The sequence below is a fragment of the Enterobacter sp. BNK-29 genome (assembly GCF_048684785.1).
Taxonomy (GTDB): domain Bacteria; phylum Pseudomonadota; class Gammaproteobacteria; order Enterobacterales; family Enterobacteriaceae; genus Enterobacter; species Enterobacter cloacae_M.
Window position 1 is genome coordinate 2,115,684 of the sequence record NZ_JBLQTU010000001.1, and the last position, 55,051, is coordinate 2,170,734.

Annotated in this window: 60 protein-coding genes and 1 tRNA gene (2 of these 61 only partly in view); 27 read left to right on the top strand and 34 right to left on the bottom strand. The window is 54.8% G+C overall.

The features are described 5' to 3' along the window. Together ACMGGX_RS10095 and ACMGGX_RS10100 are read right to left on the bottom strand one after the other, a co-directional pair. Positions 1 to 742 carry the 5' portion of an efflux RND transporter periplasmic adaptor subunit gene (locus tag ACMGGX_RS10095; RefSeq protein ID WP_045354681.1) on the bottom strand. The gene continues 380 nt to the left of window position 1, outside the view, so only the first 742 of its 1,122 coding nucleotides appear in the window; the start codon lies at positions 740 to 742; the stop codon falls past the left edge of the window. A 148-nt stretch (positions 743 to 890) separates the two neighbouring features. Beyond that, entirely contained in the window at positions 891 to 1,460 is a 570-nt protein-coding gene (locus ACMGGX_RS10100) for a TetR/AcrR family transcriptional regulator (protein WP_032644373.1), read from the bottom strand. A 186-nt stretch (positions 1,461 to 1,646) separates the two neighbouring features. Between ACMGGX_RS10100 and ACMGGX_RS10105 the strand changes: the two genes are divergently transcribed. The 7 genes from ACMGGX_RS10105 to ACMGGX_RS10135 all read left to right on the top strand — a co-directional run bounded on the left by ACMGGX_RS10105 (position 1,647) and on the right by ACMGGX_RS10135 (position 6,335). After that, positions 1,647 to 2,066: a GNAT family N-acetyltransferase gene (locus ACMGGX_RS10105; RefSeq protein ID WP_047743240.1), complete on the top strand. Its 420-nt coding sequence runs from the start codon at positions 1,647 to 1,649 to the stop codon at positions 2,064 to 2,066. 147 nt (positions 2,067 to 2,213) lie between these two features. Next, positions 2,214 to 3,014, top strand: coding sequence for a lipoprotein NlpA (gene nlpA / locus ACMGGX_RS10110; protein ID WP_023309849.1), 801 nt, complete (start codon positions 2,214 to 2,216; stop codon positions 3,012 to 3,014). A 123-nt stretch (positions 3,015 to 3,137) separates the two neighbouring features. Then, on the top strand, positions 3,138 to 3,917 hold the full coding sequence (locus ACMGGX_RS10115) for an MBL fold metallo-hydrolase (protein ID WP_252047451.1): 780 nt from the start codon (positions 3,138 to 3,140) through the stop codon (positions 3,915 to 3,917). A gap of 26 nt (positions 3,918 to 3,943) precedes the next feature. Further along, complete coding sequence (locus tag ACMGGX_RS10120) at positions 3,944 to 4,897, top strand: GlxA family transcriptional regulator (protein WP_348562083.1); 954 nt, start codon at positions 3,944 to 3,946, stop codon at positions 4,895 to 4,897. Between the two features lie 112 nt (positions 4,898 to 5,009). Continuing rightward, positions 5,010 to 5,258, top strand: coding sequence for a hypothetical protein (locus tag ACMGGX_RS10125; RefSeq protein WP_063438955.1), 249 nt, complete (start codon positions 5,010 to 5,012; stop codon positions 5,256 to 5,258). A gap of 303 nt (positions 5,259 to 5,561) precedes the next feature. Continuing rightward, positions 5,562 to 6,017, top strand: a complete 456-nt coding sequence (locus ACMGGX_RS10130) for a hypothetical protein (RefSeq protein ID WP_420298329.1) — start codon at positions 5,562 to 5,564, stop codon at positions 6,015 to 6,017. A gap of 72 nt (positions 6,018 to 6,089) precedes the next feature. Further along, positions 6,090 to 6,335, top strand: a complete 246-nt coding sequence (locus tag ACMGGX_RS10135) for a hypothetical protein (RefSeq protein WP_059446495.1) — start codon at positions 6,090 to 6,092, stop codon at positions 6,333 to 6,335. 40 nt (positions 6,336 to 6,375) lie between these two features. On the opposite strand, the gene ACMGGX_RS10140 is transcribed toward ACMGGX_RS10135, so the two are convergent. The 4 genes from ACMGGX_RS10140 to ACMGGX_RS10155 form a co-directional block, all read right to left on the bottom strand. Next, positions 6,376 to 7,464, bottom strand: coding sequence for an AAA family ATPase (locus tag ACMGGX_RS10140; protein ID WP_134348312.1), 1,089 nt, complete (start codon positions 7,462 to 7,464; stop codon positions 6,376 to 6,378). Positions 7,465 to 7,610: 146 nt separating this feature from the next. Then, complete coding sequence (locus ACMGGX_RS10145; RefSeq protein ID WP_047173159.1) at positions 7,611 to 8,570, bottom strand: YbgA family protein; 960 nt, start codon at positions 8,568 to 8,570, stop codon at positions 7,611 to 7,613. 102 nt (positions 8,571 to 8,672) lie between these two features. Continuing rightward, positions 8,673 to 9,083, bottom strand: a complete 411-nt coding sequence (uraH, locus tag ACMGGX_RS10150) for a hydroxyisourate hydrolase (protein WP_033147068.1) — start codon at positions 9,081 to 9,083, stop codon at positions 8,673 to 8,675. A 99-nt stretch (positions 9,084 to 9,182) separates the two neighbouring features. Continuing rightward, the gene (locus ACMGGX_RS10155; protein ID WP_029740778.1) at positions 9,183 to 9,908 is read right to left on the bottom strand and encodes a MerR family transcriptional regulator; all 726 of its coding nucleotides are present in this window, start codon (positions 9,906 to 9,908) and stop codon (positions 9,183 to 9,185) included. A gap of 117 nt (positions 9,909 to 10,025) precedes the next feature. Between ACMGGX_RS10155 and ACMGGX_RS10160 the strand changes: the two genes are divergently transcribed. Beyond that, the gene (locus ACMGGX_RS10160) at positions 10,026 to 10,550 is read left to right on the top strand and encodes a lipocalin family protein (RefSeq protein WP_033147067.1); all 525 of its coding nucleotides are present in this window, start codon (positions 10,026 to 10,028) and stop codon (positions 10,548 to 10,550) included. A gap of 3 nt (positions 10,551 to 10,553) precedes the next feature. Here ACMGGX_RS10160 and ACMGGX_RS10165 read toward each other — a convergent pair whose 3' ends face one another. Genes ACMGGX_RS10165 through ACMGGX_RS10190 form a run of 6 tightly spaced genes read right to left on the bottom strand, consistent with a single transcriptional unit; the run spans position 10,554 to position 16,593 of the window. After that, positions 10,554 to 11,564 carry a fimbrial protein gene (locus ACMGGX_RS10165; protein WP_420298753.1) on the bottom strand — a complete coding sequence of 337 codons (1,011 nt, stop codon included), beginning with the start codon at positions 11,562 to 11,564 and terminating at the stop codon, positions 10,554 to 10,556. Beyond that, entirely contained in the window at positions 11,564 to 12,082 is a 519-nt protein-coding gene (locus ACMGGX_RS10170; RefSeq protein WP_420298330.1) for a fimbrial protein, read from the bottom strand. The genes ACMGGX_RS10165 and ACMGGX_RS10170 overlap by 1 nt, the downstream gene beginning before the upstream one ends. Further along, on the bottom strand, positions 12,073 to 14,598 hold the full coding sequence (locus tag ACMGGX_RS10175; protein ID WP_420298331.1) for a fimbria/pilus outer membrane usher protein: 2,526 nt from the start codon (positions 14,596 to 14,598) through the stop codon (positions 12,073 to 12,075). Before ACMGGX_RS10175 ends, ACMGGX_RS10170 begins: the two co-directional genes overlap by 10 nt. 23 nt (positions 14,599 to 14,621) lie before the next feature. Further along, positions 14,622 to 15,299: a molecular chaperone gene (locus ACMGGX_RS10180; protein WP_420298332.1), complete on the bottom strand. Its 678-nt coding sequence runs from the start codon at positions 15,297 to 15,299 to the stop codon at positions 14,622 to 14,624. 53 nt (positions 15,300 to 15,352) lie between these two features. Continuing rightward, a complete protein-coding gene (locus ACMGGX_RS10185; RefSeq protein ID WP_420298333.1) occupies positions 15,353 to 15,937 on the bottom strand; it encodes a fimbrial protein in 585 nt (194 codons plus the stop codon). A gap of 53 nt (positions 15,938 to 15,990) precedes the next feature. Continuing rightward, positions 15,991 to 16,593 (bottom strand): helix-turn-helix transcriptional regulator, encoded by a 603-nt coding sequence (locus ACMGGX_RS10190; RefSeq protein ID WP_202771848.1) that lies wholly within the window; start codon positions 16,591 to 16,593, stop codon positions 15,991 to 15,993. A gap of 706 nt (positions 16,594 to 17,299) precedes the next feature. Here ACMGGX_RS10190 and ACMGGX_RS10195 point away from each other — a divergent pair. The 5 genes from ACMGGX_RS10195 (at position 17,300) to ACMGGX_RS10215 (ending at position 21,300) form a co-directional block, all read left to right on the top strand. Beyond that, on the top strand, positions 17,300 to 18,061 hold the full coding sequence (locus ACMGGX_RS10195; RefSeq protein ID WP_063438963.1) for a winged helix-turn-helix domain-containing protein: 762 nt from the start codon (positions 17,300 to 17,302) through the stop codon (positions 18,059 to 18,061). Position 18,062: 1 nt separating this feature from the next. Then, positions 18,063 to 18,542: a hypothetical protein gene (locus ACMGGX_RS10200; RefSeq protein WP_023309865.1), complete on the top strand. Its 480-nt coding sequence runs from the start codon at positions 18,063 to 18,065 to the stop codon at positions 18,540 to 18,542. A gap of 189 nt (positions 18,543 to 18,731) precedes the next feature. Continuing rightward, complete coding sequence (locus ACMGGX_RS10205) at positions 18,732 to 19,670, top strand: GlxA family transcriptional regulator (protein WP_420298754.1); 939 nt, start codon at positions 18,732 to 18,734, stop codon at positions 19,668 to 19,670. Positions 19,671 to 19,755: 85 nt separating this feature from the next. Further along, positions 19,756 to 20,754 (top strand): class I SAM-dependent methyltransferase, encoded by a 999-nt coding sequence (locus ACMGGX_RS10210; protein ID WP_348562089.1) that lies wholly within the window; start codon positions 19,756 to 19,758, stop codon positions 20,752 to 20,754. A 102-nt stretch (positions 20,755 to 20,856) separates the two neighbouring features. After that, entirely contained in the window at positions 20,857 to 21,300 is a 444-nt protein-coding gene (locus ACMGGX_RS10215; protein ID WP_420298334.1) for an acetyltransferase, read from the top strand. A gap of 32 nt (positions 21,301 to 21,332) precedes the next feature. Here ACMGGX_RS10215 and ACMGGX_RS10220 read toward each other — a convergent pair whose 3' ends face one another. The 4 genes from ACMGGX_RS10220 to ACMGGX_RS10235 form a co-directional block, all read right to left on the bottom strand. Further along, a complete protein-coding gene (locus ACMGGX_RS10220; protein WP_420298335.1) occupies positions 21,333 to 21,917 on the bottom strand; it encodes a hypothetical protein in 585 nt (194 codons plus the stop codon). 10 nt (positions 21,918 to 21,927) lie between these two features. Next, entirely contained in the window at positions 21,928 to 22,407 is a 480-nt protein-coding gene (locus tag ACMGGX_RS10225) for an Hcp family type VI secretion system effector (RefSeq protein ID WP_420298336.1), read from the bottom strand. Positions 22,408 to 22,618: 211 nt separating this feature from the next. Then, complete coding sequence (locus ACMGGX_RS10230) at positions 22,619 to 23,314, bottom strand: hypothetical protein (protein ID WP_420298337.1); 696 nt, start codon at positions 23,312 to 23,314, stop codon at positions 22,619 to 22,621. 499 nt (positions 23,315 to 23,813) lie between these two features. Continuing rightward, the gene (locus ACMGGX_RS10235) at positions 23,814 to 24,155 is read right to left on the bottom strand and encodes a SymE family type I addiction module toxin (RefSeq protein WP_311391446.1); all 342 of its coding nucleotides are present in this window, start codon (positions 24,153 to 24,155) and stop codon (positions 23,814 to 23,816) included. Between the two features lie 125 nt (positions 24,156 to 24,280). Between ACMGGX_RS10235 and ACMGGX_RS10240 the strand changes: the two genes are divergently transcribed. From ACMGGX_RS10240 to ACMGGX_RS10255, 4 genes are read left to right on the top strand one after another with little or no spacing between them, the layout of a single operon-like run. After that, a complete protein-coding gene (locus ACMGGX_RS10240) occupies positions 24,281 to 24,472 on the top strand; it encodes a toxin-antitoxin system HicB family antitoxin (RefSeq protein WP_045329574.1) in 192 nt (63 codons plus the stop codon). Positions 24,473 to 24,518: 46 nt separating this feature from the next. After that, the gene (locus ACMGGX_RS10245; protein ID WP_072051082.1) at positions 24,519 to 25,355 is read left to right on the top strand and encodes a ParA family protein; all 837 of its coding nucleotides are present in this window, start codon (positions 24,519 to 24,521) and stop codon (positions 25,353 to 25,355) included. Between the two features lie 2 nt (positions 25,356 to 25,357). Continuing rightward, entirely contained in the window at positions 25,358 to 25,852 is a 495-nt protein-coding gene (locus ACMGGX_RS10250) for a hypothetical protein (RefSeq protein ID WP_045329476.1), read from the top strand. 1 nt (position 25,853) lies between these two features. Continuing rightward, complete coding sequence (locus ACMGGX_RS10255) at positions 25,854 to 26,561, top strand: hypothetical protein (RefSeq protein WP_420298338.1); 708 nt, start codon at positions 25,854 to 25,856, stop codon at positions 26,559 to 26,561. A gap of 20 nt (positions 26,562 to 26,581) precedes the next feature. Here the strand turns inward: ACMGGX_RS10255 and ACMGGX_RS10260 are convergent. Further along, positions 26,582 to 26,676, bottom strand: a tRNA-Sec gene (locus ACMGGX_RS10260). A gap of 286 nt (positions 26,677 to 26,962) precedes the next feature. Here ACMGGX_RS10260 and ACMGGX_RS10265 point away from each other — a divergent pair. Both ACMGGX_RS10265 and yicI read left to right on the top strand, forming a co-directional pair. Then, on the top strand, positions 26,963 to 28,354 hold the full coding sequence (locus tag ACMGGX_RS10265) for a glycoside-pentoside-hexuronide family transporter (protein ID WP_059310318.1): 1,392 nt from the start codon (positions 26,963 to 26,965) through the stop codon (positions 28,352 to 28,354). A 12-nt stretch (positions 28,355 to 28,366) separates the two neighbouring features. After that, entirely contained in the window at positions 28,367 to 30,685 is a 2,319-nt protein-coding gene (gene yicI / locus ACMGGX_RS10270) for an alpha-xylosidase (RefSeq protein ID WP_420298339.1), read from the top strand. Between the two features lie 157 nt (positions 30,686 to 30,842). Here yicI and ACMGGX_RS10275 read toward each other — a convergent pair whose 3' ends face one another. Next, positions 30,843 to 32,531, bottom strand: a complete 1,689-nt coding sequence (locus ACMGGX_RS10275) for an AsmA family protein (protein ID WP_126797199.1) — start codon at positions 32,529 to 32,531, stop codon at positions 30,843 to 30,845. Positions 32,532 to 32,650: 119 nt separating this feature from the next. After that, complete coding sequence (xanP, locus tag ACMGGX_RS10280; protein WP_023309879.1) at positions 32,651 to 34,042, bottom strand: xanthine/proton symporter XanP; 1,392 nt, start codon at positions 34,040 to 34,042, stop codon at positions 32,651 to 32,653. A 225-nt stretch (positions 34,043 to 34,267) separates the two neighbouring features. On the opposite strand from xanP, the gene gltS reads away from it, so the two are divergent. After that, positions 34,268 to 35,470 carry a sodium/glutamate symporter gene (gltS, locus tag ACMGGX_RS10285; RefSeq protein WP_023309880.1) on the top strand — a complete coding sequence of 401 codons (1,203 nt, stop codon included), beginning with the start codon at positions 34,268 to 34,270 and terminating at the stop codon, positions 35,468 to 35,470. Between the two features lie 2 nt (positions 35,471 to 35,472). Here the strand turns inward: gltS and recG are convergent, their stop codons facing one another. Genes recG through gmk form a run of 5 tightly spaced genes read right to left on the bottom strand, consistent with a single transcriptional unit; the run spans position 35,473 to position 41,339 of the window. After that, positions 35,473 to 37,554, bottom strand: coding sequence for an ATP-dependent DNA helicase RecG (recG, locus tag ACMGGX_RS10290; RefSeq protein WP_348562097.1), 2,082 nt, complete (start codon positions 37,552 to 37,554; stop codon positions 35,473 to 35,475). A 3-nt stretch (positions 37,555 to 37,557) separates the two neighbouring features. Further along, positions 37,558 to 38,247, bottom strand: a complete 690-nt coding sequence (gene trmH, locus ACMGGX_RS10295) for a tRNA (guanosine(18)-2'-O)-methyltransferase TrmH (RefSeq protein WP_045354723.1) — start codon at positions 38,245 to 38,247, stop codon at positions 37,558 to 37,560. A 4-nt stretch (positions 38,248 to 38,251) separates the two neighbouring features. Further along, on the bottom strand, positions 38,252 to 40,366 hold the full coding sequence (spoT, locus tag ACMGGX_RS10300) for a bifunctional GTP diphosphokinase/guanosine-3',5'-bis pyrophosphate 3'-pyrophosphohydrolase (RefSeq protein WP_023309883.1): 2,115 nt from the start codon (positions 40,364 to 40,366) through the stop codon (positions 38,252 to 38,254). A 19-nt stretch (positions 40,367 to 40,385) separates the two neighbouring features. Then, positions 40,386 to 40,661, bottom strand: a complete 276-nt coding sequence (gene rpoZ, locus ACMGGX_RS10305) for a DNA-directed RNA polymerase subunit omega (RefSeq protein WP_000135058.1) — start codon at positions 40,659 to 40,661, stop codon at positions 40,386 to 40,388. A gap of 54 nt (positions 40,662 to 40,715) precedes the next feature. Continuing rightward, positions 40,716 to 41,339: a guanylate kinase gene (gene gmk, locus ACMGGX_RS10310; RefSeq protein WP_010426438.1), complete on the bottom strand. Its 624-nt coding sequence runs from the start codon at positions 41,337 to 41,339 to the stop codon at positions 40,716 to 40,718. A 251-nt stretch (positions 41,340 to 41,590) separates the two neighbouring features. Here gmk and ligB point away from each other — a divergent pair, with 251 nt between their 5' ends. Further along, positions 41,591 to 43,261 (top strand): NAD-dependent DNA ligase LigB, encoded by a 1,671-nt coding sequence (gene ligB, locus ACMGGX_RS10315; protein ID WP_348562098.1) that lies wholly within the window; start codon positions 41,591 to 41,593, stop codon positions 43,259 to 43,261. 2 nt (positions 43,262 to 43,263) lie between these two features. On the opposite strand, the gene ACMGGX_RS10320 is transcribed toward ligB, so the two are convergent. Both ACMGGX_RS10320 and ACMGGX_RS10325 read right to left on the bottom strand, forming a co-directional pair. Beyond that, a complete protein-coding gene (locus ACMGGX_RS10320; RefSeq protein WP_023334014.1) occupies positions 43,264 to 43,881 on the bottom strand; it encodes a trimeric intracellular cation channel family protein in 618 nt (205 codons plus the stop codon). A 205-nt stretch (positions 43,882 to 44,086) separates the two neighbouring features. Further along, positions 44,087 to 44,950: a YicC/YloC family endoribonuclease gene (locus ACMGGX_RS10325; RefSeq protein WP_023309886.1), complete on the bottom strand. Its 864-nt coding sequence runs from the start codon at positions 44,948 to 44,950 to the stop codon at positions 44,087 to 44,089. A 125-nt stretch (positions 44,951 to 45,075) separates the two neighbouring features. On the opposite strand from ACMGGX_RS10325, the gene rph reads away from it, so the two are divergent. Both rph and pyrE read left to right on the top strand, forming a co-directional pair. Continuing rightward, on the top strand, positions 45,076 to 45,792 hold the full coding sequence (gene rph, locus ACMGGX_RS10330) for a ribonuclease PH (protein WP_010426431.1): 717 nt from the start codon (positions 45,076 to 45,078) through the stop codon (positions 45,790 to 45,792). A gap of 67 nt (positions 45,793 to 45,859) precedes the next feature. After that, a complete protein-coding gene (pyrE, locus tag ACMGGX_RS10335) occupies positions 45,860 to 46,501 on the top strand; it encodes an orotate phosphoribosyltransferase (RefSeq protein WP_420298340.1) in 642 nt (213 codons plus the stop codon). Between the two features lie 40 nt (positions 46,502 to 46,541). Here the strand turns inward: pyrE and slmA are convergent, their stop codons facing one another. The 3 genes from slmA to coaBC all read right to left on the bottom strand — a co-directional run bounded on the left by slmA (position 46,542) and on the right by coaBC (position 48,906). Beyond that, positions 46,542 to 47,138 (bottom strand): nucleoid occlusion factor SlmA, encoded by a 597-nt coding sequence (gene slmA, locus ACMGGX_RS10340; RefSeq protein ID WP_010426428.1) that lies wholly within the window; start codon positions 47,136 to 47,138, stop codon positions 46,542 to 46,544. A gap of 120 nt (positions 47,139 to 47,258) precedes the next feature. Beyond that, positions 47,259 to 47,717, bottom strand: coding sequence for a dUTP diphosphatase (gene dut / locus ACMGGX_RS10345; protein ID WP_420298341.1), 459 nt, complete (start codon positions 47,715 to 47,717; stop codon positions 47,259 to 47,261). Continuing rightward, the gene (gene coaBC / locus ACMGGX_RS10350) at positions 47,695 to 48,906 is read right to left on the bottom strand and encodes a bifunctional phosphopantothenoylcysteine decarboxylase/phosphopantothenate--cysteine ligase CoaBC (RefSeq protein WP_087823747.1); all 1,212 of its coding nucleotides are present in this window, start codon (positions 48,904 to 48,906) and stop codon (positions 47,695 to 47,697) included. Before coaBC ends, dut begins: the two co-directional genes overlap by 23 nt. Positions 48,907 to 49,077: 171 nt before the next feature. Here coaBC and radC point away from each other — a divergent pair, with 171 nt between their 5' ends. From radC to mutM, 4 genes are all read left to right on the top strand, one after another. Beyond that, positions 49,078 to 49,746, top strand: coding sequence for a RadC family protein (gene radC, locus ACMGGX_RS10355; protein WP_348562100.1), 669 nt, complete (start codon positions 49,078 to 49,080; stop codon positions 49,744 to 49,746). A gap of 218 nt (positions 49,747 to 49,964) precedes the next feature. Next, the gene (gene rpmB / locus ACMGGX_RS10360; RefSeq protein ID WP_002436699.1) at positions 49,965 to 50,201 is read left to right on the top strand and encodes a 50S ribosomal protein L28; all 237 of its coding nucleotides are present in this window, start codon (positions 49,965 to 49,967) and stop codon (positions 50,199 to 50,201) included. A gap of 22 nt (positions 50,202 to 50,223) precedes the next feature. Beyond that, positions 50,224 to 50,391 carry a 50S ribosomal protein L33 gene (rpmG, locus tag ACMGGX_RS10365; RefSeq protein WP_003024094.1) on the top strand — a complete coding sequence of 56 codons (168 nt, stop codon included), beginning with the start codon at positions 50,224 to 50,226 and terminating at the stop codon, positions 50,389 to 50,391. 72 nt (positions 50,392 to 50,463) lie between these two features. Beyond that, a complete protein-coding gene (gene mutM, locus ACMGGX_RS10370) occupies positions 50,464 to 51,273 on the top strand; it encodes a bifunctional DNA-formamidopyrimidine glycosylase/DNA-(apurinic or apyrimidinic site) lyase (RefSeq protein ID WP_126797189.1) in 810 nt (269 codons plus the stop codon). A 2-nt stretch (positions 51,274 to 51,275) separates the two neighbouring features. Here mutM and coaD read toward each other — a convergent pair whose 3' ends face one another. The 5 genes from coaD to ACMGGX_RS10395 form a co-directional block, all read right to left on the bottom strand. Next, entirely contained in the window at positions 51,276 to 51,755 is a 480-nt protein-coding gene (gene coaD, locus ACMGGX_RS10375; RefSeq protein ID WP_023334018.1) for a pantetheine-phosphate adenylyltransferase, read from the bottom strand. A 3-nt stretch (positions 51,756 to 51,758) separates the two neighbouring features. Then, positions 51,759 to 52,529: a glycosyltransferase family 2 protein gene (locus tag ACMGGX_RS10380; RefSeq protein WP_420298342.1), complete on the bottom strand. Its 771-nt coding sequence runs from the start codon at positions 52,527 to 52,529 to the stop codon at positions 51,759 to 51,761. Beyond that, positions 52,529 to 53,803 carry a lipid IV(A) 3-deoxy-D-manno-octulosonic acid transferase gene (waaA, locus tag ACMGGX_RS10385; RefSeq protein ID WP_420298343.1) on the bottom strand — a complete coding sequence of 425 codons (1,275 nt, stop codon included), beginning with the start codon at positions 53,801 to 53,803 and terminating at the stop codon, positions 52,529 to 52,531. The genes ACMGGX_RS10380 and waaA overlap by 1 nt, the downstream gene beginning before the upstream one ends. Before the next feature lie 66 nt (positions 53,804 to 53,869). Further along, positions 53,870 to 54,859 carry a glycosyltransferase gene (locus ACMGGX_RS10390; protein WP_126786492.1) on the bottom strand — a complete coding sequence of 330 codons (990 nt, stop codon included), beginning with the start codon at positions 54,857 to 54,859 and terminating at the stop codon, positions 53,870 to 53,872. Between the two features lie 11 nt (positions 54,860 to 54,870). Continuing rightward, on the bottom strand, positions 54,871 to 55,051 hold the end of the coding sequence (locus ACMGGX_RS10395) for a glycosyltransferase (RefSeq protein WP_420298344.1). Its footprint extends 920 nt past the window's final position; 181 of the gene's 1,101 nt are visible here — the last part of the coding sequence; the start codon falls outside the window, past its right edge — the gene reads right to left on this strand; its stop codon occupies positions 54,871 to 54,873.

The window sequence follows — 55,051 nt, forward strand, 5'->3', positions numbered from 1 at the left end:
GGCGGCCTTTCTCGCTGTAGGTGCTGCCGTCTTCGAGGATTAAGGACACGCTTAGCGTATCGCTATTGGTGGCGAGGGTTTGCCTGCGTAAACGCAGCAGATCGGCGCTGGAACGCGTGAGATCGACGTACATGCTGTCCAGTCCGCGAACGGTGGCGAGCGCGGTATCCTGCTGGGCGGTCACCAGCGCGCCGGGCGTGACGGAGGAGATGCCGATGCGTCCGGCAATCGGCGCGGTCACGGTGGTCCAGTTAAGGTTAATGCGCGCGCTCTCCTGCGCGGCCTTCTTTGACTCGACGCTGGCCTTGTCCTGCGCGCAGGTGGACTTCGCGTCCTCTGCGTCCTGGCGCGACACGCCATCGTCTTTCACCAGCTGCGCATAGCGCTGGGCCTTCTGGCAGTCGGCTGCTACCAGCGCCTGCGCCTGCTTCAGCGCCGCGGCGGCTTCATCAAACGCCGCGCGGTAGCTGGAAGGGTCAATTTGATACAGCGGCTGCCCGGCCTTGACCGTATCGCCTTCGGTGAACAGCCGCTTCTGGATAATGCCGCCCACCTGCGGGCGCACTTCGGCGCTCATGGCGGCGGCGGTGCGGCCGGTCAGTTCGCTGACGACGGAAACAGGCTGGCTCATGAGAGTGACAATCCCCACTTCCGGAAGAGGACGCTGGGGAGCAGATGTTTGCGCATTATCGCACCCGGTCAGGAGAAATAATGCCGCGATGGAGGTTGTTATGTTTTTCATAATCTTTTTCCAGGGTGAACGACGCCTGCCCCGTTAATGGCTTAACAGGGAGGAGGGCTATTTAAAGGCACAGCGATACCGCATCTCTGGCAGAGCCAGAAATGTAAAAAAGGGGAATTACTTATTCCCGCTAATTATTCATATGCGATTACTTCGCAGAGAAAAGCATATTTAAAATATCCTGATAAAGGGGTTCTAATTGTTCTGACGGGACTTTTAACGGCGTGAGTCGTCGATAAATCGTCCCCTCAATCATCACGGCGGTAATCTCCACGCAGCAGCGAATATGCTCGTCGCTCAGGTGGGGAAACTGCTTTTTCAGGTGCTCGCAGGCGTTGGCGAACATGCGCGATTCAGCTTCGATCAGCATCGTCGCCACCTGCGGATTACGCGTGGCCTCCGCGGACATTTCCAGCATCAGCGCATCGTCATCTTCGTTGAGGGTCTGTCGCCAGGCGAGCGCCTGCGGCATCCCTTCTACCAGGGTTTTACCCTGCATCTCCTCGATGCGCGAGTCGATGATGCGGCGGATCATCTCTTCGATAATCGCGTCTTTGTTGCTGAAATAACGGTAAATTTGCCCGACGCTGAGCTTCGCCTCGCTGGCTATCTGCGACATACTGGCGGCGTGAAATCCGCTGGCGCGAAAGCAACGACGCGCGGCGGTGATGATTTCGTCCTGACGTTGTTTTTGTCGTTCTTCCAGTTTCGTACTCATCGTCGGCTACCGTGTAAAAGTGAGAATGATCGTTCTCAGTATACGTTTTGGGTGCGTATTGGAAAGGCCTTTTTTATTTAGATATTGAGGGAATGTTTCCGTATTTAAAAAATGGAGGGAATGAGGAGTTTTTGTGGAGGTTAAGCTGTGAGATATTCAGATTGCATAGAAAATAAGGAGAGAAAAATGCACCTGAGCATAACAAATAATGTAACGCCCGCTGAAAAAGAAGAGTTATTTGTGGGATTAAGAGCCTATAACGGGCAATTTTTGGATATGGCGACCTTTAGCGGCGACATTGGCGTTTACGTACGAGACGATAAAGGCGTCATGCTCGGCGGGCTAATCGGGGTGCGTAAAGGCGACTGGCTGAATATCGACTATCTCTGGGTCAGCGAGACCGTGCGCGGATCCGGCGTGGGCAGCCAGCTCATCAAAACGGCCGAAGAGGAAGCCAGACGCAAAGGCTGCAAGCACGCGCTGGTTGATACCGCCAGCTTCCAGGCGCGCCCGTTCTATGAAAAACAGGGGTACCGGCTGCAGATGTCGCTACAGGATTACCCGTATGAGGGCATGCAGCGGCATTATCTCGCGAAAGCGCTTTAAGCTCTGAATCCGTAGGCCGGGTAAGCGCAGCGCCACCCGGCAAAACCCGCATATAACTTATCCTTCTTATTGATTCTTTTTCGGTTTTTATTTCACCGCCTCGTTGTCGATATAGTCACTACAACATTTAGCAAAAGGAACTGTCTTGTGAAACGTCGATTGGGTGCTCTGGTACTTGCTGGCCTGCTGCTGGCAGGGTGCGATCAAAGTGGCAGCGATGCCAAACACATTAAAGTGGGCGTCATCAACGGCGCTGAACAGGACGTAGCGGAAGTTGCCAAAAAGGTGGCAAAAGAGAAATATGGCCTGGACGTGGAGCTGGTGGGCTTCAGCGGCTCGCTGTTGCCCAACGATGCCACCAACCAGGGGGAACTGGATGCTAACGTCTTCCAGCATCGCCCGTTCCTCGCTGAGGATAACAAGGCGCATAACTACAAGCTGGTGGCCGTGGCGAACACCTTTGTTTTTCCGATGGCCGGCTATTCCCGCAAAATCAAATCCGTCTCTGACCTGAAGGACGGGGCGACCATTGCCATTCCAAACGATCCGACCAACCTTGGCCGCGCGCTGTTGCTGCTGCAAAAGGAGAAGCTCATTACCCTGAAGCCGGACACCGGGCTGCTGCCGACGGCACTGGATATTACCGCCAACCCTAAACAGCTGAAAATTATGGAGCTGGAAGGGGCACAGCTGCCGCGCGTGCTGGACGACCCGAAAGTGGATGTCGCCATCATCAGCACTACCTATATTCAGCAAACCGGGCTGTCGCCGGTGCATGACAGCGTCTTTATTGAAGATAAAAACTCGCCGTACGTGAACATTGTGGTGACGCGCGAAGACAACAAAGACGCGGAGAACGTGAAGGAATTTATCCAGTCGTATCAATCGCCTGAGGTAGCGAAAGCGGCGGAGACGATCTTTAACGGCGGGGCGGTGCCGGGCTGGTAAGGAAACCGGCAGAAAACGCGGTGTCTTTAATTGGCCCGATTCCATCGGTAATCGCCCTTTAGCCCACAGCGCCAATAGTGACGGCTGGCTATCCTCCTTATCACACCAACCGGAGGATAGCCCATGAACATTACCCATATTCGCAACGCCACCCAGCTGATTACCTACGCCGGAAAACGTCTTTTAATCGACCCGATGCTGGCCCCGAAGGGGGCTTATCCGGGCTTTCCCGGCACGGCGTATGCCGAACGCCGTAACCCGACGGTCGAGCTCCCCGTTGACGTCAACACGCTGCTGGACGCCGACGCGGTGATCGTCACCCATACCCATGACGATCACTGGGATCGCACCGCGGCGGAGCTGATCGCCAAAGACAAACCGATCTACGTGCAAAACGATCGTGACGCCGCGCTGCTGCGCAGCCAGGGATTCAGCAACCTGACGGTCATGACCGACGCGACATTCTTCGGCGATATTCAGATTGCGAAAACCCACGGCGGGCAGCACGGCACCGATCGCGCTTACGCCGTGCCGGAGCTGGCGGAGCGGCTGGGCGAGGCCTGCGGCGTGGTGCTACGTCATCCCGATGAGAAGACGCTTTATCTTGCCGGGGATACCATCTGGCGTGACGAAGTGGCGGCCGACCTGCAAAAGCACCAGCCGGACGTGGTGGTGCTGAACGCGGGCTATGCCCACGTCATTGGTTTTGGGCCCATTATTATGGGGCAGGAGGATGTGCTCAACGTTCATTTCCTGCTGCCGCAGGCCAACATTGTGGCGATCCACATGGAGGCGATTAACCACTGCCTGTTGACCCGCAGCGCGCTGCGTGAGTACGTTGAAGCCAATCAGGTGAGTGACGCAGTGAGCATTCCCCAGGATGGCGAAACCGTTATATTCTGAGTGCGTTAAAGGGAAAGGAGGAACTGATGTCGCTAATCAACGTCGCGATTGTCGCGGTCGACGGGTTCAGCCCGTTCCACTACTCCGTTCCCTGCATTCTGTTTGGCGATTCGGTCTCCGGCGAAAAGCGCTTTAACGTGACGATCTGCGCCGAAACGCCGGGTTTTCTCACCTCAAAAGACGGATTTGCCCTCAACGCCACGCAGGATTACACCGCCATTGGCCAGGCCGATATTGTCGTCGTTCCCTACTGGCAGCATGTTCTTAAACGCCCGCCCCAGACGCTGCTCGACAGCCTCGTGCAGGCGAGAGACAACGGCGCGGAAATCGTCGGGCTGTGTCTGGGGTCGTTTGTGCTGGCCTGGGCGGGGCTCCTCGACGGCAAACGTGCGGCCACCCACTGGGAGTTCGAACATCAGTTCCAGTCCCTTTTCCCGAACATTCAGCTGGATATCAATGCGCTCTACGTGGATGACGGCAATATCATCACCTCTGCCGGAACCGCGGCGGCGCTGGACTGCTGCCTGTATATTATTCGCCAGCGCTTTGGCAGCGTGGTCGCCAACCAGATTGCCCGTCGGATGATTGTTCCGCCCTACCGCGAAGGCGGGCAGGCGCAGTTCATCGCCCAGCCGGTACCCAAAGATACCCGCGACGGACGTATTAACTGTCTGATCGATTATCTTCAGCAGCACATCACCGAACCGCATAGCCTGGACTCGCTGGCGGACGTGGTCTCGATGAGCCGCCGCACCCTGACCCGTCATTTTATTAAAGCCACGGGGATGAGCGTCGCCGACTGGCTTACCGCCGAACGCCTGCGGCGCAGCCAGCTCCTGCTTGAAGCCGGAAATATGCCGATTGAACGCGTGGCCGAGCTGGTGGGATTTAATTCCGCCGTCACCTGGCGACAGCAGTTTAAGGCGCGTTTTGGGGTCAGTCCGGCGGAGTGGCGAAAGACGTTTCGTCTGCAGAACTAGCGTGAAAGTTCTGTAATAACGAAAGGTTAAGAAATTCGAGCATTCAGGAACCTACAGTAGATACTGGTTACAGTTCTTCACCGGTTTGCCGCCTTCAGGCAGAGGAAAAATAATGATTACTACAAGGGTAAAATTATTCTTGTTACTGGCCGCTGTTTGGATAGCAGGAATATTTGCCACGCTTTTATTTGGACGTTTGTTGATTGCCCTGGTCAGCTTCTTTTTCATCGGACAATTTGATTTTCCAATGAGCGATCTAGTTGAAGCTACTACCCTTGCCATTAGTGGTGGGATCCTCATTGGAGGAATACAGTACGTTATGGCAAAGGAAAAGAACCGCTCCGAAGACCCACCCCGGTAAGTTGGGTATGAAGAGATTGAACTACCCCAGCCTCTCCACTCTCGGTTGCAGGCAACAATACCGGTGATGCGATGAATGATGCCAACCAGACGATGGCGTGACCCAATGCACCTTTGGGCGTACTTGCTGTTCTAATGATACTAAGCAGGGTGAGGAGCCTGATACAGGAGAGCATATAGCGGCAGAAGAAAATGTGTTGCGTACTAAGTCTCAACCAAACAAACCTGATGCCGATAATATAATTTCTTACCTGTCGAAGAACAGATAGGTACATTGAATGAGGTGGCAAAAAGGACTCATGAAATGATTTATGTATTATTAGGAATTGCACTTTTCGCTTTTGCAGTTGGAACGGCCGTGTTTCTTCGCTTTAGTAAAGTGACGGGAAGAAGCGTCCAGTCACCTTTTACCTCTATGTTTTTCTTTGATGCGCTCTTTTTTGGGCTGGGCAGTAAGCGAGACATGAATATCGCAGCATGTTCGTTTATTGTCTTTTTACTAAGCGTATGGGAATTAACTTATTTAAAATTAAGCGCACATTTTTGGGGGAGTCGAGAAAGCTATTTTGGTCTCGTGATCGCCGGGATTTTGTTTCTAATTATGCACTGTCGCTATTGCGCAAAAAATGTCGTTATCAAAAATGATGGGCTTGCACCCATGAGAGAATTGACCAGTCTCAGGTTGTCCAGCCTCACTAGCCCCTTTTTATGGTTAAGTCGGGCCGGGTATCTGGGTTTCTTTATTGGAATGATACGTTGAAGCGAATGTGGATAGAGAGAGCCTCAATCTCGACGTACTGCCAAACAAAATATCAATATCACGAAAGCGATTGTGGTAGTTATAGAAATGATGATTAATCCTCGAATAAAACTTTTCCTGTTACTGGTGTTACTCTGGATGTCAGGCCTCTTTATCACTATGGCTGCAGGCCGCCTGCTAATTGCTGCGGCCTCGTATCTCTTCCTTAATGATTTTGATTTCAAGTGGAGCGACTTGATTACTGCGCTCAAAATCTCTGTGGGCGCAGGGTTTATCATTGGAGGGGGGCAGTCCCTGCAGGTGAAAGAGAAAAAATGAAAATTTCATTTTATTGGACTTCAAAGGAAAAGAATGCGGCTTACCCCAGCCTCTCCACCCGCGTCTCCCCCTCAACCATCGACAGCTGATACAGCGAAAACGACCTCTGCTTCTCAATCAACTTCGCCAGCTCCGGCGAGTGGCTGGTGAGCCAGATCTGCGAGTAGCGGCTGGCCTCGGCGATTAAGCTCGCCAGAGCGGGAAGCATCTGCGGGTGCAGGCTGTTTTCCGGTTCATTCAACGCGATAAACGCCGGTGGGCGCGGGCTTAACAGCGCTACCGCCAGGCACAGAAAGCGCAGGGTGCCGTCGGAGAACTCCGCCGGTTCCAGCGGCCTGCTCAGCCCCTCGCGCTGCATCATCATGCGAAAACGTCCGCCGGTGTTGTCGCTGTAAAACACGCAGCCGGGGAAGGCCTGGTCAAGGATGCGCATCAGCAGCAGCTCGTCGCCGATCTCGACGATGGTCTGAAACGCGGCCGCCAGGTTGGCGCCGTCGCTGGCCAGCACCGGGGAGCGGAAACCGACCTGCGGGGCGCGCATCGCCGAGCCAGACGAGACGGAAAACTCATGATAAAAGCGCCAGTTACGCAGGGACTCGCGCATCTGCGACACTTCCGGGTAAAGATGCGGTTCGCCGAGCTGCCCGAACACCGATTCGTTCTCGTACAGCGTGCCGCTGTGGGTCACTTTCTCGTGATGCACGTTGTTGAGAAACACCGCCTGGTTCTTACGCTTCATCAGCTGTGACGAAGGCCGACGGTGCTGGCCGCTCAGCCAGATGGACTCCTCTTTGATCACCGGATCGAGCTGAAACTGCGAGGGATAGGGCAGCTTCTCCACAAACCCGACCTGCAGCTCGTATTCGTAGGTCTCTGTTTCCACGGCCAGATTCATCCGCCGCAGCTGGTCGCTGCGGGTTTTGCCTGCCCAGAACACCTTCAGAATGCCGCCCTCGTTCGCTAGCGCCTGGGAAAACTGCCCCTGGGCGGCGCTGTGCATCAGGTGTATCGCCTTGTAAATATTGGATTTACCGGTGCCGTTTGGCCCGAAGACGATGTTGAGCTGCTCCAGCTCCAGCGACATGTCGCGGATGGATCGGTAGTTTTGAATGTGCAGGGTGTTGATCACTGGCGGGCCCCTTTTTGCAGAATAATCCTGTATATAATCACAGTCTTTTAGGTGAAATGCAAAAAAGAGACGACAGTGAGGATGTCGTCTAAACGGGGTACTGCTTTGGGCCTCTACGGGTCAATGGGGCCTTCGCATTTTTATGATCACTTGACTGCCAGACGCAGACCCAAATCATCAGGATAGGGATCAAAGTAGTTTTGCGTCATCAGATATCGGTCGGGGTATTCGGCCAGGTAGTGCTTCAGCAGCGTGATCGGGGCGAGAATAGGCAACTGTCCGTTGCGATAGTGCAGGATCACGTCGCGCAGCTCGCCGCGCTGGCGGGTGTTCAGCTGGTTACGGAAATACCCCTGAATATGCATCAGCACGTTGGTGTGATTCTTCCGCGAGGCGGGTTTTTTCAGAATGGTCATCAGCTTTTCCCGGTACGCCACGAAGAAGGCGTCCAGGTCTTCCCACTCGTGCAGCGAGGCAACGAACGGGCCGATTTCGCGGTAGCCTGCCTGATGGTGCGCCAGCAGCTGCAATTTATAGCGGCTGTGGAAATCCAGCAGCCCACGTCGCGTGAGACCTTTAGCGCGCAGCGTGTTTAGCTCGTGCAGGGCAAATACCCGCTCGATAAAGTTTTCCCGCAGCACCGGGTCGTGCAGCCGACCGTCTTCCTCGACGGGCAGCCACGGGTAGGTTTCAAGAAGGGCGGCGGTGAACAGCCCGACGCCCTCCTTGCGGCCCCGGTTGCCGTTTTCATCGTACAGCCGCACGCGTTCCAGTCCGCAGCTTGGGGATTTTGCACAGACGATAAATCCCGACAGATCGCCGATTTTTGGCAGATAGTCCGCCGTGAACTCGGCCATTTTCTGCGTGAGGTCATCATGAGGCGGCTTGCTGAAACGGAGCTGCGTTTCGCCGCTGTCCGTCAGCGTCAGGCGTATGGCCGGGCGAGGCGTCGGGAGACCGATGGCCATTTCCGGGCAGACGGGCCTGAAATTCACCCACTGGGCCAGCTCATCCATGACGAAGCCCATACGCTTGTGTCCGCCGTCAAAGCGAACGGCGGATCCGGTCAAACATCCGCTAATACCGAGCACAGGTTTCGTTGTCATGGTGTAGTCCTCCCGTTCATATAATTAAAACTTACACAGCATGACTAATTTGTCCAAGTATTAGCGGAACTATTTTTTTTATTCCTTTAAAATCAACGCGTCTTAACTGCCCTTGTAGGTCGAGTAACCGTACTGGCTCAGCAGAAGCGGAATGTGCAGCTTCTCGTTGGTGCGGGTCACGGTAAACAGCACCGGGATCTCCGGGAAGAAGGAGTCCAGCTTTTTGCCGTGGAAGTACTCTGCGGTTTTGAAGGTCACTTTATACACGCCAGGCTGCATGTCCTGATCCTGCGGATAGAGCGATTTGATGCGGCCGTCGTGGTCGGTTTTGCCGCTGGCAATCGGGGTCCATTTGTCCTGCTGCTGCTTCTCCAGCGTAACGGTCACGTCCGATGGCGGCATTCCGGTTTGCTGGTCGAGAATGTGGACGCTCAGCGTGCCGGCAGGGGCGCTAAAGGCAGCAGGGGCAAAGGCCATCGAGGCCAGGATCAGCAGAGGGGCAGTTTTTTTCATAGTGTTTTCCTGTTGAGTTATTCGTCACAGGAAAACGTTAGCATCTGCGGCGCGGGAAAATATTCAACTTTTCGTGAAGATTCCCGCAGGAGAAAATTATCAGAGGATAATCACTTCAAGCGATACCTGCTGCTGCCACTGCTCCACCTGTTTTTTCCGCCCGGCGGTGAGTTTGCCGCTGGTGACCAGAAGCCATTTGCGCTCGGGGAAAATTTCCGGTGCCAGCGCGTCAGGCGGAACCGGCAGGATGTCGATTCGGTGGCCCTGCCCGGTGCGCGTTAAGGCTTCGAGCCAGATCTCGCACGGGTCGTTGAGGTGCCAGCCGCTGAGCAGAATGTTATCGCCCGGCGCTTTTTTATCGCCTTCGAGGCAAAACGAGGTGTAGGCGATGATGATGCCGTCGAGGATCGCGCGCAGGGTCATGGCGGCGGCGACGTTGGCCGAAACCTGGCTGCGCAGCGGGCGCAGCACGTTCGCGACCAGCTCCGGCCTTGGGTATTCGCGTCCGGCGTCGTAAATCATCTGGCGCAGGGATTCGACCTTGCCGTCCTGCAGGCGTTGCAGCATGTTCTGCTGCAGGGTTTGCCAGTTGTTGGTCCGACCCGGCGTCGGGCGCTCCAGCAGAGGTTTGACCTGGCCGATCGGGACGCCTTTTTTGACCCAGTCGAGGATTTTGAGCGCCTGCTGGACGTCCTCGTCGCTGTACTGGCGGTGGCCGCCTTCCGTGCGCTGTGGCTTGAGTAAACCATAGCGACGCTGCCACGCCCGCAGGGTGGTGGCGGTGATGCCGCTGAGTCTGGCGAATTCGCCGATGGAGTAAGCCATGTCCGTGTCCAGAGTGGAGGAATACTCTCAATATACTACGAATTTTCCCGAACGGGATGAAGCGCCGAAACGGTGCACTACACTTAACGTCCAACCGTGCAAATGAAAGGAATTCTCATGAAGCTATGGCCTGTTGTGACCGGTGTTGCCATTGCGCTGACGCTGGTCGCCTGTAAATCCCCTACGCCGCCGAAGGGCGTGCAGCCGATTTCCGGTTTTGACGCCAGCCGCTATCTTGGCAAATGGTACGAGGTCGCCCGTCTGGAAAACCGCTTTGAACGCGGGCTGGAGCAGGTAACCGCCACCTACGGCAAGCGCAGCGACGGCGGCATCAGCGTGCTCAACCGGGGCTACGATCCGGTGAAGAACAAGTGGAACGAGAGCGAAGGCAAAGCGTACTTTACCGGCGAACCGACCACCGCCGCGCTGAAGGTGTCCTTCTTCGGCCCGTTCTACGGCGGCTATAACGTGATCAGGCTGGACGATAAGTACCAGTACGCCCTGGTCAGCGGCCCGAACCGCGACTACCTGTGGATCCTGTCGCGCACGCCAACCATTCCGGATGCGGTGAAGCAGGATTACCTGAACACCGCGCGCAGTCTGGGCTTCCGGGTTGACCAGCTGGTGTGGGTGAAGCAGTAGCCCCTACTGGTAGGAAAACGTAATGCTGGCCAGCGCGTTGGCCGAGCCGGGGACCAGTTCGCCGGTTCGGATGTACTGCGCCTGGAACGGTAACGTGAGCGTCTGCGCCGCCGTGGTGCTCTGGATTAAGAACTGGCCGGTCGCACCCGCGGCCGAGCTGTCCGGCCCCATCGTCAGCGGTCCGGTGCCGTTGTAGAAAAACTGCACCCCAACGCCGGACGCCGTGGAGTCTCCGGTCAGCGTCACCACCGACGAGGTGTTCGACGGCGTGGTCTGATCGGTCATCACCGCGTGAACCGCCACGTTCGCGTCGCAGGTCAGGCCGACGGTGAACGTCCCCGACGGTGACGTACTTCCCACCGTGGGCAGAGTGCGAATATCAATGGTGCCCAGCGCCACGCTGGCGTTTTTGCTGCCGACCGTACACCCGCTGGCGGTCACCGTGATGGTGGTCGGGCTGATAATCACCTGCGCCGTTTTCGTCTCGTTGTTATAGGCGGTGAGCACCGCGGCGTTGATGGTCGGGATGTTATAGACGCCGGATTTCAGGGCGGCACCGGTTTTAATAAAGGTGACCTTTGCCGACCATCCCAGATCCTGGGCAAACCCACTGGTGCCCTCTGCCGGGTAGCTTTGCGTGATACCGGTTTGCAGGGGAATATATTGTGTACTCTTAAAATCCTTCAGCCCGATGATATAGCCCACGCCCGGTACGCCGGTCTCAAAAATGGTGTAATTCGCGCCGTCGACGGTGACCGTCGCACCGCTTGAGATGGCGCTGCTGCTGGGCTGCAGCGTCCCTTTGTTGCAGGTAAAAATAAGCCCGCACCAGAACACCTGCTGCACGCTGGCGGTGGCGCTCCAGGTCGAGCCGATAATGCTGCCCGGCACCACGGAATCCGCCGGCCCGCTGTAGGTCATCGGCTGAGGGGAGAGCGTAATGTCCGATTTCCAGTCCAGAGCCTGCACGCTGGCGCAGAAAAGAAATCCGCTGAGAAGAAACGCTAAACGCATCATAGATACTCCGTTGTCCAGGTGGCGAGGGCTGACACATCACCGGCGCTCACCGGCGTAGCGGTGGCAACCAGCTGCGCGTAGAAGGTCATCTGTACGCTGTCATCCCCCGCGGTTCCGTACGCGGCGGTCTTTGTATTCAGGGGAATGAGTACGCTCTCTTTATCGAGGATCTGTACCGCCACGCCGGTAGCGCCACCGTCGGCAATCTTCAGCAGCTGCGGGTTGGCATCATCCGGCGTACCGCTGAAGCGGATTTTTACGCCAGCAAAGGTTGGCCCGCACGCTTCAAGCCTGAGCGTGAAGGGCGTTTTGATATTGCTGACGGCCCCGGCACGGCTGAACTGTTTAATACCAATGGTCCCCAGCGGCACGTTTTGCTCCCCGGAGTCCTGCGCCACCACGCAGGTGTTGCCGATCAAATTGCCGGTGACGGAGACCAGCACGTCGTAACCGCGAACGGGGAGCGTGAAAACCAACAGCAGCGCAAGGCAGCCGATCCGAAGCGTTACTGACATACCACCTCCTGAGAATAAAGACCGGTGCGGGCGTTATAGTTCTGCTTGTTTAAGGCATAGGTAATGGCGCAGCGCTGGCGGCTGCCGCGGCCCCACACGGCGTTCAGCTTGCCCTTCTCTGACAAACCGGAGAGATACAGGCTGCCGCCATCGCCGACGATGCCGCTGGTTTTGTCATCATCGAGCGAGACCAGCGTGCCGAAGGGGAGCACATCGTTGCCGTGACGTACGATAAACATCGCTTTTGCCCCCTGGTGCGTGGTGAAGGTGGCGCGAACCAGGGCACCGTCGGTAGGCGTTTTGTTGGCGATGGCGTTTTCCAGCTCCACGTCGTTGCCGGCGGTCGTCACGTCCAGCGCGACCTGGTTAACGCGGTACGGCGTGGCGTACGGGATCACCGCGTAGCCACGGCCGTCCGTTTTGATGCCCTTATGGTTAAGCACGGCGACGCTGCTGGCCCCCGGGGCTTTTACCAGAATGTTGGTGTTCCCGAGCGGCTGGCTCAGCGTCAGGCCATCTTCATGCACTACCGCGCCGCCGCTGATGCCGTAGCTGAGGTTGCGGGAGTCGCTGGCGTAGCTGTAACCCAGGTTGTAGTCTCCCCACGCGCCTTCGTATTGCAGGGTGGCATCGCCGCCGTAGTGCTGTCGGGAGCTGTAGCGCTGGTTGACGCTATAGAACAGGTTTTCCTGGCCCGGGAGGTAGCCGCTCACGCCCGTGCTAGCGGTTGTGCCGGTGGAGTCCGCATGGGTCGTGGTAAAGCGCGCGCGGGTCGACAGCGTCGGGTTGCCCAGCGGGACCGAAATCGACATCGACAGGATGTTATCTTTCTTGTCGTCATACAGGCTCGAGCTTCGCTGGACGCTGACGCCAAGCGACACGTTGCGAAACGTGGCGTTCCACGCAAACTGCAGGCTTTGCGTGGTATTTGACGTGTTCCAGTAGGTCTGCTGATCCCACGACAGTGACAGCGAGCCGTATTGTCCCATCGGCTGCGACAGCAGCAGCTGGTTTTTTGCCTTACGCGACATGCGCAGGTTGTACACGGTGTCGTAATGGGTGGTGACGGTGCCATCGTCTTCCACCGTCTGCTTTGGCGATCCGCCCGACATGCCTTTGTACGTGGTGTCGCTGAGGGTATAAAACCCTTTCGTGGAGTAGCGCAGCGAGAAGAAGTTAACCCGCGTGCCAATGTCGTTCAGCAGCTTGCTGTAGCGCAGGCGCACCGAATCACCCGTATAGTGCCGATCGTCCGCCAGCTGGCTGCGGGCGTGGGTCAGGTCGATGGAGTAGGCGCCAAAGCGGCCGAGGTTTTGCCCAAACCCGAAGGCCAGGCCGTTATAGCTATCGGCAAACTGCGCCCCGCCGTAAAACGTCAGGCCGTATCGCCAGCCGTAGAACAGTTCACCCTGCGCGAAAGAGGGCGAATCCTGATTGCCCGTCGGACGGTATTTCCCGGCGCCGAGGGCATATTTCACCTGTCCGTTACGCACCAGGTTCGGCACGCTGGCAAAGGGAAGCGTGTATTGCGTTTTGCTGCCGTCGTTCTCCTGAATGGTGACCGCCAGATCGCCGCCCGAGGAGGTCGGGTAGAGATCTTTCAGCACAAACGCCCCCGGTGGGACGGAGGTTTGATAGATGATGTTGCCGTTCTGGCGAACCGTGACCGTGGCGTTGCTGCGCGCGATGCCGCGAACTTCCGGCGCATAGCCGCTGAGGCTTGCGGGCAGCATGTTGTCATCGGTTTTCAGGGCGAGACCGCGCAGGCCCACGGAGTCGAACACCTGCGCCGAGGTGTACGTTTCCCCGGCATACACCTGCGCGCGCAGGGCGTGAATATCGCGCTGCAGCCAGGTCTGCACGTGGGTAAGCTCATTGCTGTCTTTGGTCCACGTGGTGAAATCACGCAGCCGCCACGCGCCCAGGTTGACGCCGCTGTTGAGGCTTGCAAACAGCTGCTGCTCCCGCGTGCGCGTCTCGCCGCGATACTCATTGTTCGAGCCATTGACCACGTAATTCAGCCACGCGGCAGGAATGCCCGCCTCCCAGCTTTCCGGGCTGACGTACCCGCGCGGCAAATTTCGCATCGCACTTTGCGGTACGGTGAAGCTCAGGGTGAGCGTCTTCTGGTCCAGGTCAAACTGCGTATCCGCAAACGCCTTCGTTAAGAAGATGCAGCGCTGCGCCAGCGGCAGCGCTCCGCCCTTCGCCTGATGGCTATCGATGCCCAGCGCGTCGAATTGCTCAGGCGTGAGGCAGGGCAGCGCTTCACCCGTGCTGTCCTCAGCAAGGCGGAACGTGACGTTACCCGTGAACGCATAATTCGTATTGATATACACGTTGAGGTTGTAATCACCCGGCGGCAACGCGCTCCCGGCGTTGACCCAGGCGAGATCGGCGCTGTTTGCGCTCTCGCCGTTGAGGAACGCGGGGTTAAATTGCAGCTCGCTTTCAGCAGCCACGGCTTGCCGAATCACCAGGGAGATCACCGTGGCGCACAGGATTTTTATTTTCACGTGGTCACGCCTTACTGTTTTTATTATTGGGATAACGACGCGCGCGTGGCGGGGGTCCATGCTCCGTAATCGTTAATGGTTTGATAGCTCATGCTGCCCGCATGGCTGAAGGTTTCGGCCAGCGTCACGCTGCCTTTCGGGGGCACCATCACCGGCTGCACCGGCATACCGTCAATTTTCACGTTGATGGTGGTGAGGTAGTACGGCGTGGGGTTGCTGAGCGTGACTTTTCCGGCGCGATAGGCACCGGCCAGTTTTTTCCACGCTTCTGCCGGGGTCTCACTGAGTCCCTCCGGGCGATAAAAGACCTTGATGCGGTTAGCCGATGCAAACTGCAGCGTATTCCCGGCGCCGCTTGTCGCCTGCTGGGGGATGGCTTTGACCGTCATCCAGTAGAGCGTCTCCCGATCCTCTGGCAGGGCTTTGCCGTTAAACATGATTTTCACCGCGCTTTCGCTGGCCGGTTTTATGACGTACAGCGGCGGCGTGATCGCGAAGTCGTTGGTGCGTTCGCCTTTCTCATTCTCCATCCACGACTGGATGAGGAACGTGGCGTCGGGATGGGTGTTTCTCACCTGCATCATGGCCTGGCTGGTGGCGCTGGAGTAGACCAATCGCGTTGCGCCCAGCCCCACGCCGCCGGCATAGACGGCGGAGGAACATAACGCGCCCGCCAGGCAAATCCATGTGTTTACGCGCATAGTGTTTCTCCTGAAAGCTAAGACAGGCCCGGCTCGCAGACCGGGCCTGAGGATTACGAATAGGTCACGGTGTAGGTCGCGACGGCGCTGGCATCACCCGCGGTGGCGCCGCTCTTCGGCGAGTAATATTTCGCGCTGAAGTTCAGGGTGTTGGCACCCTTACGCAGAGGGATGGCCGCAGCAGGTTCACCCAGGTTCACCACGTTGCCCTGCTCGTCATAAAGGCGAATAGCCACGTTTTGCGCAGAGTTGGCGCTGCCGTTTGCCCCGACGGACAAGCTATTAACATCGGAAGTGTCCGGCGTGCCGGTGAAGGTAACGGCCACGGTTGTGGCGGCAATCGGGTTCTCATCCGTAGAGGCTGAGGTATCGGCGATTTCACAATCTTCCAGGGTGATGGCAAACGCTTTTGCCGTGCTGGCAACGCTGCCGGCGGTCGCCAGCGTTGCGGTACGCACTTCACCCATATCTACGTCAATGTTGGCGCTTCCTGCGCTGATGGCGCAGGCGGAGGTCACCACTTTGCCGCTAAAGTTCACCGTGCCGCCGCTGGTGCCGGCAGCCATGGCCGTGCCCGCTGGCAGTAATGCCGCAATAGCGATCGCGAGCAGCGTTTTATTATTGAATTGAGCTTTCATTGTCCTGATTCCATTATGGTGTTATGTCGAGATTTGCTCTGAAAGCAGCAGGTCTAACTGGTTAAAAAGACCAGCAAATCTGTCTTGTTCCTGAGCCCGAGTTTTCTTATCGCTGAGCTTTTTAACGCGCTGACACGACGGTAAGAAAGCTGCTCTGTTTCGGCGATGTAACGCATATCCAGACCCTTTCGCAGTTCCTTCAATACCCTCCATTCACCCGGCGTCAGCGATAACGCCGTGGGTTTTTTTATTGGGCGATAACGGCTATCGACCATTTTTAATACGCTGGCTCGCCAGTGATAAAGCGGGTCCTGCAGCGAGAGATAGGCGTCTATTTCACCGCGTATCCACAGCCAGGAGTTTGCCGGTGCGGAATACATGCAAATAAGTACGTCGGGATAAAGGACTTTCATCTTCCTGATATATTTCAGGCAGTCATATCCCGCGTGATATTTCTCCATGCCGGATAAAAAAATCACGTCTACCGGTGCGGCTGCGAGTATCGTTTCGATCTCCGCGTAATTATCGATCGATGCTGTAATCTGCATAGACGGGACAATATTTTTTAATAACGCGGCGATCCCCTGGCGCGCAAAGTGATCTCCACCCAATAGCGCGATATTTAAATGACGTGTGTTGTTGAGCTTATTCGCCATGTCATTCCCTCGATTTATAATTGTAATGAGACTCGTCTGTCTGGCAGAACGATGCCTGTATTTTCGAAGCAATTAAGCATTGCACGGTGTGAGCCCACTATACTCAGGGCGTAAAATAGGTAACCTGAATTAATCTTAATTTGTTTTAAGTACGGTTTAGGTGTAGCGTCAATTTCTCCTCGCTGAACCGGCTTTTGCTTATCTGCCTGTAAATAATCATACCGGTAGTTTTTATTGAAAAGTTGGCTTTAATAAATGTTTTGTAAGGAAATAGTCTGGGGACGTCATGCGACGCGGGTTGTTACTGACGGTGGCTAACAGTTTCGCACCGAAATTGTTAATTAAGACGACAGCTTTCGAATTGGTCGTAATTTCGAAACCCGCTTGCAGCGCGCGTCTTCTCTGCTTTTTATTAAAAAAACAAATTAAGCACGCTGAATAATTCAGACAATGATGGCTAAAGCGTTCAACGGGCGCCTTTGTCGAGTTTTGTCAGTGTCAAGACGGCTTTAAATGGCGGTTAAGAAAACTTCAGACCGGTCAGATAAAGAGAAAGGAAAAATAAGATTTTTCGCCAGGCGCCAGGATATACAGTTGCGCACTTATCCGTCACATTAATCCTTACACAGGCGAGGGATACGCAGGTTAACCGTGAAGGGAATCTACTGGAGCAACAGCTGTTGACCGGAGGTATTTAGCCCATTCTATGCATAAGCATTACATTATTAATGGCCTGGTAGAGTTTCATCCAGCGGCCAGCACATTACGCGATCTCAACAATCCTGACCGGGTGGTGGTATTAAATTCCCCGGCGGGGCGCTGTTTGTTGTTATTAATAGAAAGAGTCGGAAGTATTGTGACTCAACAGGAGTGCATGGATATTGTCTGGCAGCGCCGGGGGATGCTGGTTTCGCCTAATACCTACTACCAGAATATATCTATTCTGCGTAAGGGGCTGAAGAAAGTGGGGTTTGAAACCGATCCGATTGTCACTATCCCGCGGATTGGACTGACGCTCGCAAGCGATACGCAAATCACCGTTAAAGAGACGCAGCCGCAGGCTGAAGAGGAAGAACGTGCTGCTCCGGATGTCTGCGAAGAGGCTGTCGCCCCGACGGCCCCGACGCGCCGCTTCTGGCTGCCGGGCGCGCTGGTGCTATTGCTGATGCTGGCTGGCGTGAGCGTTATCAGCCATAACCTGCTGCATGACAGCTATTTCGTTGACGGGTATCGCTTCGCGATGAAGATGGGCGAATGCCAGCTCTATTTTTCTCGCGATATTGAAACGCAGCGCGATAGGGATAAAGCCCTGGCCTATGCCGCCCCGTTTAAGGACCAGTGCGCGAACTATCCCTGGGTGTACGTCAGCGGCTACATCCTGCTGCCCCGTGCATCGGTCATTCGCTGTGACAGGCCGATGACGGAACCCAACCGCTGTATGTCCGATTATTTTATAGAGGATCGCTAGTATGGTTCGCTACCGTCAAACGCTTGTTGCGCTCTGCCTGTGCCTGCTGATGGGGGCTGTCGTGGCGGCGTATTACCTCTGGCATCGCCATTACATCCAGCCCTTTTCCTGCCAGGCGAACTTTATTCAGCATCACCGTGATGAGACGCTCTCTCTGTGGCTGAATTACACCGTGGAAGGTAACAGCGGAATACTCAGCATGAATGGCCGGTTGAAAAGCGATCCTACGAAGACCCTGAATCGCAAAGTTTTCTTTCAGATTGAGCGCAAAGACAGCGTCTATAATCTGACGTCCATACGCAATATGAAATTTCCGGACGACAACATCAGCGACAGCTGGCTGGAGAAGTACGAGCCCTTATTTTTTATCTATCCGAATAAGAATATTTATATGCGTATTAAGAAACAGCAGAATGAGAATTATTTATTTATTTTGGGAACGCTGCCGACATATGTGTGCCACACGTCAAAAAACGGATAGCGACAGGGAGAAATGTTTTTAAGTTTTTGCGACCATCATTTATGCTTGATTTAACAGCCAGGACCTATCTTAGGAAAATATAACAGCAACAATAATGTTGCGATAATGTAATTATTCTTCGGCAAGTTAATGAAAAATATAATTGATGATAGCGTCAGAATGACGCCTGCACGGAATAAATCCCTGCATATGGGTTTACTCCTGTGGCCCCATTTCTCGCTTTTCGCATATTCAGGATTAATAGAGGCGTTACGTATTGCATCCAGCGTCCAGAAGCGTAGCCAGAAAATACGCTTTAAACTCAGCCTGATAAGCACTTATCCCGACTTACCGATAGTGAGCAGCTCAGGGCTCAGCGTGCGGCCCGAGGCCGCCCATGCGCCGCCCGGCGACTTTGACTATATTGCGGCGATCGGCGGAGGTCTGGAGCATCTTCACAAGGGACACCGTGGCGACAGAGCGTTCCTCACGGATGCTTATCACAACAACGTTCCCCTGATAGGTATTGGTACCGGCAGCTTTATCCTGGCGGAGGAAGGCTTACTGAACGAGCGCCGCGCCTCGATTCATCCTCATCACCATGACGTTTTCACGCAACGATTTCCGCAGGTTTATGCTGAGCAAGGCCTCGATTTTATCGACGAAGGCGATTTGCTGACCTGCCCGGGCGGGATCTCAACGCTCACCCTGGTAACGGCGCTGATCCGCGCCCACGGGGGAGACGACATTGCGGCCACCACCTCCCGGCGGCTGTCCCTTCCTCCGCATGACGCCGCCACGCCGCGGCCCGCGAATATCGCCATGATCCCTGATTCACGGCTGCGCAGGGCGGTGACGATTGTCGAACAGTATCTGACTCACCCGCTGAACGCCGCCAGGCTCGCGCAGGACGTTAAGCTGAGCGAGCGCCAGCTTAACCGCCTGTTTCACGCCGAGTTTGGCAAAACGGCGCGGGAATTTATTCGCAGCGCCAGGCTGCGCTATGCCTGCTGGCTGCTGAAAAACTCTCAGCAAAGCGTTACGGATATTGCGCGGCGGATGCGGTTTAGCGACTGCGCCCACTTTATTCGTCATTTTCAGACCGAGTACGGCTGCACGCCGGGGGTATGGCGCACGTCGCAGAACTGATGCACCTATTTCGTGCTTTCTTCGTAGGGTATTACTGGCTCGCCTGGATAGACTTCCGTTAATAGCCTAACGGAGGGAAGACGACATGAACTGGCAGCCTTTTCGCGGCGATGCACCGGAAAATATGACGATTTTCAGCGCGTCATTTCCCGACGTCAGCGACCAGTGGCCGATGAAAGACGACGCTGCCCGTGAGATCGCCTCCCTTGACCGCGCCCTGAAAGCCGAGCCAGCGCTCCGCCCCCCAAGGATGGAATACGACGAAGGGGGGCTGGCCGTGCTTGTCCCGCAGAACCGCTATTCCGAACAGGCCTTCCGCAACCGCCCGGCGCTCACCGCGTGGCGCACCCGGCTGGTGCCCTCCGCGCTGGCGCTGTTTGTGGTGCAAAACCCGCTGGAAGACCGCCTGCCCGACGGCACGAAAATGGACAGCGACAGCCGCCAGTGGTTTATCCACGCTAACGATGCGATTGGCGTGCGCTCCCGCGCCAGAGTGCTGGCCGCGCTGGTGGATAAGTACATTCACAACGAAAGTGAAAATAACTGGGTTAGCCTCGCAAGCGGTGCCGCCATTCCGGTGCTGGAGGCGCTGCGCGAAGCAAAGCTCGACGGCCAGCGGGTGTATCTCACGCTGGTGGACAAAGACCCGGTGGCGCTCAGCTGGGCCGAAACCATGGCGGCGCAGGAAGGGATTGTGGTGGGCGAACAGCTGACGCTGCTCAGGCGCAACCTGCTCCATACGCTGGTGCGTAACGAGGACCTGCTGCTGGAGCTGGGCGAGCATCAGGCGGAACTGGTCGACGCGCTGGGGATTTTCGAATACTTCAACGATACCGATGCGGTGATTTTTCTCCAGCGCGCCCTGCGGCTGGTCAAGCCCGGCGGGGCGGTGATTGTGTCGAACATGCTGACCAGCAGCCCGCAAATTGACTTTGTGCTGCGGGGTATCGGCTGGGAGGATATTCACCCGAGGTCGTTACAGCAGCTGCAGGATATCCACCTCGCGGCGGGCGTGCCGGTGGAAAACGTCACCGTGGTGGTGCCGAAGGATGGGGTGTATGCGGTGATGGAGATTAGGGTTTAGCTCGATCTGTTCCCTCTCCCTTGAGGGAGAGGGCTAGGGTGAGGGGGAACAGACCGCAAAGCGTGGCTTGAAATAGTTCGGTTTTCCAACCATGATCCCCCCATGAACATAGAAACCGCACTCCCCACACACTTCGAGCGTCTGGTCGCGATCTGGGAATCCTCCGTCCGCGCCACCCATCACTTTTTACAGGAAAGCGATATTGCGGCGCTGCGCCCGCTATTGCTTAACGCCTATCTGCCAAACATCAAGGTCGTGATCGCTCGCGATGACGCAGACGTTATTCACGGCTTTTTAGGCGTGGATGAAAACCGCATTGAAATGCTGTTTGTTGACGACGCGAGCCGCGGAAAGGGCGTCGGGAAATTGCTGCTCCAGCACGCCATCGAAGAGTTTGGCGCGAACGAGGTGGACGTGAATGAGCAGAACCCGCAGGGCGTGGGATTTTATCGCCATATGGGGTTTGAGCAGGTCGGGCGCTCGGAACTGGACGGGCAGGGGAATCCATTTCCGTTGCTGCATATGCGATTGGGTGAGCAGGCTTAACGCCCTCTCCCTCTGGAGAGGGAGTCTGCAAGCTAGTTACTGGTAATTTGCCCGATGATTACGCCACGCACTTTTTCGCCATCGAAGTAATAAGAGACCGTATTACTCTGGATGAATCCATTCTGTACTGGCGTCTCCTGATAAAAAAGCATCGCTTTCTTTTTTGCTATCTCTTTCTTGCCGAACAATGCGACTAAATTGCCATGCGTCGCATTTAATAATGGAACATTAGCGACCGAGACTCTGACAGGTTCCGTTGTTTTAGCACATTCGTGATGGATGCCATCTTTGGCTATAACTAGCGCAGTTAGCAATCCTGCACCCATTTCGTTATCAGAAATGAACCAGTAATTCGTGTCATCGTCGTCATGAAGGCAGACCCAACGAGCGGAACTGTCTTTGTTGACTGGTGTGCTGGAGATTTCTGCCAGATGAGTAACCTCCATTTGCACGGTTTTCTTACCGATGGTAATAGTGGGATAGAGGGGCACTTTTGTGGGTTCTTCCGGCGTTGTTCCATCATCCTGATAATACCTGGCTGCGAAGCCGGACATTTGGGCTGCTGATGTATTTTGAACCAGGAATAGAAGTGCAGCCAAAATTAACAGTACTTTCATTTTAGATACCCTAATACGTAGCCCGGTTATTCCATTCGTCAGTGTAGGCAATGTTCCCATCGCAATGTTTCCATGTAATCTTCTCGTAACGGAGTTGAATATCTTCGAGATGCGTGCTCGTCAAGCCGGTGGGATGCAGCAGGGGGGATATAGAGGTGATCTTTACGTTCTGCATTATCATATTGAAATACTCACTCTCAACGCCCTGGTCAAGAATTCGATACATTTTCAATTCTGCTTTTTTTAATGTTCTTCCTTCACACATAGCACGATACAAAACAGGCGTTGCAGCATCAAATTCCTTATGCAAGTTTAAGGGGGAATGAACTCTCGTGCCTGTCAAACGACCAGTATTCGAGTTCTCAGGAATCCATACCTGATGGATAACTGAACGGATTTCAAACGATCCTAATCTCGCTGGCAGTAATGATGGACCAACTATGGGCGAACCATTTTCATCAAACAACCACAGATGAGCGGGAATTGACATAATTTACTCCTGTTAAATAGTAATTATCTTTTTTTACGTAAAAGGATATAGAGGCCTACAATAACTACAATTGACCATATTGCATTCATTGCGATTTTTTCGGGTAGCCAGGTTACGGCAAATAGTGCAAATATTATGACGAATAAAAGGGGGATTGCGCCTCTCAGGAAGAATATGAGTTGGCCTTTTAACCAGTCTTTAATAGCTTTAATCATCCCTTTATCATCCTTGAAATCGCATATGCAATATCGCTGTCTGAAGCATAAGCTTGGTTAAGTATGGGGGATCTCATTATTATGGGCTCAATCAAGAAAAACATCATTTCAAGCTCTTCCTGATAAAGTAGATTATAATAATAAGCATTATAATTTTTTAGATGGTTGGCGCTTCTGGATGCTTGCTCAACGATGCCGTAAACTTTTAAACCAAGAACAGCATAAGTAGAAAACGATGTGATCTTTTCTTTCATCCAAATGTTAGTATGAACACTAGTACAAATTGCAATAGTTGCCGAATATATAAAAGCCTGGCTGGAGAGCATTGATGATGAAATTGATACGCCCAAATCCATAAGATTTCGTTGTATGTTATGTATTCTTTTTTCACTCTTGTTGCCTAGCAAGCTTTTAATATAAATATAGAGCATCTTATAGATAACGTCTCTGTGTTTTATTAACTGGACGATACCTGTCAAAAATCGTGAGTCTTCTTCGCGTAATCGTAAACATACATCCTGATAGTTTTCAGTAAAGCACGAAAGCTGATAGCTTAATCGCGTTGCCCCATCATCTAACAGTTGCGCTTGCTTTAATACTTCATCTTTTACGCCTGTTAAGGCGTGTTCTAACTTTAAAGCCAATATTTTATGTGCATCTATTGATGTTATTAATGAATCGCTATAATACATATTGCACCCTTTAACAGTAAACATAGGCACAAGTTTCTATTAATATTGGAGTTCTGCTGTGATGCATATCGCAATAGTTTATCTTTAATAAAAAACACAGGGATTTAAACCTTCGGGATATATATGTCGTGAATAATTATTGGATATCAATTTAGATATTATATGAGCGTGAGAATGAGGGCGTTAGATCCGTTGTATATTAGTTTAATAGGCGTATGGCCGGTAAAGGCGAAACTGAGTGCCTCGATCTGAGCGTAATTACGAGTGTTGCTTTGTGATTGTAGCGATCTCTCACTGGAAATCTGATGTCTCCTTTCCTGACCAACTATCCGGAATTTCCGGATAGTTGAATGCTGATTAATTTCGCCATCAGAAAATCTATTTATGAGATGCTAGCTGTTGGTTCGAACACGGCGATGGGGTTTCGTCTTTCTTTGCATGTCGTCTCCCCATCTACATCGTCTAACGCGCCTGGCGGGTAGTATGCCAGAAACAGCCGCTAAGCCAGGTGGCTTGTATTTGATTTTGCGAGGCGCTTTCCAGGACGGGGAGTTTGGATCGCTGCAAGCGCATTCTCAATCTCAATGAGCTTTGCCTTCGTCCGTTTATAATCGTCCTGCAACCGCTGCTCCTGCTCGTTATACGCCACCAGAACGATGCATCCTTTCATCACCTTTACCGTGACCTGCTGTCCGGTATCAAAACCTGCTGCGCGCAACCACTTGCCGGAAAGGATGATTTTCGGCGTGGATTTGTCGAAAACATTCGGGCGGTATCCCACAATTAACGAACGCTCGGTTCCGGATTGGTCGGTGTCTGGGGTAGAATGCGAATCAGCCATAATCAACTCCTTGATAGTTGGTGAGGTTAGACGCTCCGGTTGTGTTCCCGCACATCGGGGCGTTGCAAATACAGGAGGTTTAGGTGGCCTCCTATAAGTGTCATAATAGATAGATAGGTGGCCTCATGTCAATCATATCGCGCGAAAAAAAACCAAAAGGCGGCGGGCAGTCTCCGCAGTTTAAAATGCGAATTGATCCGGCATTGAAGGAGCAGCTGGATGCTGTGGCTGCTGAGGAAGGGGTGAGTCTCGCCAGCTGGTTGAAGGAACTGGCAAGAGTGGCCCTCAGAAATAAAGGCATTGAGCCGAAGGCTTAAATTTGAGTTGAATTCACTATACACAACAATTTAAAAAGAGGGTTTTATGAAAGTATTAAGTTTAGTTAATATGAAAGGTGGCGTTGCTAAAACAACTTTGGCCGTTAATTTAGCTGATGTTCTTAATAGGCGAGAGGAAAAAAGAGTCCTTCTTATTGATATTGATCCTCAATTTAATGCAACGCAATGCATCATGGATGGCAACGCTTATAAAGAATATTTGCAAAAACAAGGTAATACAGTACTTGATGTTTTTAATGATGCACCTCTGAGTTTAGTCAGTTCCGTTAATGGTACAACGACAATACCACCCAAGGAAGTAGAGGAACTGGTACCTGTTAATATTAGAAAAGGATTTGATCTATTACCTGGTGCTTTAGAATTGCATCGATTAGAAATGGGGTCTGGCCAGGGTAAAGAGATGCGTTTAAGGAACTATATTAATTATTTACGTGAAAAAGAGCTTTATGATTGGGTTATTATAGATACACCTCCTACACCATCCGCTTGGATGTCTGCTGCATTAATTGCATCAGATTTCTATTTAACACCCGTACGACCTGAACCATTATCAGCCACAGGTATTGATTTATTAAGAGTAGTCGTTAACAGTATAACATCAAATTATGGATTAAAACTTTCATGTTTAGGTGTAGTACTTACCATGGCTGAAGAAAATACTATTGTATATTCAGATGCAGTGAATTTTATTGATAATAATACTTATTGGAAAGGAAAACGAATTGCTCGATCTTTACCTAAAAGAACAGCAATTGCTAGAGGGCAAGGGAATCAGTCATTCATTTTAGATCTTGATGATCATGATTTAAATGTTTCAATGTCAAGAATCACAAGTGAAATAATGTCTAGAGCGGGGGCTTAATCATGTTAAAGAAAAATGAAATAACAAAAATGAAAAAACTCATTGAAGAACTTTCTTGGATTATGACTGAGTACTCTTCAATGGATCTAATGAAAATTTATAATGCCCTAGACTCTTCAAATGTTATAGCTAATGGTATTTCAGAAACTATCGGATATAAACCTGAAAATCCTAACAAACATTTCCTCACTGGCGCTTTACCTGCATTATTTTTAGATCTTAATTTATTTAAGACAAATGACGAAATTGCATTGTTTTCTGAACAGATTATCGGAGTGAAGATTCCAAGATATCATAAAAAATCTAAGTATGAGATTATTGGACATATCGTTTGTGAAGCAAATTCATTAGACGATAATGGGCTGAAAAAAATCGTAAAAGCACTTGAGAAGATTGTATCTGATGAAGCGAGTAAAAAATCGATTTATAATAAAAAGAATAGCTCATCTTCTTTCAGTTGGAATGAAGTGATCCAAGCTCTGAATGAGGATCTCTGAGATGAGAGAAATCAATAGAGATTTTATTGAGTTACAAAAATTCATCAGTGAATATAAGGTTCTAAATTTAGAACCAGGTACAGAATTCAATGAGGCTTTGAAGAGGATGCATAAAAGATACTTTGCTTTTCTTGCATTGCATCATGAATTATTAGTAGAGGATGGTTATACCGCAAATCTTCCGAAGGAGCAAAGTGAAATCTTTAAATTTAGGATTGGTGAAGTATTATCTGAACTAGGTACAATATTATTCCTTTCTGTGCATGGTTGCTATAAAGCAGCAAAGCTTGTAATGAGAAGCAGTATAGAAAATTTTTCTAAGGCAGTAGGCTGTTTAGTAGATATTGAGATTGTAAATGAAACTAGTGTTTACAAAGTTATTGAAACTGCGCTTTCACATAATGTTTTTTTAAAAAAGGCCGTTCTAGAAAAAAACTACCTATATGAGAAGTACTCTATGCTATGCGAAGATGTGCACACTGCATCAATAAAAAATATGCAAAGAATTGAATGTGTTGGTAATTTTCCAATATCCGATTTTCAAGCATTCAATTTTTTAGCAGATTCATTTATAAAACTAATAAATGTTTTAACGGCTATACTAATAAAAATAGAGCCAAATATTTTCCACAAAGCTCATCATTCGCGCAAAGATCTTATATCATTAATTCTTTCTAATGAAGATAAAAGGCTTATTCATCAGCTCTAAGATTGAAAGGTGAGAATTTTTGGCGGAAGATCACAGGAGTCGAACCTGCCCGGGAACGCTGGCGTCCCCAACTGGATTTGAAGTCCAGCCACCTCACCGGAGATGACGATCTTCCGCGCCTCGATTGCTACATGGAGGCGGGGCGCATTATAGCTACTTTCAGGCATTTACCACATACCCAGACACACTTTTTTCACCTCTCTTTTGACCTGTATACCCCCGTTTCAGTTAATTCCTAAGAAAATCCTCATGTTAGCCCCTCGTGCTCCCAACATTTACCGCGATCACAAAAAACAAGAAACGTAATCTGCTAACCAGAAAACGCAATACCCGCTCCTGAAACAATGGTTTAAAACTCTGTAACCGGTCTCAGCGCCCCCTACAGCGTGAAGGATAAAAAAATGAGCGAAGTATTGTCAGTAAAAGAGAAGATTGGCTACGGCATGGGAGACGCCGCCAGCCACATCATTTTTGATAACGTCATGTTGTACATGATGTTTTTCTACACCGATATTTTCGGCATTCCCGCCGGGTTTGTTGGCACCATGTTCCTGCTGGCGCGCGCGCTGGATGCGATCTCCGACCCGTGCATGGGGCTGATTGCCGACCGCACCCGCAGCCGCTGGGGCAAATTCCGTCCGTGGATTTTGTTCGGCGCGATCCCGTTCGGCATCGTCTGCGTGCTGGCCTACACCACGCCGGACCTCAGCCTCAACGGCAAAATGGTTTACGCCGCCGTTACCTACACCCTGCTGACCCTGCTCTATACCGTGGTGAACATTCCCTACTGCGCGCTCGGCGGTGTGATCACCAACGACCCGACGCAGCGTATCTCCCTTCAGTCCTGGCGCTTCGTGCTGGCGACGGCGGGCGGCATGCTCTCCACGGTGCTGATGATGCCGCTGGTGAACCTCATTGGCGGCGACGATAAGGCGTTCGGCTTCCAGGGCGGGATCGCCGTACTGTCGGTGGTCGCGTTCCTGATGCTGGCGTTTTGCTTCTTCACCACCAAAGAGCGCATCCAGGTGCCGCCGAGCACCACCTCCATGCGGGAAGACCTGCGCGACATCTGGCACAACGATCAGTGGCGCATCGTCGGCGTGCTCACCATCCTCAACATCCTCGCCGTCTGCGTGCGCGGCGGCGCGATGATGTACTACTGCACCTGGATCATGGGCTCGCCGGAGGTGTTCGTCGCCTTCCTCACCACTTACTGCGTCGGCAACCTGATCGGCTCCGCGCTGGCGAAACCGCTCACCGACTGGAAGTGCAAGGTCAGCATCTTCTGGTGGACCAACGCCGCGCTGGCGGTGGTCAGCGTGGCGATGTTCTTCGTGCCGATGCACGCCACCGTGCTGATGTTCGCCTTTATCTTCGTCATCGGCGTGCTGCACCAGCTGGTTACGCCGATTCAGTGGGTGATGATGTCCGATACCGTCGACTACGGCGAATGGACCAACGGTAAGCGTCTGACAGGAATTAGCTTTGCGGGCACGCTGTTCGTGCTGAAGCTCGGCCTGGCGCTGGGCGGGGCGATGATCGGCTGGATGCTGGCAGGCGGCGGCTACGACGCTGCAGCCAAAACCCAGAACAGCGCGACCATCAGCATCATCATCGGCCTGTTTACCCTGGCCCCGGCGGTCTGCTACGTGCTGAGCGCCATTATCGCCAAACGCTACTACACGCTGAAAACCCCCTTCCTGACCAAAATTCTGGGCGAGCTGGCGCAGGGCGCGCGCCGCAACCAGCAGGAGTTTGAAAACCTGCCGGTCAGTAAAGAATTACAGAACTAAGAGGACGAAAGCATGAAAATCAGTGATGGAAACTGGCTTATTCAACCGGGCCTGAACGTGACGTATCCGGTTCAGGTGTTCGACGTGGAGCAGCAGGGCAACGACCTTGTGGTGTATGTGGCGCCGCGCGACGTGCGCGAGCGCACCTGGCAGCTCGACACGTTGATGTTCACGGTGCGCCTGTTTGCGCCGCAGGAAGGGATTGTCGGGGTGCGCATCGAGCACTTCCAGGGCGCGCTGAATAACGGCCCGCACTATCCTCTGAACGTTCTGAAAAACGTGAAGGTAGAGATTGAAAACAACGCTGATTTTGCCGAGCTGAAAAGCGGAAGCGTCAGCGCGCGCGTCACCAAAGGCGAGTTCTGGGCGCTGGATTTCCTGCGCAACGGCCAGCGCATTACCGGCAGCCAGCTGAAAAACAACGGCTACGTGCAGGACAGCAATACCGATCGCAATTACGTGTTCGAACGTCTGGATCTGGGCGTGGGCGAAACTGTCTACGGTCTGGGCGAGCGCTTTACCGCGCTGGTGCGCAACGGCCAGACGGTCGAAACCTGGAACCGCGACGGCGGCACCAGCACCGAGCAGTCCTACAAAAATATCCCGTTCTACCTGACCAACCGCGGCTACGGCGTGCTGGTGAATCATCCGGAAAACGTCTCGTTTGAAGTCGGTTCCGAGAAGGTCTCCAAAGTACAGTTCAGCGTGGAAGGGGAATATCTCGAATACTTCGTGATCGACGGCCCGACGCCGAAAGAGGTGCTGAACCGCTATACGCGGTTCACCGGGCGTCCGGCGCTGCCGCCAGCGTGGTCGTTCGGCCTGTGGCTCACCACCTCGTTCACCACCAACTACGACGAAGCGACGGTAAACAGCTTTATCGACGGCATGGCCGAGCGCGACCTGCCGCTGCACGTATTCCACTTCGACTGCTTCTGGATGAAGGCCTTCCAGTGGTGCGACTTCGAGTGGGACCCTGTGACCTTCCCGGATCCGGAAGGCATGATCCGCCGCCTGAAGGAGAAAGGGCTGAAGGTCTGCGTGTGGATTAACCCCTACATCGGCCAGAAATCCCCGATCTTCCGGGAGCTGAAAGAGAAGGGCTACCTGCTCAAGCGCCCGGACGGCTCCCTGTGGCAGTGGGACAAATGGCAGCCGGGGCTGGCGATTTACGACTTCACCAATCCGGACGCGTGCCGGTGGTATGCCGACAGGCTGAAAGGCCTGGTGGAGATCGGCGTCGACTGCTTCAAGACCGACTTCGGCGAGCGTATCCCGTCCGACGTGCAGTGGTTCGACGGGGCCGATCCGCAGAAGATGCACAACCACTACGCCTATATCTATAACGAGCTGGTGTGGAACGTGCTGAAAGAGACTGTGGGGGAAGAAGAGGCGGTGCTGTTTGCCCGCTCCGCGTCCGTCGGTGCACAGCAGTTCCCGGTACACTGGGGCGGCGACTGCTACGCCAACTATGAATCCATGGCCGAAAGCCTGCGCGGCGGGCTGTCGATTGGCTTGTCTGGCTTCGGGTTCTGGAGCCACGATATCGGCGGGTTCGAAAACACCGCCCCGGCGCACGTCTACAAACGCTGGTGCGCGTTTGGGCTGTTCTCCAGCCACAGCCGCCTGCACGGCAGCAAATCCTACCGCGTGCCGTGGGCGTACGATGACGAGTCCTGCGACGTGGTGCGCCACTTCACCCAGTTGAAGTGTCATCTGATGCCGTATCTGTATCGTCAGGCAGCGCTGGCGCGCGAGTTCGGCACACCGATGCTGCGCGCGATGATGCTGGAGTTCCCGGACGATCCGGCGTGTGATTACCTCGACCGCCAGTACATGCTGGGGGATTCGTTGATGGTCGCGCCGGTGTTCTCCGAGGCGGGCGACGTGCAGTTCTATCTGCCGGAAGGCCGCTGGACGCACCTGTGGCACAACGACGAAATTCAGGGCAGCCGCTGGCATAAGCAGCAGCACGATTTCATGAGCCTGCCGGTCTACGTGCGCGACAACACCCTGCTGGCGCTGGGCAACAACAACCAGAAGCCGGACTACGCGTGGAATGAGGGGACGGCCTTCCAGCTGTTTAACCTGGACGACGGCGCAACGGTGGTGAGCGAAGTGCCTGCGGCGGACGGTTCAGTGGCGTTTACGCTGAAGGCGTCACGTCGGGGCGACATCGTGACCTTTACCGGTGCGGGAGACGCACAAAACTGGTCGGTGTGCTTGCGCAACGTGCAGAAGGTGAGCGGCGTGAAGGGCGGCTCACACGCGGGCAGCGAGTGGGGTGTGGTAGTGAAAGCGGAGGGGAATGAGGTGGTGGTTCACTTCTGAGCTGGAAAAATGCCCGGTGGCGCTTCGCTTACCGGGCCTACGGTAATTATGCGGTCTGATGCCCTCACCCTGACCCTCTCCCACAGGGAGAGGGAACAAACATCAAAAACGGCAACAGGGTTGCCGTTTTGCATTTACCTTGCGCCACCCGGCTTGTTTATTGCACCGGTGTTGAAACCACTCCGCCCGTCATCGTCTGCTGCACCTGCTGTTTATCCATATTCACCGCGTTCAGCTTGCCGTTCACCGTTGGCTTCAACGGGGCATTTGCCTGCACGCTGCCGCTGGCGGTGAGCTGAATATTGCCGTCACCCGTAATCGGCAGCGCAGGCCAGCCCCACTGCTGCAGCACGTTGAGCGGCACGCCGCGCCCGTTCAGGCTCACCGTGGTCTGCCGCTGCGGAAGCTGTGAAACCGTCGCCGTTGCTTCAAGAATACCTTTCTCGGTAAAGGCGCTCAGGTCGGTAATGTTCACCGTGGCGGCGTTCGCATTGAGCGCCAGCGACGGACGACGCACGTCCACGCGGTTAAAGGTCGCCGCCGCGCCGTTCAGGGTTGCGCTACCGCCCCAGATGCCCCACTGGCGATCTTTCACCAGCTGCAGGTTTGCGCCGTAGCCGTCCAGAGAGGTGATCTGCCATGGGAAGGCCGGATCGATGTCGATCACCAGGTTGCGGCTCAGGCCGAATTTTTGCAGCGTGACGCTGTTCAGCCATTCCGGCAGGGGCTCCATCCAAAGCGTTTTCCAGTTCTGCGGCAGGGTGTACTCCAGCCCGGCGATGGCAACATCGTCCAGCACCAGCGCTTTACCATCGCGCAGCCAGTTGCCGGATGTGCGCACCATGCCGCCTTCCCAGCGGGAGGTGAACTGACGCAGCGCCATGCCCTGCGGGGAAAACTCCGCATTAAGGATCGGATCGAAAAGATGCAGCGAGCCGTAGATAAACTCGCTGGCGTTCATGGACAGGCGGCCTTCCTGGCTCTGCCAGTCGCCTTTGCTGAGAGTCAGGTTGCGCAGGCTTAAATCGAGATCGGTTACCGCCCAGTCCGGGCCCTGAAGCCGGGCGTCGGTCACGTCCAGACGACCAATTTGAAGAGAAGGGATGGTGGCCAGCGGCGCGAAGAACGCCATCAGCGTTTTATCGCTCTGCAGGCGGATCTCATTCAGACGCATCGTGTCGATAATCCAGCTCCCGTCGGCGTTGCGCAGGGCGGAGCCGGTGAGTGAGCCACGGGCCATATCGGCGCCAATCGTTTTCAGCACCACCTCCCTGCCGTTAAGCTGCCCCTCGATCAGCACGTTGGTCGCCGGTACGCCGTTCAGGGTCAGCGAGCCCGCGCTCATCTGAATCTGCGCGTTGTTCCCCAGCACGTTGCCCGCTTCCGGCTGCCACGGGCTGACGCCGCCAGTAACCTTCTGCGCGCTCAGGTCCCATTCGGTATTCGGGCTGTTAAACGCCATATTGTTCAGCTGCAGGCGATCCGCCTGGAACGGCAGCGGTGCCGTCTGAGGCGAGAGATTCAGCGTGCCGTCGAACAGGGTGATTGTGTCCATATGCAGCGGATCGGTTATCTGGCGGCTGCTCAGGCCGATATCGACTTTTTTGGCAACCAGCGTGGCGGGTTTACCGTCCCGACCGAAGGTGACGTTTTCCAGAATGATGTGGGAAGGCGACGAAAAGCGGTGATTCATCTTGTCGAAACTGAGTTCGTAGTCGGTATTCACCGTCACCCAGCTGCTGACCTGAGATGCCCCCCAGCGGGTCTGGAGCAGAATGTAGAACGCCAGCAGCACAATGAGCAGGGCTACCAGAAGATAGATGAGGAGCTTTCCAATAAATTTCATGGTCTTCCATCCCGCAAAACGCACATAAGGGAGTTATGCACGATTTATGCGCAATCCTCAAGGCGGGAATGGTGTAATTAGATGTCACGGCAGGCATTAACTGCCTGCCGTGAGAGAAATCAATTTTTCTCAGGCGGGAAAACGAGGTTCAGAACGATAGCGGTGATACCGCCCGCGGCAATGCCGGAAGAGAGCAGGTTTTTCACCCAGTCAGGCGCAAACTGCAGGATCAGCGGCTGCTGGGAAACACCCAGACCAACGGCCAGCGACAGCGCGATAATCATGATCGCGCGGCGGTTCAGCGGCTCGCGGGAGACGATACGCACGCCGGAGGCCGCGATGGTCCCGAACATCACCAGCGTTGCGCCGCCCAGCACCGGCTCAGGAATGTGCTGCACAAAGCCGCTTACCGCCGGGAACAGGCCGAGGACGATCAGCATCAGCGCCACCACAAAACCGACGTAGCGGCTGGCAACGCCGGTCAGCTGGATCACGCCGTTGTTCTGGCCGAAGCAGGAGTTCGGGAAGGTGTTGAATACCGCAGAGACAAACGAGTTCAGGCCGTTCGCCAGCACGCCGCCTTTCAGGCGCTTCATGTACAGCGGGCCGGACACCGGCTGCTCGGAGACGTCGGAGGTAGCGGTGATATCGCCGATGGTCTCAAGAGAGGTGATCATAAAGACCAGCATCAGCGGGAGGAGCAGGCCCCAGTCAATGCCCAGACCGTAGTACAGCGGCGTAGGAACGACGATCAGCGCGCTGTTGGTCGGCGCGGTGTTCTCCGGCAGCATGCCCAGCGCCCACGCCAGCAGGTAGCCCGCCGCCATGGCGATCACCAGCGAGGCGACGCGCAGGTAAGGGTTACGCTGACGGTTAAGCAGAATAATAATCGCCAGCACGACACCCGCCAGCAGCAGGTTTTTCGGCGCGCCGAAGGTGTGGTCGCTCATTGCGGCATAGCCGCCGCCGATGGAGGTGAGGCCCACCTGAATCAGCGACAGGCCGATAATCATTACGACGACGCCAGAAACCAGCGGGGTAATGACGCGGCGAGCCAGATGCAGAACGCGGGAGATGACCATCTCCGTGCAGCTGGCCAGCATCAGGGTGCCGAACAGCGCCGCCATCATGGTTGGGACATCCGCACCGCCGGTTTTCAGCGCCGTACCGCCCATGATAAGCGGTGCCACGAAGTTAAAGCTGGTGCCCTGAATCGACAATAATCCCGACCCCACCGGCCCCCACGCTTTAATTTGAATAATCGAGGCCACGCCGGAGGCGAAGAGAGACATGCTGATAATGTGCTGCGTGTCCTGCGCCGGTAAGCCGAGCGCCTGGCAAATCAGCAGCGCCGGGGTGATCACCGCAACAAACATCGCCAGAAGATGCTGGCAGGCGGCGAAAAGCGTTTGCGGCAGCGGCGGGCGGTCTTCAAGGCGGTAAATCAGTTCGCTATTTTGCTTCTGCGCAATCGGTTGCGCATCAGGCGACTCTATGGTGTTAACGGACATCGGCGGCAATCCCACGGTGGAAAAGCGGGCATTTTATCTGACCACCTGGTAAAAGCAAACGATTGCCAGCAAAAAAAGGGAAGAAAATCTGCCGCTGTGAGCAGGTTTTCTACAACGCGTGGGGAAAAAAAATTACACTTTTTGCGCCGGGAGCTCATGAAGAGCGCAACTCGGCCCAGGATAACGCCGCGTGTGTATGGAACACGCGCATTACAGGAGCCTTTTATGATTCATCTCGATACGTTGTCGACCCTTGTTGCCGCAACGCTGGTTCTTCTGCTTGGTCGCAAGCTGGTACATAGCGTTTCCCTTCTGAAGAAATACACTATTCCTGAACCCGTCGCCGGTGGCCTGCTGGTGGCGCTGGCCCTGCTGATCCTGAAAAAAAGCATGGGCTGGGAAATCGATTTTGATATGTCCCTGAAGGACCCGCTGATGCTGGCCTTCTTTGCCACTATCGGCCTGAACGCCAACCTGGCGAGCCTGCGCTCGGGCGGTAAGGTGCTCGGCGTATTCCTGATTGTGGTGGTGGGGCTGCTGCTGATGCAAAACGCCATCGGCATCGGCATGGCAACGCTGCTGGGGCTGGATCCGCTGATGGGTCTGCTGGCGGGGTCGATTACCCTTTCGGGCGGTCACGGAACCGGGGCCGCGTGGAGCAAGCTGTTCATCGAGCGCTATGGGTTTGAAAACGCGACGGAAGTGGCGATGGCCTGTGCGACCTTTGGCCTGGTGCTGGGGGGCCTGATTGGCGGCCCGGTGGCGCGGTATCTGGTGAAGCACTCCACCACGCCGAACGGCAGGCCTGACGATGAGCTGGTGCCGACCGCGTTCGAAAAGCCGGACGTTGGCCGCAGCATCACCTCGCTGGTGCTGATTGAAACCATCGCGACGATCGCCATCTGCCTGACCGTGGGCAAAGTGGTTGCGCAATGGTTGGCGGGTTCCGCGTTTGAACTGCCGACGTTTGTTTGCGTGCTGTTTATCGGGGTGATCCTGAGCAACGGTCTGGCGCTGATGGGCTTCTACCGCGTGTTTGAACGGGCGGTATCGGTGCTCGGCAACGTCTGCCTGTCGCTGTTCCTGGCGATGGCGCTGATGAGCCTCAAGCTGTGGGAACTGGCCTCGCTGGCGCTACCGATGGTGGCGATTCTGGCGGTACAGGCGCTGTTTATGGCGCTGTACGCCATGTTCGTGACCTGGCGCATGATGGGCAAAAACTACGATGCGGCGGTGCTGGCGGCGGGTCACTGCGGGTTTGGTCTGGGGGCCACTCCAACGGCTATCGCCAATATGCAGGCGATCACCGAACGGTTCGGGCCATCGCACATGGCGTTTCTGGTGGTCCCGATGGTTGGCGCCTTCTTCATTGATATCGTCAACGCGCTGGTGATTAAGCTGTACCTGATGCTGCCGATGTTTGCCTGAAATCAGGCGTTGGAATAGCGCTCGGTTTCCGGCATCCAGCGCTCAATTAACGCTGCCGCCTGTTCGGGGTAGCGTTCATGAATATGGCGAGCCAGGCGCTGAACTTCTGGGATCATGGCCTGATCGCGCAGCAAATCCGCCACTTTGAATTCCGCGTTACCCGTCTGTCGCGTGCCCAGCAGTTCGCCCGGGCCGCGGATCTCCAGGTCTTTTTGCGCAATCACAAAACCGTCGTTGCTGTCGCGCAGCACCTGCAACCGCATCTGGGCGGTTTTTGAGAGCGGGGCTTTGTAGAGCAGAACGCAGTGGGACGCAACCGCGCCGCGGCCGACGCGCCCGCGCAGCTGGTGGAGTTGGGCAAGGCCGAGACGTTCCGGGTTTTCGATGATCATCAGGCTGGAATTGGGGACGTCCACGCCGACTTCGATCACCGTGGTGGCGATCAGCAGATGTAAATCACCCTGTTTGAACGACTGCATCACCGCCTGTTTTTCGGCGGGCTTCATGCGTCCGTGAACCAGACCCACGTTCAGCTCCGGCAGCGCCAGCTTAAGCTCTTCCCACGTGGCTTCGGCAGCCTGCGCTTCCAGCAGTTCAGACTCTTCAATCAGCGTACAGACCCAGTAGGCCTGACGCCCTTCCTGGGTGCAGGCGTTGCGCACGCGGTCGATGATGTCGCTGCGGCGCGTGTCAGGAATGGCGACCGTTGTGACCGGAGTACGGCCCGGCGGCAGTTCGTCGATGGTGGAGGTATCCAGATCGGCGTAGGCGGTCATCGCCAGGGTACGCGGGATCGGCGTAGCGGTCATGATCAGCTGATGCGGGTGGAAACCCTGCTGCAGGCCTTTCTCCCATAATGCCAGACGCTGATGCACGCCGAAGCGGTGCTGCTCGTCGATTATCACCAGCGCAAGACCGTTAAACTGCACCTGTTCCTGGAAGATGGCGTGCGTGCCAACAATCATCTGCACCTGCCCGCTGGCAATAGCCTCCTGTTGCGCAAGGCGCGCTTTGCCTTTTTGCTTCCCGGCAAGCCAGCCCACTTCAATCCCGAGCGGCGCAAACCAGGCGCGGAAATTGTTGGCGTGCTGTTCAGCCAGCAGCTCGGTCGGCGCCATTAGCGCCACCTGTTTACCGTTAGCAATCGCGCGCAGGGCCGCCAGGGCGGCAACCAGCGTTTTACCGGAGCCCACATCGCCCTGAACCAGGCGCATCATCGGCACGTCGAGCGCCATATCGCGTTCGATTTCGGCGGTGACGCGCGCCTGCGCGCCGGTGGGTTTAAACGGCAGAGAGGCCAGCAGCTTATCTTTGAGCTCATCACGCGGACTTAATGGCTGGGCGTGGAAACGCTGCGCGCCCGCGCGAAGCGCCAGCATGCTCAGGTTATGTGCCAGTAATTCCTCAAGGATAAGACGCTGTTGTGCGGGGTGTTTTCCGCTTTCTAAATCGCTGAGCTGCAGCGTTGGCGGCGGGCGGTGCAGGGTGCGCAGCGCCTCAGGCAGGCTCATCATGCCCTGCGCCAGCTCGGGCGGCAGCAGCTCGGTAATGGGGCAGGTATCCAGCAGCTCCAGCGCCTGATCGGTGAGCTTGCGCAGCGTGGCCTGCTTGATGCCTTCGGTCGTTGGGTAAACCGGAGTGAGCGTCTCCTGCATTTCCGGCGTGCTGAGATCGCCCTGCACGCGGTACTCCGGGTGGATCATCTCTGCGCCGTATTTCCCGCGTTTGGCTTCGCCATAGGCCAGCACCCTGCGGCCCGTCGCCAGGCTGTTTTTCATCGCCGCGCTGAAGTTGAAAAAACGCATGGTGAGAATGCCGGTGCCGTCGGTGATCTGGCAGGTCATCATTCGGCGTCCGCCGAAGGTGATGTTGCAGTTCAGGACTTCGCCTTCAACGGTGGCGTAAATGGCGGGAAGGAGATCGCCAATCTTGTAGAGCTGGGTGCGGTCTTCGTAACGCAGGGGGAGGTGAAGCAGGAGATCCTGAACGGTGTGCAGGCCAATTTTTGCCAGCTTATTGCTTTGCGCCGCGCCCACGCCCGTCAGGCTGTTAAGCGGGATGGCATCCAGCAGGCGGCCTTTCATCGCTTACCCGGCGTACTGCATGGTGGCCCACCACTCGGCATCGGCTTCAATTTCGCCCTGCGCGTTGACGTGGGGGTAAGGCAATTTTTTCTGCTTCGCAACGCGAGCCAGCACCGGATAACCACCTTCAAACAGCAGGCGCTGCTGTTCATCTTCCGGCAGCATGCTGTTGCTGCGCTCGTACATCCCGGCGTTCTGACGCTGGCGCTGCGCTTCATACAGAATGAGCGCGGACGCCACGGAGACGTTCAAAGACTGCACCATGCCGATCATCGGAATGATGATGTCCCGATCCGCCAGATCCAGCGCTTCCCGAGAGATCCCGGTTTTCTCCTGACCCATCAAAATGCAGGTCGGGCGGGTGTAGTCGATCTCGCGGAAATCTACGGCTTTAGCGGACAGGTTAGTGGCAAGGATCTGCATCCCGCGCCCTTTCAGGTGCGATACGGCTTCGCCAATGGTGTGATGATTTTTGACAGACACCCAGCTGTTGCTGCCTGCCGCCGCCGAGACCGTATTGCGCATACGGCCGTCCGGCCAGACGGCGTGCACTTCATGCACACCGACGGCATCGGCGGTACGTACGATAGCAGAGACGTTATGAGGTTTGTGCACCTGCTCCATGCAGACCGTCAGGTCAGGCTGACGCCTGGCGAGCATTTCGCAGATACGTGCATAACGTTGTGAATTCATAAACCTAGTTTCGGTTTCGGGTGACTTTAATCACGTCCGGCATGACGCGGATCTTGCGCATAATATTCGCCAGATGCACGCGGTCGCGGGCGGTCAGACGAATAAAGGCGCTATACACGCGGCCATCTTTTTCTTCCGTATTCAGGCTCTGAATGTTGGAAGAAGCCGTGTTGATCGCTGCCGTCAGGTTCGCCAGGGCACCCTGGTGGTTGAACATATCCACCTTAATTTCGGTGATAAATTCCTGCGCGGTCTCTTTATCCCACTCGACCGCCATAAACTTCTCGGCTTCTTTCTGGTAGCCGCGAATGTTACGACAGGACTCGTGGTGGATAACCAGCCCTTTACCCGGGCTGACGTGCGCAATAATCGGGTCGCCAGGAATTGGACGACAGCATTTTGCGAAGGTGATCAGCACCCCGTCCGCGCCTTTAATCGGCAGGTGTCCGTGGCTTTGCGTGGTTGCAGGCACCGCTGTCGTGTCGCCTTGCTGCAGGTTCTTCGCCACCACCACGCTCATGGCGTTGCCGAGGCCAATCTCTGCCAGCAGGTCATCAAGCGACGCGAGCTTCATGCGCTCCAGCTCACGCTGGACGTTCTCCTGCGGAATTTCAGCCAGCTTACGGCTGCCGCCCAACGCGTGGTTGAGCAGACGACGCCCCAGGCTGACGGAATCATCACGCTTGAGGTTTTTCAGCAGCTGGCGAATTTTGGCGCGTGCTTTGGAGCTCACGACAAAGTTCAGCCAGGCCGCGTTCGGACGTGCGCCCGGCGCGGTAATAATTTCTACCGTCTGGCCGCTGGAGAGCGGCTGAGAGAGCGGATAAGGCTGTCTGTCGACGCGCGCGCCGACGCAGGCATGCCCGATATCGGTGTGCACGGCGTAAGCGAAGTCGACCGGGGTTGCGCCCGCAGGCAGTTCGACAATGCGGCCTTCTGGGGTGAAAACGTAAATCTCATCCGGGAAGAGATCGGATTTAACGCTCTCGATAAATTCAAACGAGCTACCCGCACTCTGCTGAAGCTCCAGCAGGCTCTGCATCCAGCGCTGGGCGCGGATTTGTGCGGTCGTGCTGCTTTCGCCACCGTGCTCTTTATACGCCCAGTGTGCGGCAACACCCATCTCTGCCATCTGGTCCATGTCTTCGGTGCGAATTTGCACCTCAACAGGCACGCCGTGTGGCCCGATCATCGAGGTGTGCAAAGATTGATAGCCGTTCGCTTTTGGAATGGCGATGTAATCTTTCATACGCCCCGGACGCGGTTTGTAGAGGCTGTGCATCTGCCCCAGCACGCGATAGCAGGTGTCCGAGTCGTGGACAATCACGCGGAAAGCGTAGATATCCATGATCGAGTGAAAACGCTGCTCTTTGAGCACCATTTTGCAGTAGATGGAGTACAAATGTTTTTCGCGACCGCTGACGCGGCACGGAATTCCCGCTTCCTGTAAGCGCCCTTCAATTTCCGAGAGGATTTTTTGAATCATCTCTTTACGGTTACCGCGTGCGGCTTTCACCACCTCTTTAATCACGCGATAGCGGTTCGGGTACAACGCTTCAAAACCCAGCTCTTCCAGCTCGGTTTTAATGTGGTGAATACCTAAACGGTGCGCCAGCGGACTGTAGATTTCGAGGGTTTCACGGGCAATGCGGCGACGTTTATCCGGGCGAAGTGAGCCCAGCGTGCGCATGTTGTGGGTACGGTCAGCGAGTTTGATGAGAATGACGCGGATATCCTGCACCATCGCCATAATCATTTTGCGGAAGTTTTCGGCTTGCGCCTCTTTCTTGTCGCGGAAATTCAGCTTATCAAGCTTAGAGACCCCTTCCACCAGTTCGGCAACGCTTTTGCCAAACAGCTGTTCCATGTCCTGATAAGTGGCAGGGGTATCTTCGATCACGTCATGCAGCAGAGCGGCCATCAGCGTTTCGTAGTCGAGTTTCATCTCGGCCAGAATACAGGCCACCGCTACCGGGTGCGTGATATAGGGTTCACCGCTTGAACGTGTCTGGCCCTCGTGAGCGTCACGTGCAACGAGATACGCCTGCTGAAGACGCTTAATCTGGTCTTCAGGCAGGTAGGTTTGAATCAGTTGATTCAGGCTTTCAAACAGATACAAGGGCGACCCGCAGGTTTAATTAACGACGACCTTCAGCAATAGCGGTTACGGCCTGCAGTTCTGCGGCTTCCTGCTCTTGCTGCTCCTGGCGCTCACGCACGTCGAGGATCTGGTTGTTGATCAGACCTTCTTCGATTTCGCGAAGTGCAATAACGGTGGTTTTATCGTTTTCTTCCGGTACCAGCGGATCTTTACCGCCTACCTGCATCTGACGAGCGCGACGCGCGGCGACCAGCACCAGGTCAAAACGGTTACCAATTTTCTCTACAGCGTCCTGAACAGTTACGCGTGCCATACTTAAAATGCTCCACAGGTGAAGAAATGACTGGGCATGATACTGAAAGTGGGTTCAGTCTGCCAACAGTTTGGTGATTAATGCGTCATGTCGCTGCTTCTGGCGGCTCATACGCAGACGTTCTGCACGAAGAATGGTTTTGAGATCGCTCAGCGCGGCATCAAAATCATCATTCACAATAAGGTAATCATATTCCGCGTAATGGCTCATTTCTGCAACAGCCTGTTCCATACGCTTTGCGATCACTTCTTCGCTGTCCTGACCGCGGCCACGCAGGCGGCGATCCAGCTCATCTTTCGATGGCGGTAAAATAAAGATACTGCGCGAGTCAGGCATTTTCTTGCGAATTTGCTGTGCGCCCTGCCAGTCGATATCCAGGAACACATTCACGCCCGTGGCCAGAACCTGCTCAATGGTTTCACGCGAGGTACCGTAGTAATTACCAAATACTTCAGCGTGTTCAAGAAACGCGTCTCTGCCGATCATCGCTCTGAATTCGTCGTGATCCACAAAGAAATAGTGTTCACCGTGCACTTCACCCGGACGCGGCGCTCGCGTGGTGTGAGAAACAGAAACCTGTGTGTCGTACAACGGTTGGGTTTTTAACAGTGCCTGTATAAGGCTGGATTTACCCGCGCCACTAGGGGCAGAAACAATATAAAGCGTGCCTTGAGCCATGAGAGTCTTTTGTATGTGTTAACGAAGAAGTCCTACATACGGGCTTATTATACACGTCACCGCCGTGTGACGTAGCCTTTGTCACACTTTTTCCCCTGGATTATTGAATTTTGCGTGCCGTTTTCAGGTTTTATCTGTGGTTTTCAGCAACCAAAAGAAACACCGGATAGCGTCTCGCATTGTGAAATGTTGCCGTTAGCGTTGTTTCAGGCATCCGGGTATACCTCCTGCAATGCAAAGGAGGGGTAGCGATGTGGCGATGGATAAGCGGGTTAATGCTGTTGTGGTGTGGCTATGGCGCGGCGGTGTGTCCGGTGTGGTCGCAGGCAAAAGCAGAAAAAGAGATGGCGTCGTTAAGCGCGCAAATCAAAGGCTGGGATGAGGCCTACTGGAAGCAGGGCGTGAGCGAGATCAACGATGAGGTTTACGACCAGCTTCACGGGCGGTTAACGCAGTGGCAGCGCTGTTTTGGCAGTGAGCCTTCAGAAGAGAAACTCCCTACGCTGGCGGGAAGCGTAAAACATCCCGTTGCCCATACGGGCGTACATAAAGTGGCCAGCAAAGAGGAGTTGAGACAGTGGATGCGTGTCCGACGTAACCTCTGGATGCAGCCTAAAGTTGACGGTGTGGCGGTAACGCTGGTCTATCGCAACGGAAAGTTAACTCAGGCTATCAGTCGCGGTGATGGCCTGAAAGGGGAAGACTGGACCGGGAAGGTACGTTTAATCCCGTCAGTACCGCAAAATCTCACCGGCGCGCTGGCGAATAGCGTCTTGCAGGGCGAGCTTTTCTGGTTGCGTGACAACCACATTCAGCAGCAGATGGGCGGAATGAACGCTCGCGCAAAGGTGGCAGGGGCGATGATGCGGCAAAAGGATAACGCGCTATTGAGCAAGATCGGCGTATTCATCTGGGCCTGGCCGGACGGACCGAAAGATATGCGTACCTCTTTAGCTGAACTGTCTCAGGCCGGTTTTACGCTGTCGGCACGGTACACGTTACCCGCCGAATCTGTCGATGCCGTCGAGAAGCAGCGCACGGCCTGGCATGTGACCTCATTACCCTTTGCCACGGATGGCATTGTGGTGCGTTCGCAGGATGAACCTGCGGGCGAAGAGTGGTTACCGGGAGAAGGCAGCTGGGTTGTCGCGTGGAAATATCCTCCCGCAGCCCAGGTCGCTGAGGTGAGTGATATTCATTTTTCCGTGGGGCGCACGGGCAAAATTTCCGTTGTAGCAGCGCTGGAACCCGTGCAACTGGATGATAAACAGGTGCAGCGGGTGAGTCTGGGCTCGGTTGGGCGCTGGCAGAATCTGGATATTGCTCCAGGGGATCAGATACAAATCAGCCTGGCCGGGCAGGGTATCCCCCGGTTTGATAAGGTGCTCTGGCGCGGGACCGACAGACATAAACCAGAACCACCGGCCTCACGCTATCATGCTCTTAGCTGTTTCTATGCTTCGCCGGAGTGTATGGAGCAGTTCTTTGCCAGGCTGACCTGGCTCAGTTCAAAGCAGGTACTTGATATTGAAGGAGTAGGCGAGTCAGGCTGGCGAACCCTCTGGCAGGCGCATCATTTTGAACATCTCTTTTCATGGCTGTTATTAACGCAGGCGCAGCTGCAGGCTACACCGGGATTTTCCTCAGCACGCGGGCTGGCGCTCTGGCATCGATTTAATCTGGTGCGCGAGAAGCCGTTTATCCGCTGGCTCATGGCAATGGGTGTGCCATTGACCCAGGCTTCGCTGAAGGCGATGGGAGACATATCGTGGCAGAAGATGAGCGGGCGCAACGCAAAGGACTGGCAGACCCTGCCGGGAACAGGAGAGGAGAAAGCTCGACAAATCGTTAACTGGATTCACGCCCCTCAGATTGATGTGCTGGCGAAATGGCTCGCTGAACAGCACATCAATGGGTTCTGAAGCTAGTGGGCGCTGTGTTTGTAATGAAAAACGGGCAGCCCGAGCTTCAGACGCAGCGCCAGCATGCGGGCCGTAAAGCCAAACAGCAGCGTCGAGATGACCACCACGTCATGGTTAGAAACATAATGCTGCAGAGCGATATAAAGCACTGCTGCCGCAAAGGAGATGCCGGCATACAGCTCTTTTTGAAAGACCAGGGGGATGCGTTTGCAGAACATATCTCGCAGCACACCGCCGAATACGCCCGTGACCACGGCGGCGATGGTGGCGATAACCGGTCCTTCCCCCATATCGAGCGCGATTTGCGCGCCGATGATCGAAAAGACAATCAGCCCCAGCGCATCAAGCACAAGGAACAGGCGGCGAAGATGGGGCATAACGGGCGCCACTATGGTGGTTAACACGGCGGCTGTCGCCACAATAATCACGTACTCAGGGTGTTTAACCCAGCCGAGCGGGTAATGGCCAAGCAGAATATCGCGCACGGAACCGCCGCCCAGTGCGGTTGCCGTAGCAATAATGATCACGCCGAAGGTGTCCATACGGCGACGTCCGGCGGCAAGTGCGCCGGTCATGGCTTCTGCGGTGATGCCAATGAGATAAAGGATGTGAAGCAGCATATACCCTCCGGTGTGAACGCGGGGGAGGTTAGCGATTTGTGCGCAAGATCACGATTGAGATTTTCTAAGGCGAGTCAGTTTGCCCTATAAATTTTTATCAAGTTCTATAGAGAAAGCTTGATGAAAGGCGGTAAAGCGACAAAACTGGCTTTAAGATGGATTAGAAATAGTAATGGGTGGTGCGGTCAACACCACCCGAAAGGCATTACTCGATATTCTGGATCTGCTCGCGCATCTGTTCAATCAGCACTTTCAGCTCAATCGCTGAGTTCGTCACTTCTGCATTGATCGATTTAGACGCCAGGGTGTTCGACTCGCGGTTGAACTCCTGCATCATAAAGTCCAGACGGCGGCCCACAGCTTCTTTCTTCTTCAGAATGTTGTAGGTTTCTTTAACGTGCGCTTCCAGACGGTCCAGCTCTTCAGCGACATCAATACGCTGCGCCATCAGCACCAGCTCTTGTTCCAGACGGGTGTTTTCCAGCTGAACTTCCGCTTCTTCCAGTTTGGCGACAAGGCGCTCGCGCTGCCATTGCAGCACTTCCGGCATATGGGTGCGGACTTTCGCTACTTCGGTGCTCACGCCTTCAAGGCGCTGCTCAATCATCGCTTTCAGCGCCTGGCCTTCGGTTTCGCGGGCAACGATAAAGTCGTCCAACGTGCCGTCGAGGGCTGCCAGGATTTCAGCGGCAATAGCATCCAGATCCTGCTCACCGGCCGCCATGACGCCAGGCCAGCGCAGAATATCAACCGGATTGATTTCGCCTTCATCGCTCTGCATTTTGACCCAGTTCGCTGCATTCACGAGCTGTTTCGCCAGTTTTTCGTTGAGGATGAGCTCGCCCTGTGCGCTGGCATCGGGCTCAAAGCGCAGGTTACATTCAACTTTTCCGCGCGTCAGACGCGTACGGATACGTTCACGTACGACAGGCTCAAGGCTGCGGAACTGCTCCGGCATACGGAAATACGTTTCCAGGTAACGCTGGTTTACCGAGCGCATTTCCCATGTGGCGCTACCCCAGCTACCCTTGATTTCACGCCGGGCGTAGGCGGTCATACTGCGGATCATAGACATTCCCGTTTTTAAAGGAGAGATGGGGGGATTATAGCTTTCGGGGGCTTCTCAGGATAGGAATAAGCGTCCTTTATCCGTATAATGCGCAGCCACATTCGTTTCAAGCCGGAGAATCCATCATGCGTCCATCAGGTCGTAGCGCCAACCAGGTGCGTCCCGTCACCCTGACCCGTAACTATACAAAACACGCTGAAGGCTCCGTGCTGGTTGAGTTTGGTGACACTAAAGTGCTGTGCACCGCCTCCATCGAAGAAGGCGTTCCGCGCTTCCTGAAAGGTCAGGGCCAGGGCTGGATCACCGCAGAATACGGCATGCTGCCGCGTGCGACCCATACCCGTAATGCCCGTGAAGCGGCAAAGGGTAAGCAGGGCGGTCGTACCATGGAGATTCAACGTCTGATCGCGCGTGCGCTGCGCGCCGCCGTTGACCTGAAAATCCTCGGCGAATTCACCATCACTCTCGATTGCGACGTCATTCAGGCAGACGGCGGTACGCGTACGGCGTCGATTACCGGTGCCTGCGTAGCGCTGGCCGATGCCCTGAACAAGCTGGTTGCGGCCGGTAAGCTGAAAACCAACCCAATGAAAGGCATGGTTGCGGCGGTTTCTGTTGGTATTGTTAACGGTGAAGCGCTTTGCGATCTGGAATACGTTGAAGATTCCGCAGCCGAAACCGACATGAACGTGGTGATGACCGAAGACGGTCGCATCATTGAGGTGCAGGGCACGGCGGAAGGCGAGCCGTTCACCCATGAAGAGCTTCTCTCCCTGCTGGCGTTGGCCCGAGGGGGAATCGAATCCATTGTAACGACGCAGAAAGCGGCGTTAGAAAATTGATTTTAAAGGCGACCAATGAGTCGCCTTTTTTTTGCCTGTAAGACAGAAAAACCAAAGGAGCAAATCCATGAAATCGTATCAGCGCCAGTTTATTGAGTTTGCGCTTAACAAGCAGGTACTTAAGTTTGGCGAATTTACGCTGAAATCCGGGCGTAAGAGTCCCTATTTCTTCAACGCCGGGCTGTTTAATACCGGGCGCGATCTGGCACTGTTAGGCCGTTTCTATGCCGAAGCGCTGGTGGATTCCGGGATTGATTTTGACCTGCTGTTTGGCCCGGCCTATAAAGGCATTCCAATTGCGACCACCACCGCGGTGGCGCTGGCGGAACACCATGACCGCGACGTGCCGTACTGCTTTAACCGCAAAGAAGCCAAAACCCATGGTGAAGGTGGGAATCTGGTCGGCAGCGCGCTGCAGGGCAGCGTCATGCTGGTCGATGACGTGATCACTGCGGGTACGGCGATCCGTGAATCGATGGAGATTATTCAGGCCAACGGCGCGACGCTTGCTGGCGTGCTGATTTCTCTGGATCGTCAGGAGCGTGGTCGCGGTGAAATTTCCGCTATTCAGGAAGTCGAGCGCGATTACAGCTGCAAAGTGACGTCGATTATTACCCTGAAAGACCTGATTGCGTATCTTGAAGAGAAGCCTGAGATGGCAGACCATCTGGCGGCGGTACGTGCGTACCGGGAAGAGTTCGGGGTGTAATTAAATTGCCCGGTGGCGCTACGCTTACCGGGCTTACGGATTACTGCAGCTGAGCAGCCACTAACGGCCAGCGGGCGTCAAAATCGTCCGTTGGACGGTATTTGAATTCGCTACGCACAAAGCGGGAAAGCATCCCTTCACAAAACGCCAGGATCTGGCTTGCCAGCAGCGTCTCATCGATGGTGTAACCTTCGCCTTCACGCATTTTCTTTTCGCGCAGTACCTGGCGCAGCTGCGCTTCAATACGCTCGAAAAGCTGGTTAATGCGGCCCTGCAGTCTGTCCTGTTCAAACATCAGCGCGTGGCCGGTGAGAATGCGGGTTAAGCCCGGATTGCGTTCACCGAAGCCCAGGATTAACAGCACAATCAGACGCAAACGCGCGGTGGTGTCTTTTTCGTCTTTCAGAATCAGGTTGATGCGCGTAATCAGGCTGTCTTCAATAAACTCGATCAGGCTGTCGAACATCCGGGTCTTGCTCGGGAAATGACGGTACAGCGCCGCCTCAGACACGCCTACAGAGGCGGCCAGTTTAGCGGTGGTGATGCGTTGACTGCCATCGCTGGATTCAAGCATCAGAGCCAGAGATTGAAGTATTTCTTCGCGACGATTCCTTTTCGCAGTTTGTTTTTCTGCCATGTTACAAAATACCCCTGAAAATAAGCACTTGCCAGGCTGGCATCCACGCAGCGACCGCAAACGGGCGTTTGCGGTTTGTTATTGCATTATAACGCTGTGAGATACGTGTCTTTCGGGCCGTTATTTGCGCCCGGAATGGCCGAAGCCGCCTTCGCCACGGTCGGTGGCGTCAAAGTCTGCCACCAGGTTAAATTCTGCCTGTACCACCGGTACAAAGACCATCTGGGCGATACGCTCGCCCGGTTCAATGGTGAAGCTGTCCTGACCGCGGTTCCAGACGGAGACCATCAGCTGACCCTGGTAGTCGGAGTCGATCAGGCCCACCAGGTTACCAAGCACAACGCCGTGCTTATGGCCCAGACCAGAACGCGGCAGGATCACCGCTGCCAGAGACGGGTCAGCAATGTGAATCGCCAGGCCAGTTGGAACCAGGGTAGTGGCACCCGGAGCCAGTGCTACGGCGTCATCGAGACAGGCGCGCAGGTCAAGACCGGCAGAACCGGAGGTGGCATAGGTTGGCAGCGGGAATTGCTCGCCAACACGCGGGTCCAGAATCTTAACGTCGATTTTTTTCATCATAACGGGTAACGATCTCGTCCAGTAATTGTTGGCCCAGGAGTTCCTTGCGCTCAAGCGGTAAGACTTTATCTCCATCCTGCCAGAAAAGGTGCAGTGCGTTGCTGTCGCTGTTAAATCCTTGTGTGGCCAGCGATACGTCGTTCGCGCAAATCAAATCGAGGTTTTTGCGGGTACGTTTTTGCCGGGCATATTCTTCCACATTATTCGTTTCTGCGGCAAACCCAACAACGTATGGACGATGGCTTTTTAGTGCGGCGACGCCGGCAACAATGTCCGGGTTTTTCACCATTTTTAGTGTTAATTCATCGCCTTGCTTTTTAATTTTAGCCTCGGCGATCGTCTCGGCACGATAGTCTGCGACGGCCGCACAGCCGATAAAAATCTGCTGGCTTTGCGCATGTGCCTGCACGGCGGCTTCCATCTCCAGCGCGGTAGTCACATCAATTCGCTTCACAAACGCAGGGGTAGGTAGCGATACCGGGCCGCTCACCAGCGTGACGTTCGCGCCACGCCTTGCGGCGGCGGCGGCAATCGCGAAGCCCATTTTGCCGGAGCTGTGGTTGGTGATGTAGCGCACCGGATCCAGCGGCTCGCGCGTGGGGCCCGCGGTAATCATGATGTTGAGATGTTGCAGATCGTTGACAGGCGAAAAATGGGCTGCGGCCATATCAACAATCGTCAGCGGATCAAGCATGCGACCCGGGCCAACGTCGCCGCAGGCCTGGCTGCCGCTGTCCGGACCCCAGATAAGCAGGCCGCGTGAGGCCAGCGTCTCCAGATTATGCTGGGTGGCCGCGTTACGGTACATCTGCTGGTTCATGGCAGGAACGACGGCAACTGGAGCTGGCGTGGCCAGACAAATGGTGGAGACCAGATCGTTTGCCATACCGGCCGCCACTCGAGCGATTAAATCAGCCGTGGCGGGGGCGAGGATAACCAGGTCTGCCCATTTACCCAGCTCAATATGGCCCATCGCGGCTTCGGCGGCCGGATCGAGCAGGCTGTCAGATACCGGGTATCCTGAAACGGCCTGCAGGCTCAGGGGAGTGATAAAGGCTTTACCGCCTTCGGTTATCGCGACCCGCACGTCAGCTCCGCGCTCGCGCAGACGACGCACCAGCTCCGGCGCTTTATAAGCAGCAATGCCGCCGCTCACGCCAAGAACGATTTTTTTACCGGCCAGGCTCATCATGATTCTTTCCTGTTGGGTTTCACCAGAGAGCGGGCATTTTATCACAATCCCCAAAGCGGAGTGATTTTGTACTTCGTCCACTTTGCGAGGCGCTACGCAAGAACGCAATGTGGCCGTCGAGCGACGGATTGGCCTGTGGCAGCATGAGGTTAAAAAAGGGGAAAGAGCATGGAAGAAGAGGATGAGGAGCTGCTGCCGCGCGAAAAACTGCTGCGCTATGGCGTCACCCTGTTAAAAGACGATGAACTATTGGCGCTCTTTTTACGTACCGGAACGCCCGGAAAAACGGTATTTATGCTGGCAAAAGAGCTGATAGCACATTTCGGTTCGCTGTACGGTTTATTGACCGCCGACCTGGCGCAGTTTAAGCACGTTGAGGGAATTGGCGTGGCGAAATATGCCCAGCTGAGGGGCATTGCTGAACTTGCCCGCCGTTTTTACAATGTCCGCATGGAGAAGGAAGATCCGCTCCTGACGCCAGAAATGACGCGTGAATTCCTGCAAAGCCAGTTAACCGATATTGAACGCGAGATCTTTATGGTGATCTTTGTCGATAACAGAAATCGGGTGCTGAAACATAGCTGTCTCTTTGCGGGCACGTTGAGCCACGTTGAGGTGCATCCGCGTGAAATTGTGCGGGAAGCGATAAAAGTGAATGCAGCGGGCGTGATCCTCGCGCATAATCACCCCTCTGGCTGTGCAGAACCGAGCAGAGCGGACAAAGAAATCACCGAACGCATTATCAAATGCTGTCAATTCATGGACATTCGTGTGCTGGACCATCTGATAATTGGCCGCGGTGAGTACATTTCTTTCGCAGAACATGGCTGGATTTAGGCTATTTCTCGCGATCCATCGGGATCTTTGTCTGTTCGGGACTTGAGCACACCGCCGAGTCAGCGTATACTACGCCACCTTTGAGAATCTCGGGTTTGGCATTTGGGCCTGGCAATCGAGAGTTCACTTAGAACTATGCGATGACCGGGCTGTAAAGCCTGACGAGGCGCCGATACCCCATACGAAGCTCGAGCTAATTTGATTTTTGGAGAATAGACATGTCCCGAGTCTGCCAAGTTACTGGCAAGCGTCCGGTGACCGGTAACAACCGTTCCCACGCACTGAACGCGACTAAACGCCGTTTCCTGCCGAACCTGCACTCTCACCGTTTCTGGGTTGAGAGCGAGAAGCGTTTTGTCACCCTGCGCGTATCTGCTAAAGGTATGCGTGTAATCGATAAGAAAGGCATCGATACAGTTCTGTCCGAACTGCGTGCCCGTGGCGAAAAGTACTAAGTACTTAAAGAGGAAATAAATCATGGCTAAAGGTATTCGCGAGAAAATCAAGCTGGTTTCTTCTGCTGGTACAGGTCACTTCTACACCACCACGAAGAACAAACGTACTAAGCCGGAAAAACTGGAACTGAAAAAATTCGATCCAGTTGTACGCCAGCACGTACTGTACAAAGAAGCTAAAATCAAATAATTTTAGTCTCCTTGTATCGAAAAACCCCGCAACTGCGGGGTTTTTTGCATTCTGAATCTCAACGGAGGAACCATGCCTGAATTACCTGAGGTAGAAACCAGCCGTCGCGGCATTGAGCCCCATCTGGTCGGCGCAACGATTCTTCACGCGGTGGTCCGCAATGGACGTCTGCGCTGGCCGGTGTCCGATGAGATCCATGCCCTGAGCGATAAACCCGTCCTTAGCGTACAGCGTCGCGCGAAATACCTGCTGCTGGAGCTGCCCGACGGCTGGATTATTATCCACCTGGGAATGTCCGGGAGCCTGCGCATTCTTACCGAAGAACTGCCTGCGGAAAAGCATGACCATGTCGATCTGGTGATGAGCAACGGCAAAGTGCTCCGTTACACCGACCCAAGACGCTTTGGCGCTTGGCTGTGGACGAAGGAGCTGGAAGGGCACAACGTGCTGGCGCATCTGGGCCCGGAGCCGCTCTCAGACGCGTTTAACGCGGAATACCTCAGGGCGAAGTGTGCGAAGAAGAAAAGCCCGATTAAGCCCTGGCTGATGGATAACAAGCTGGTGGTCGGCGTGGGGAATATCTACGCCAGCGAATCGCTGTTTGCGGCCGGGATCCATCCCGATCGGCTGGCCTCTTCGCTGTCTGCGCAGGAGTGCGAGCTGCTGGTCCGGGTGATTAAAGCCGTATTACTTCGCTCGATTGAGCAGGGCGGGACAACGTTGAAGGACTTCCTGCAAAGTGACGGCAAGCCGGGCTATTTTGCCCAGGAGCTGCAGGTATATGGCCGTAAAGGCGAACCGTGCAGAGTCTGCGGCACGCCCGTTATTGCCACGAAGCACGCCCAGCGCGCCACGTTCTACTGCCGTCAGTGCCAGAAATAGGGTTACTTTAGCTTTTCCATCAATGCCTGATGGACGTTAGTCGGTAGGAAATGGGTGACGTCGCCGTGATGACGCGCCACCTCTTTTACCAGCGTGGAAGAGATAAACGACCACTCTTTGGAGGGCATCAGGAACACGCTCTCCAGCTCCGGCATCAGGTGGCGGTTCATGTGCGCCAGCTGCATCTCATACTCGAAGTCTGCCACCGCGCGTAAACCACGGATAAGAATGTTTGCCTGCTGAGCGCGGGCGAAGTTAGCCATCAGGTCGCTAAACCCGACCACCTCAACATTCGGCAGGTGCGAAATGGCATCGGTGGCGAGCTGTACGCGCTCGTTGAGGTCAAACATCGGCTTTTTGCTGGGGCTGGCGGCAATGGCCAGGATCACCTTGTCGAACATGCACGCCGCACGGGTGATGATATCAAGATGACCGTTGGTGATCGGATCGAAGGTACCCGGATAAATCGCTTTTGTGCTCATGGCTCACGTTTTCTCTGAGTAGCCGCGGCAGAGCGCCCACAGCTCGGTGTATTTGTTGAAAGTATACTGGGCATTCACTACCGCGAGTAACCAGCCCTGCTTACCGTCCAGGACGCCACCACGCAGCAGCAGCGTTTTCAGAAACGCGCCCAGCGTGTGGGTGAAGATTCCCGTCAGCGAGGTCTTCTTGCCGCGCTGGTGACGCTCCTGCGCCCATGCGGTGGCATAGTTGAGCTGTTTACGCTGGAAGCTCGCGAAATCACGGCAGGTCAGGTGCAGCAAATCGCCCGTCAGGGGGATGACCTGAGCGCTATCGCAGCTCAGGGATTCATGCACCAGATTGTCGTTGTACTGATACCGCTCGCGCTCATAGAGGCGCATCACGCGGTCAGGGTACCAGCCGCTGTGGCGCATAAAACGGCCAAGAAAGTAGTTGCGGCGGGCAATGCTGTACACGGCGCCAGGCTGGGGCGAGGAAAGCACAGCCTGAATGGCCTGCTGAAGCTCCGGCGTGATGCGTTCGTCGGTGTCGAGCATCAGGACATAATCACCTGTGGCATGTCCCTGCGCACGCTGGCGCTGGATACCGTAGCCTTGCCAGTCAGCGTCGACAAAGACTTTTGCGCCCGCTGCCCGGGCAACGTCCACCGTGTTGTCCGTACTTCCGGAGTCAAGAATGACTATCTCGTCAGCCCAGGCAACCGACGCCAGGCAATCCGGAAGCAGGTCGGCGGCGTTTTTGGCGATCATCACGACCGACAGACGCGTTGACATTAGTGGCTCCGCTGGGGCAGATAAGGTTGCAGAAGCTGCAGCAGTCGGGTCAGTGCGCCCTGGTTCTGGTGCAGCACTTCGACGGCATGACGCCCGTACCACAGGCGATAATCTTCGTCAGTCAGAAGGGTCGATACCTCTTTAACCATCGAATCCGCATCGGTCACGGTAATTAAACCATCGGCCTGCTGTAATTTCGCGCAGATATCTTTGAAGTTAAACGTATGCGGCCCCATCAGTACCGGAATGGCGTGGGCTGCCGGCTCCAGCGGGTTATGACCGCCGCGCTCGACCAGGCTGCCACCGACAAACGCGAGGTCAGCGATTCCGTACAGCAGCATCAGCTCGCCCATCGTATCGCCAATCACCACCTGGGTGCTGCCGGAAGGAATTTCACCGCTGCTGCGCAGCGTGAAGCTGAAGCCGCCTTTCTGGACCATTTCACGGGCATCTTTAAAACGCTCCGGATGGCGCGGCACGAGGATCAGCAGTAAATCAGGGAATTTTTCCAGCAGCTTGCGGTGAGCCTGCAGGATGATCTCTTCTTCGCCATCATGGGTACTGGTCGCAATCCAGACCTGACGACGCGGGGCCCACTGGCGACGCAGTGTGATGGCACGGGCTGCGAGCTCAGGGGTAACGGAAATATCGAATTTCAGGCTGCCCGTTACCGCAAGCTGGTTGCGTTTCAGGCCCAGAGAGATAAAGCGTGCCGCGTCCTCTTCGTTCTGCGCGGCAATCAGCGTGATTTTGCCCAGCAGGCGGCGCATAAATTTACCCAGCTTGCCGTAACCTTTCGCCGAGCGCTCTGACAGGCGCGCGTTGGCAATGACCAGCGGAATTTTACGGGCATGCAGGGCGGAAATCATGTTCGGCCACAGTTCGGTTTCCATCACGATCACCAGCTTCGGGCGAACGGTATTCAGGAAACGATTCATGGCGCAGGGCAGATCGTAAGGCAGATAGACGTGCTGCACGTCTTTACCGAAAGCGGATAACGCGCGCTCCGAGCCGGTTGGCGTCATCGTCGTGACGGTGATTGGCAGCGAAGGGTAACGGTGACGCAGGGCGCGAACCAGCGGGATCGCCGCCAGCGTTTCACCGACAGAAACGGAATGCAGCAAAATACCGTCCGGTACGACTTTATTGCGGCAGAAGCCATAGCGTTCAGCCCAGCGTTTACGATACGCAGGCGCTTTCCGGCTACGAAGCAACAGTCTCAGCCACACCAGTGGCTGAATGATGTAGAGCAGAGCGGTATACAACAATTCCAAGCGATTATCCGTTTTTTTAGTTTCGGCGGGCAAATTCTAAGCATTTAGGCCAGGTAAAGCTATCTCTTATGCCAGATACCGTTTCAAACGGAAATAACGTCGACCCAGCCGCCAGCGCAGACGCGGACTTTTTGCACTTTTCCAGATGAGTTTCCAGATGCCTGTTTCGAAGAACTCTTTAATAATCATTGATTTCTTCTTCTCATCCTTCATGTTGTCGAAGGTGTGAATAATGCCCAACCCCTCTTTGGCAATTTGCCAGTGGCAGGCAGGGATCCCTTTTACTTTGTCCGGGTAACGCTGATTGATGGCGTCGAGCATCTGCAGGATTTTCATATAGTGACGCGCGGAACGAATCAGCGTGTCGTCATTGTCCGGCATATGGGACACCGATGCAGAGTGAATGTAGTAGTCGTAATAACGTTCACTGGTGTACTGAACCCGCTCTGCCGCGAGCAGCACTTCGGTGGTCCACGGGATGTCCTGATGGCGCAGGCCGGGTTCGAAATGGAAACTGTGTTGACGGATAAAGTCGTGGCGATAGATGTTCAACCAGGTGACGTGAAGGAATTTACGTGAATCCAGCGCCATTTTTAACCACGCAGGGCCAGCCATGACCCCTGTGGAAGCCAGTTTGTCTTCAGGGAAGATCGGGCGTGAGGGTTTCTTGTTATTCTCCCAGACGTAGTTCCCGTTACAGGTGGCGACATCCAGATCCTGCGTGACGGCCATATCCAGCAGGCGCTGGTACATGCCGGGTTTAAAGACATCATCAATATCCGGGAAAGAGAGATATTGACCCGTCGCAACGGCCAGACCGGTGTTACGCGCGATGGATACGCCCTGGTTTTGCTGTTCTATAACCTGCATCTGCGGCAGTTTTTCTCGCCAGTTTTCGACGATCTCCATCGAGCGGTCAGTAGAGCCGTCATTGACAATGATGACTTCCATGCTGTCGATGCGTTGATTGACAAGGCAGGTAAAGAACTGATCCAGGAAAGCTTCACCGTTATAAACGGCAACCACCACGCTTAGCAATGGGGCAGAATTTTGCATAAGAAACCTGATTATTTTTGATTGTCGACCAGAGCAATATATTGCTGGCAAATGGCACTGATACCGAACGACGCGATGGTTGCATCGCCAACGACCGGCGGGGCGGTATAAATATCCGCCAGCGTTTTTGCCAGTGACGCATCATTTAACTCTGCCAGCCCGCGCGCTAAGGCTCCGGTGAGGATTTCAGCA

Coding starts and splice junctions, on each gene's coding strand:
- ACMGGX_RS10240 (WP_045329574.1), top strand. CDS start 24,281: ATGTCAATCATATCGCGCGAAAAAAAACCAAAAGGCGGCGGGCAGTCT.
- gmk (WP_010426438.1), bottom strand. CDS start 41,339: ATGGCTCAAGGCACGCTTTATATTGTTTCTGCCCCTAGTGGCGCGGGT.
- ACMGGX_RS10320 (WP_023334014.1), bottom strand. CDS start 43,881: ATGCTGCTTCACATCCTTTATCTCATTGGCATCACCGCAGAAGCCATG.
- ACMGGX_RS10115 (WP_252047451.1), top strand. CDS start 3,138: ATGAACATTACCCATATTCGCAACGCCACCCAGCTGATTACCTACGCC.
- ACMGGX_RS10230 (WP_420298337.1), bottom strand. CDS start 23,314: ATGTATTATAGCGATTCATTAATAACATCAATAGATGCACATAAAATA.
- ACMGGX_RS10190 (WP_202771848.1), bottom strand. CDS start 16,593: ATGGCGAATAAGCTCAACAACACACGTCATTTAAATATCGCGCTATTG.
- ACMGGX_RS10255 (WP_420298338.1), top strand. CDS start 25,854: ATGAGAGAAATCAATAGAGATTTTATTGAGTTACAAAAATTCATCAGT.
- ACMGGX_RS10200 (WP_023309865.1), top strand. CDS start 18,063: ATGGTTCGCTACCGTCAAACGCTTGTTGCGCTCTGCCTGTGCCTGCTG.
- xanP (WP_023309879.1), bottom strand. CDS start 34,042: ATGTCCGTTAACACCATAGAGTCGCCTGATGCGCAACCGATTGCGCAG.
- pyrE (WP_420298340.1), top strand. CDS start 45,860: ATGAAATCGTATCAGCGCCAGTTTATTGAGTTTGCGCTTAACAAGCAG.
- ACMGGX_RS10185 (WP_420298333.1), bottom strand. CDS start 15,937: ATGAAAGCTCAATTCAATAATAAAACGCTGCTCGCGATCGCTATTGCG.
- ACMGGX_RS10235 (WP_311391446.1), bottom strand. CDS start 24,155: ATGGCTGATTCGCATTCTACCCCAGACACCGACCAATCCGGAACCGAG.
- mutM (WP_126797189.1), top strand. CDS start 50,464: ATGCCTGAATTACCTGAGGTAGAAACCAGCCGTCGCGGCATTGAGCCC.
- ACMGGX_RS10120 (WP_348562083.1), top strand. CDS start 3,944: ATGTCGCTAATCAACGTCGCGATTGTCGCGGTCGACGGGTTCAGCCCG.
- ACMGGX_RS10225 (WP_420298336.1), bottom strand. CDS start 22,407: ATGTCAATTCCCGCTCATCTGTGGTTGTTTGATGAAAATGGTTCGCCC.
- ACMGGX_RS10380 (WP_420298342.1), bottom strand. CDS start 52,529: ATGTCAACGCGTCTGTCGGTCGTGATGATCGCCAAAAACGCCGCCGAC.
- ACMGGX_RS10105 (WP_047743240.1), top strand. CDS start 1,647: ATGCACCTGAGCATAACAAATAATGTAACGCCCGCTGAAAAAGAAGAG.
- ACMGGX_RS10100 (WP_032644373.1), bottom strand. CDS start 1,460: ATGAGTACGAAACTGGAAGAACGACAAAAACAACGTCAGGACGAAATC.
- ACMGGX_RS10180 (WP_420298332.1), bottom strand. CDS start 15,299: ATGCGCGTAAACACATGGATTTGCCTGGCGGGCGCGTTATGTTCCTCC.
- yicI (WP_420298339.1), top strand. CDS start 28,367: ATGAAAATCAGTGATGGAAACTGGCTTATTCAACCGGGCCTGAACGTG.
- dut (WP_420298341.1), bottom strand. CDS start 47,717: ATGATGAAAAAAATCGACGTTAAGATTCTGGACCCGCGTGTTGGCGAG.
- ACMGGX_RS10245 (WP_072051082.1), top strand. CDS start 24,519: ATGAAAGTATTAAGTTTAGTTAATATGAAAGGTGGCGTTGCTAAAACA.
- ACMGGX_RS10165 (WP_420298753.1), bottom strand. CDS start 11,564: ATGCGTTTAGCGTTTCTTCTCAGCGGATTTCTTTTCTGCGCCAGCGTG.
- ACMGGX_RS10220 (WP_420298335.1), bottom strand. CDS start 21,917: ATGAAAGTACTGTTAATTTTGGCTGCACTTCTATTCCTGGTTCAAAAT.
- gltS (WP_023309880.1), top strand. CDS start 34,268: ATGATTCATCTCGATACGTTGTCGACCCTTGTTGCCGCAACGCTGGTT.
- recG (WP_348562097.1), bottom strand. CDS start 37,554: ATGAAAGGCCGCCTGCTGGATGCCATCCCGCTTAACAGCCTGACGGGC.
- ACMGGX_RS10250 (WP_045329476.1), top strand. CDS start 25,358: ATGTTAAAGAAAAATGAAATAACAAAAATGAAAAAACTCATTGAAGAA.
- radC (WP_348562100.1), top strand. CDS start 49,078: ATGGAAGAAGAGGATGAGGAGCTGCTGCCGCGCGAAAAACTGCTGCGC.
- ACMGGX_RS10390 (WP_126786492.1), bottom strand. CDS start 54,859: ATGCAAAATTCTGCCCCATTGCTAAGCGTGGTGGTTGCCGTTTATAAC.
- rpmB (WP_002436699.1), top strand. CDS start 49,965: ATGTCCCGAGTCTGCCAAGTTACTGGCAAGCGTCCGGTGACCGGTAAC.
- ligB (WP_348562098.1), top strand. CDS start 41,591: ATGTGGCGATGGATAAGCGGGTTAATGCTGTTGTGGTGTGGCTATGGC.
- ACMGGX_RS10195 (WP_063438963.1), top strand. CDS start 17,300: ATGCATAAGCATTACATTATTAATGGCCTGGTAGAGTTTCATCCAGCG.
- ACMGGX_RS10160 (WP_033147067.1), top strand. CDS start 10,026: ATGAAGCTATGGCCTGTTGTGACCGGTGTTGCCATTGCGCTGACGCTG.
- ACMGGX_RS10170 (WP_420298330.1), bottom strand. CDS start 12,082: ATGTCAGTAACGCTTCGGATCGGCTGCCTTGCGCTGCTGTTGGTTTTC.
- rpoZ (WP_000135058.1), bottom strand. CDS start 40,661: ATGGCACGCGTAACTGTTCAGGACGCTGTAGAGAAAATTGGTAACCGT.
- uraH (WP_033147068.1), bottom strand. CDS start 9,083: ATGAAAAAAACTGCCCCTCTGCTGATCCTGGCCTCGATGGCCTTTGCC.
- ACMGGX_RS10275 (WP_126797199.1), bottom strand. CDS start 32,531: ATGAAATTTATTGGAAAGCTCCTCATCTATCTTCTGGTAGCCCTGCTC.
- rpmG (WP_003024094.1), top strand. CDS start 50,224: ATGGCTAAAGGTATTCGCGAGAAAATCAAGCTGGTTTCTTCTGCTGGT.
- ACMGGX_RS10210 (WP_348562089.1), top strand. CDS start 19,756: ATGAACTGGCAGCCTTTTCGCGGCGATGCACCGGAAAATATGACGATT.
- coaD (WP_023334018.1), bottom strand. CDS start 51,755: ATGAGCACAAAAGCGATTTATCCGGGTACCTTCGATCCGATCACCAAC.
- slmA (WP_010426428.1), bottom strand. CDS start 47,138: ATGGCAGAAAAACAAACTGCGAAAAGGAATCGTCGCGAAGAAATACTT.
- ACMGGX_RS10145 (WP_047173159.1), bottom strand. CDS start 8,570: ATGACAACGAAACCTGTGCTCGGTATTAGCGGATGTTTGACCGGATCC.
- ACMGGX_RS10205 (WP_420298754.1), top strand. CDS start 18,732: ATGGGTTTACTCCTGTGGCCCCATTTCTCGCTTTTCGCATATTCAGGA.
- ACMGGX_RS10325 (WP_023309886.1), bottom strand. CDS start 44,950: ATGATCCGCAGTATGACCGCCTACGCCCGGCGTGAAATCAAGGGTAGC.
- ACMGGX_RS10155 (WP_029740778.1), bottom strand. CDS start 9,908: ATGGCTTACTCCATCGGCGAATTCGCCAGACTCAGCGGCATCACCGCC.
- coaBC (WP_087823747.1), bottom strand. CDS start 48,906: ATGAGCCTGGCCGGTAAAAAAATCGTTCTTGGCGTGAGCGGCGGCATT.
- trmH (WP_045354723.1), bottom strand. CDS start 38,247: ATGAATTCACAACGTTATGCACGTATCTGCGAAATGCTCGCCAGGCGT.
- ACMGGX_RS10125 (WP_063438955.1), top strand. CDS start 5,010: ATGATTACTACAAGGGTAAAATTATTCTTGTTACTGGCCGCTGTTTGG.
- ACMGGX_RS10130 (WP_420298329.1), top strand. CDS start 5,562: ATGATTTATGTATTATTAGGAATTGCACTTTTCGCTTTTGCAGTTGGA.
- rph (WP_010426431.1), top strand. CDS start 45,076: ATGCGTCCATCAGGTCGTAGCGCCAACCAGGTGCGTCCCGTCACCCTG.
- ACMGGX_RS10215 (WP_420298334.1), top strand. CDS start 20,857: ATGAACATAGAAACCGCACTCCCCACACACTTCGAGCGTCTGGTCGCG.
- ACMGGX_RS10265 (WP_059310318.1), top strand. CDS start 26,963: ATGAGCGAAGTATTGTCAGTAAAAGAGAAGATTGGCTACGGCATGGGA.